Origin of the sequence: Streptomyces cinereospinus (genome assembly GCF_042430725.1) — a bacterium.
GTDB lineage: Bacteria > Actinomycetota > Actinomycetes > Streptomycetales > Streptomycetaceae > Streptomyces > Streptomyces cinereospinus.
In genome coordinates this window covers 1-56,958 of sequence record NZ_JBHMCY010000035.1, presented here as the reverse complement: position 1 = coordinate 56,958, position 56,958 = coordinate 1, and the positions used below count along the sequence as shown (strand labels likewise).

At 72.7% G+C, this 56,958-nt stretch carries 47 protein-coding genes; 23 read left to right on the top strand and 24 right to left on the bottom strand.

The features are described from left to right. The first annotated feature begins 130 nt into the window (after positions 1-130). Complete coding sequence (locus ACFF45_RS19440) at positions 131-2,710, top strand: ATP-binding protein (RefSeq protein ID WP_381347650.1); 2,580 nt, start codon at positions 131-133, stop codon at positions 2,708-2,710. A gap of 114 nt (positions 2,711-2,824) precedes the next feature. On the opposite strand, the gene nucS is transcribed toward ACFF45_RS19440, so the two are convergent. After that, a complete protein-coding gene (gene nucS / locus ACFF45_RS19435; RefSeq protein ID WP_381347648.1) occupies positions 2,825-3,496 on the bottom strand; it encodes an endonuclease NucS in 672 nt (223 codons plus the stop codon). 301 nt (positions 3,497-3,797) lie between these two features. Between nucS and ACFF45_RS19430 the strand changes: the two genes are divergently transcribed. Further along, positions 3,798-4,190: an SCO5389 family protein gene (locus ACFF45_RS19430; protein WP_381347646.1), complete on the top strand. Its 393-nt coding sequence runs from the start codon at positions 3,798-3,800 to the stop codon at positions 4,188-4,190. 83 nt (positions 4,191-4,273) lie between these two features. Here ACFF45_RS19430 and ACFF45_RS19425 read toward each other — a convergent pair whose 3' ends face one another. Continuing rightward, on the bottom strand, positions 4,274-5,302 hold the full coding sequence (locus ACFF45_RS19425; RefSeq protein ID WP_381347644.1) for an LLM class flavin-dependent oxidoreductase: 1,029 nt from the start codon (positions 5,300-5,302) through the stop codon (positions 4,274-4,276). Positions 5,303-5,522: 220 nt separating this feature from the next. On the opposite strand from ACFF45_RS19425, the gene ACFF45_RS19420 reads away from it, so the two are divergent. Further along, the gene (locus ACFF45_RS19420) at positions 5,523-5,864 is read left to right on the top strand and encodes an Rv1322 family protein (RefSeq protein ID WP_381347642.1); all 342 of its coding nucleotides are present in this window, start codon (positions 5,523-5,525) and stop codon (positions 5,862-5,864) included. A gap of 429 nt (positions 5,865-6,293) precedes the next feature. Beyond that, a complete protein-coding gene (locus ACFF45_RS19415; RefSeq protein WP_381347640.1) occupies positions 6,294-7,262 on the top strand; it encodes an SGNH/GDSL hydrolase family protein in 969 nt (322 codons plus the stop codon). A gap of 424 nt (positions 7,263-7,686) precedes the next feature. Here ACFF45_RS19415 and ACFF45_RS19410 read toward each other — a convergent pair whose 3' ends face one another. The 7 genes from ACFF45_RS19410 to mce all read right to left on the bottom strand — a co-directional run bounded on the left by ACFF45_RS19410 (position 7,687) and on the right by mce (position 17,402). Then, positions 7,687-8,541, bottom strand: a complete 855-nt coding sequence (locus ACFF45_RS19410; RefSeq protein ID WP_381347638.1) for an ABC transporter permease — start codon at positions 8,539-8,541, stop codon at positions 7,687-7,689. Continuing rightward, positions 8,538-9,839: an ABC transporter ATP-binding protein gene (locus tag ACFF45_RS19405; protein ID WP_381347636.1), complete on the bottom strand. Its 1,302-nt coding sequence runs from the start codon at positions 9,837-9,839 to the stop codon at positions 8,538-8,540. The genes ACFF45_RS19410 and ACFF45_RS19405 overlap by 4 nt, the downstream gene beginning before the upstream one ends. A gap of 124 nt (positions 9,840-9,963) precedes the next feature. Beyond that, positions 9,964-10,731 (bottom strand): ABC transporter permease, encoded by a 768-nt coding sequence (locus tag ACFF45_RS19400; protein WP_381347634.1) that lies wholly within the window; start codon positions 10,729-10,731, stop codon positions 9,964-9,966. Next, the gene (locus tag ACFF45_RS19395) at positions 10,731-11,684 is read right to left on the bottom strand and encodes an ABC transporter ATP-binding protein (protein WP_381347632.1); all 954 of its coding nucleotides are present in this window, start codon (positions 11,682-11,684) and stop codon (positions 10,731-10,733) included. Before ACFF45_RS19395 ends, ACFF45_RS19400 begins: the two co-directional genes overlap by 1 nt. Positions 11,685-11,769: 85 nt before the next feature. Next, entirely contained in the window at positions 11,770-12,705 is a 936-nt protein-coding gene (locus tag ACFF45_RS19390; RefSeq protein ID WP_381347630.1) for a coiled-coil domain-containing protein, read from the bottom strand. 195 nt (positions 12,706-12,900) lie between these two features. Continuing rightward, positions 12,901-16,749, bottom strand: coding sequence for a polarized growth protein Scy (gene scy, locus ACFF45_RS19385; RefSeq protein ID WP_381347628.1), 3,849 nt, complete (start codon positions 16,747-16,749; stop codon positions 12,901-12,903). 212 nt (positions 16,750-16,961) lie between these two features. Then, positions 16,962-17,402 carry a methylmalonyl-CoA epimerase gene (mce, locus tag ACFF45_RS19380; protein WP_381347626.1) on the bottom strand — a complete coding sequence of 147 codons (441 nt, stop codon included), beginning with the start codon at positions 17,400-17,402 and terminating at the stop codon, positions 16,962-16,964. 147 nt (positions 17,403-17,549) lie between these two features. Between mce and ACFF45_RS19375 the strand changes: the two genes are divergently transcribed. The 4 genes from ACFF45_RS19375 to ACFF45_RS19360 all read left to right on the top strand — a co-directional run bounded on the left by ACFF45_RS19375 (position 17,550) and on the right by ACFF45_RS19360 (position 22,118). After that, positions 17,550-18,755 (top strand): acetyl-CoA C-acetyltransferase, encoded by a 1,206-nt coding sequence (locus tag ACFF45_RS19375; RefSeq protein ID WP_381347624.1) that lies wholly within the window; start codon positions 17,550-17,552, stop codon positions 18,753-18,755. Positions 18,756-18,807: 52 nt separating this feature from the next. Further along, positions 18,808-19,767 carry a methylmalonyl Co-A mutase-associated GTPase MeaB gene (gene meaB / locus ACFF45_RS19370; RefSeq protein ID WP_381347622.1) on the top strand — a complete coding sequence of 320 codons (960 nt, stop codon included), beginning with the start codon at positions 18,808-18,810 and terminating at the stop codon, positions 19,765-19,767. A 261-nt stretch (positions 19,768-20,028) separates the two neighbouring features. Then, positions 20,029-20,694 (top strand): response regulator transcription factor, encoded by a 666-nt coding sequence (locus ACFF45_RS19365; protein ID WP_381347620.1) that lies wholly within the window; start codon positions 20,029-20,031, stop codon positions 20,692-20,694. Further along, positions 20,691-22,118, top strand: a complete 1,428-nt coding sequence (locus ACFF45_RS19360) for a sensor histidine kinase (protein WP_381347618.1) — start codon at positions 20,691-20,693, stop codon at positions 22,116-22,118. Before ACFF45_RS19365 ends, ACFF45_RS19360 begins: the two co-directional genes overlap by 4 nt. A gap of 21 nt (positions 22,119-22,139) precedes the next feature. Here ACFF45_RS19360 and ACFF45_RS19355 read toward each other — a convergent pair whose 3' ends face one another. The 4 genes from ACFF45_RS19355 to ACFF45_RS19340 all read right to left on the bottom strand — a co-directional run bounded on the left by ACFF45_RS19355 (position 22,140) and on the right by ACFF45_RS19340 (position 24,792). Beyond that, positions 22,140-22,616: a MarR family winged helix-turn-helix transcriptional regulator gene (locus ACFF45_RS19355; RefSeq protein ID WP_381347616.1), complete on the bottom strand. Its 477-nt coding sequence runs from the start codon at positions 22,614-22,616 to the stop codon at positions 22,140-22,142. Positions 22,617-22,710: 94 nt separating this feature from the next. Beyond that, the gene (locus ACFF45_RS19350; protein WP_381347614.1) at positions 22,711-23,511 is read right to left on the bottom strand and encodes an AIM24 family protein; all 801 of its coding nucleotides are present in this window, start codon (positions 23,509-23,511) and stop codon (positions 22,711-22,713) included. Further along, positions 23,508-24,158 carry an AIM24 family protein gene (locus ACFF45_RS19345; protein WP_381347612.1) on the bottom strand — a complete coding sequence of 217 codons (651 nt, stop codon included), beginning with the start codon at positions 24,156-24,158 and terminating at the stop codon, positions 23,508-23,510. The genes ACFF45_RS19350 and ACFF45_RS19345 overlap by 4 nt, the downstream gene beginning before the upstream one ends. Before the next feature lies 1 nt (position 24,159). Beyond that, positions 24,160-24,792, bottom strand: coding sequence for an AIM24 family protein (locus tag ACFF45_RS19340; protein ID WP_381347686.1), 633 nt, complete (start codon positions 24,790-24,792; stop codon positions 24,160-24,162). 183 nt (positions 24,793-24,975) lie between these two features. Here ACFF45_RS19340 and ACFF45_RS19335 point away from each other — a divergent pair, with 183 nt between their 5' ends. The 5 genes from ACFF45_RS19335 to icmA all read left to right on the top strand — a co-directional run bounded on the left by ACFF45_RS19335 (position 24,976) and on the right by icmA (position 28,870). Continuing rightward, positions 24,976-25,320: a DUF3817 domain-containing protein gene (locus ACFF45_RS19335; protein WP_381347610.1), complete on the top strand. Its 345-nt coding sequence runs from the start codon at positions 24,976-24,978 to the stop codon at positions 25,318-25,320. Further along, positions 25,317-25,610, top strand: a complete 294-nt coding sequence (locus tag ACFF45_RS19330) for an MTH1187 family thiamine-binding protein (protein WP_381347608.1) — start codon at positions 25,317-25,319, stop codon at positions 25,608-25,610. The genes ACFF45_RS19335 and ACFF45_RS19330 overlap by 4 nt, the downstream gene beginning before the upstream one ends. A 452-nt stretch (positions 25,611-26,062) precedes the next feature. Further along, positions 26,063-26,572, top strand: coding sequence for a MarR family winged helix-turn-helix transcriptional regulator (locus ACFF45_RS19325; RefSeq protein WP_381347606.1), 510 nt, complete (start codon positions 26,063-26,065; stop codon positions 26,570-26,572). A 43-nt stretch (positions 26,573-26,615) separates the two neighbouring features. After that, positions 26,616-26,954, top strand: a complete 339-nt coding sequence (locus tag ACFF45_RS19320) for a DUF3817 domain-containing protein (RefSeq protein ID WP_381347604.1) — start codon at positions 26,616-26,618, stop codon at positions 26,952-26,954. Between the two features lie 215 nt (positions 26,955-27,169). Beyond that, the gene (icmA, locus tag ACFF45_RS19315) at positions 27,170-28,870 is read left to right on the top strand and encodes a coenzyme B12-dependent isobutyryl-CoA mutase large subunit (protein ID WP_381347602.1); all 1,701 of its coding nucleotides are present in this window, start codon (positions 27,170-27,172) and stop codon (positions 28,868-28,870) included. 125 nt (positions 28,871-28,995) lie between these two features. Here icmA and ACFF45_RS19310 read toward each other — a convergent pair whose 3' ends face one another. Then, positions 28,996-29,670 carry a TetR/AcrR family transcriptional regulator gene (locus ACFF45_RS19310; protein WP_381347600.1) on the bottom strand — a complete coding sequence of 225 codons (675 nt, stop codon included), beginning with the start codon at positions 29,668-29,670 and terminating at the stop codon, positions 28,996-28,998. A gap of 287 nt (positions 29,671-29,957) precedes the next feature. Between ACFF45_RS19310 and ACFF45_RS19305 the strand changes: the two genes are divergently transcribed. From ACFF45_RS19305 to ACFF45_RS19290, 4 genes are all read left to right on the top strand, one after another. Then, positions 29,958-30,929, top strand: coding sequence for a tetratricopeptide repeat protein (locus ACFF45_RS19305; protein ID WP_381347598.1), 972 nt, complete (start codon positions 29,958-29,960; stop codon positions 30,927-30,929). Positions 30,930-31,578: 649 nt separating this feature from the next. Beyond that, positions 31,579-32,241: a DUF6230 family protein gene (locus ACFF45_RS19300; RefSeq protein WP_381347596.1), complete on the top strand. Its 663-nt coding sequence runs from the start codon at positions 31,579-31,581 to the stop codon at positions 32,239-32,241. A gap of 129 nt (positions 32,242-32,370) precedes the next feature. Beyond that, entirely contained in the window at positions 32,371-32,922 is a 552-nt protein-coding gene (locus ACFF45_RS19295; protein ID WP_381347594.1) for a DUF6114 domain-containing protein, read from the top strand. Beyond that, positions 32,912-34,354, top strand: coding sequence for a hypothetical protein (locus ACFF45_RS19290; RefSeq protein WP_381347592.1), 1,443 nt, complete (start codon positions 32,912-32,914; stop codon positions 34,352-34,354). The genes ACFF45_RS19295 and ACFF45_RS19290 overlap by 11 nt, the downstream gene beginning before the upstream one ends. 157 nt (positions 34,355-34,511) lie before the next feature. Here ACFF45_RS19290 and pyk read toward each other — a convergent pair whose 3' ends face one another. From pyk to pta, 3 genes are all read right to left on the bottom strand, one after another. Next, positions 34,512-35,936 carry a pyruvate kinase gene (pyk, locus tag ACFF45_RS19285; protein WP_381347590.1) on the bottom strand — a complete coding sequence of 475 codons (1,425 nt, stop codon included), beginning with the start codon at positions 35,934-35,936 and terminating at the stop codon, positions 34,512-34,514. A gap of 104 nt (positions 35,937-36,040) precedes the next feature. Then, on the bottom strand, positions 36,041-37,258 hold the full coding sequence (locus ACFF45_RS19280) for an acetate kinase (RefSeq protein WP_381347588.1): 1,218 nt from the start codon (positions 37,256-37,258) through the stop codon (positions 36,041-36,043). Next, entirely contained in the window at positions 37,255-39,345 is a 2,091-nt protein-coding gene (pta, locus tag ACFF45_RS19275) for a phosphate acetyltransferase (RefSeq protein WP_381347586.1), read from the bottom strand. The genes ACFF45_RS19280 and pta overlap by 4 nt, the downstream gene beginning before the upstream one ends. 220 nt (positions 39,346-39,565) lie before the next feature. Between pta and ACFF45_RS19270 the strand changes: the two genes are divergently transcribed. Continuing rightward, positions 39,566-40,591, top strand: coding sequence for an ATP-dependent 6-phosphofructokinase (locus tag ACFF45_RS19270; protein WP_381347584.1), 1,026 nt, complete (start codon positions 39,566-39,568; stop codon positions 40,589-40,591). An 80-nt stretch (positions 40,592-40,671) separates the two neighbouring features. Here ACFF45_RS19270 and ACFF45_RS19265 read toward each other — a convergent pair whose 3' ends face one another. Both ACFF45_RS19265 and ACFF45_RS19260 read right to left on the bottom strand, forming a co-directional pair. Next, positions 40,672-42,699 carry a tetratricopeptide repeat protein gene (locus ACFF45_RS19265; RefSeq protein ID WP_381347582.1) on the bottom strand — a complete coding sequence of 676 codons (2,028 nt, stop codon included), beginning with the start codon at positions 42,697-42,699 and terminating at the stop codon, positions 40,672-40,674. Continuing rightward, positions 42,689-43,543, bottom strand: a complete 855-nt coding sequence (locus tag ACFF45_RS19260) for a 5'-methylthioadenosine/S-adenosylhomocysteine nucleosidase (RefSeq protein WP_381347580.1) — start codon at positions 43,541-43,543, stop codon at positions 42,689-42,691. The genes ACFF45_RS19265 and ACFF45_RS19260 overlap by 11 nt, the downstream gene beginning before the upstream one ends. Before the next feature lie 67 nt (positions 43,544-43,610). Here ACFF45_RS19260 and ACFF45_RS19255 point away from each other — a divergent pair, with 67 nt between their 5' ends. After that, a complete protein-coding gene (locus ACFF45_RS19255) occupies positions 43,611-44,144 on the top strand; it encodes a hypothetical protein (RefSeq protein ID WP_381347578.1) in 534 nt (177 codons plus the stop codon). On the opposite strand, the gene ACFF45_RS19250 is transcribed toward ACFF45_RS19255, so the two are convergent. Both ACFF45_RS19250 and ACFF45_RS19245 read right to left on the bottom strand, forming a co-directional pair. Further along, positions 44,145-44,831, bottom strand: coding sequence for a response regulator (locus tag ACFF45_RS19250; RefSeq protein WP_381347576.1), 687 nt, complete (start codon positions 44,829-44,831; stop codon positions 44,145-44,147). Continuing rightward, positions 44,828-46,465 carry a sensor histidine kinase gene (locus tag ACFF45_RS19245; RefSeq protein WP_381347574.1) on the bottom strand — a complete coding sequence of 546 codons (1,638 nt, stop codon included), beginning with the start codon at positions 46,463-46,465 and terminating at the stop codon, positions 44,828-44,830. The genes ACFF45_RS19250 and ACFF45_RS19245 overlap by 4 nt, the downstream gene beginning before the upstream one ends. Before the next feature lie 172 nt (positions 46,466-46,637). Here ACFF45_RS19245 and ACFF45_RS19240 point away from each other — a divergent pair, with 172 nt between their 5' ends. The 4 genes from ACFF45_RS19240 (at position 46,638) to ACFF45_RS19225 (ending at position 51,437) form a co-directional block, all read left to right on the top strand. Next, the gene (locus ACFF45_RS19240; protein WP_381347572.1) at positions 46,638-48,053 is read left to right on the top strand and encodes a cation:dicarboxylate symporter family transporter; all 1,416 of its coding nucleotides are present in this window, start codon (positions 46,638-46,640) and stop codon (positions 48,051-48,053) included. A 204-nt stretch (positions 48,054-48,257) separates the two neighbouring features. Then, positions 48,258-48,683, top strand: a complete 426-nt coding sequence (locus tag ACFF45_RS19235; RefSeq protein ID WP_381347570.1) for a MerR family transcriptional regulator — start codon at positions 48,258-48,260, stop codon at positions 48,681-48,683. Between the two features lie 32 nt (positions 48,684-48,715). After that, entirely contained in the window at positions 48,716-49,030 is a 315-nt protein-coding gene (locus ACFF45_RS19230; protein WP_381347685.1) for a thioredoxin family protein, read from the top strand. Positions 49,031-49,193: 163 nt separating this feature from the next. After that, positions 49,194-51,437 (top strand): HelD family protein, encoded by a 2,244-nt coding sequence (locus ACFF45_RS19225; RefSeq protein WP_381347568.1) that lies wholly within the window; start codon positions 49,194-49,196, stop codon positions 51,435-51,437. An 18-nt stretch (positions 51,438-51,455) separates the two neighbouring features. On the opposite strand, the gene glgB is transcribed toward ACFF45_RS19225, so the two are convergent. The 3 genes from glgB to treS form a co-directional block, all read right to left on the bottom strand. After that, positions 51,456-54,197, bottom strand: a complete 2,742-nt coding sequence (glgB, locus tag ACFF45_RS19220; protein WP_381347566.1) for a 1,4-alpha-glucan branching enzyme — start codon at positions 54,195-54,197, stop codon at positions 51,456-51,458. Between the two features lie 21 nt (positions 54,198-54,218). Next, positions 54,219-55,658 (bottom strand): maltokinase N-terminal cap-like domain-containing protein, encoded by a 1,440-nt coding sequence (locus tag ACFF45_RS19215; protein ID WP_381347564.1) that lies wholly within the window; start codon positions 55,656-55,658, stop codon positions 54,219-54,221. A 131-nt stretch (positions 55,659-55,789) separates the two neighbouring features. Continuing rightward, positions 55,790-56,958 (bottom strand): maltose alpha-D-glucosyltransferase (gene treS, locus ACFF45_RS19210; protein WP_381347562.1); only part of this gene is annotated, 1,169 nt, incomplete at its 5' end.

Sequence of the window (56,958 nt, the reverse complement as noted above, 5' to 3'; positions counted from 1 at the left end):
GAAGGATTAGGGTTCGGTCGCCCGCGTCTGATCCACCCTCGTGCGGGCCCGGACCAGAAGCGACAGCGTGGTAATGCGGCAAGGCCGGGAGGGGCTCGACGCACCCGACGCTTTTGGGGGGCTCATACCTATGGACCCGAACACCTGGGGACCCGAGGAGTACGGCCACGACGACGGCGGTGCCTCCCGCTCGCGTGAGTTCGAGCGCGGGGCAGGCAACTCGCCGCGCCAGCGCCCGCCCAGGGACTCCCTGACCTCCGACTTCGGCCAGCACGCGCCCGCGCTCGCCCGCACGGTGCAGCTGGTCTCCGGCGACCTGCTGCTCACCGTCAACCCGGTCGACGGCAGCGAGATAGAACTCCGCCCGCCCGGTGAGGCTCCCGGCCGGCCCGCGAAGCTGCCCCCCGCCCGGCGCGCCGAGGTGGCCCGCGCCGCCGCCCCGCCGGTGCCGCCCGGCCCGGGCCGGCCCGCCCTGCCGCTCCTCGGCCGCCAGGACGAACGCGAGCGTCTGGTACGGCTGCTGGCCCGCGGCCGCTCCGTACGCCTCACCGGCCCCGGCGGCTCCGGCCGCACCACCCTGCTCGACGTCGTCGCCGAGGACTGCGCGGACCTCGCCCCCGACGGCGTCATCCGGCTGTCCGGCTTCCACCGCACCCCGGCCGACCTGCTGCACGAGCTCTTCCACGCCGTCCACGACGCGCCCCTGCACCGCCCGGAACGGGACGAACTGCTCGCCGCCGTCGGCGAGATCGGCGCGGTCGTCCTCCTCGACGACCTGGAGTTCGGCGGTGCCGCGCTCGACGAACTGCTGGACGCCACCCCGGAGTGCGCCTTCCTCGTCGCCGCCACCCCGGACGTGCCCGCGCCGTCCGCCGACGCGGCGATCGAGGAGATCTTCCTCGACGGCCTCGACCGCGCCGGCGGCCTGGAGCTGCTCGAACACGCCGTCGGCCGGCCGCTCACCGAGGACGAGGCCAACTGGGCCGGGGACCTGTGGTTCGAGTCCGAGGGCCTGCCGCTGCGGTTCGCGCAGGCCGGCGCCCTGCTGCGGCAGCGCGACCGGCTGCGCGCCGGCGCCGACGCGCTCGACGAGTTCGGCGTCTTCCGGGACGTCGTCGTGGACGAGCCCTTCGACGCCGAGCCCGGTCCGCCCGTCGGCACCGACGTTCCCCTGCCCTCCCTCGCCGAGGGAGCGGCACCCGCCGCGCTGCTCGCCTCCCGGCTCAGCGCCTCCGCCCGCGCCGCCCTGCGGATCGCCGTGGCGCTCGGCGGCGAGCTGCCCCACCAGGCGCATCTGCCCGCACTGGTCGGCGACACCCACGCGGACGCCGCGCTCGGCGAGTTGCTGGGGTGCGCGCTGGTCTCCCCGGTCGGCTCCCGCTACCGGCTGGGCGCCGGCGTACAGACCCAGCTGGAGGCCGCCGGGTACGCCGACGACCCCCAGGAGCACGCCCTGACCACCGCCCGGCACTACTCGTGGTGGGCCGGGCACCCCTCGGTCACCCCCGAGCGCGTGTGCGTCGAGGCGGACGCCCTGCTCACCGCGCTGGCCGTCCTGGTTCCCGCGACCGTCCCGCCCGCCGAGGGCGAGGAGAGCGCCACCGTGCGGCTGGCCCGCACGGCCGCGCCCGCGTTCGCCGCCGGGCTGCACTGGAGCGCCTGGGAACGGGCGCTGCGCTGCGGTGTCGAGGCCGCACGGCTCGCCGGGGACGTGGCCGAACAGGCCTACTTCCACCACGAGCTGGGCGTCCTCGCGCTCTGCGAGGGACGGCTCGACCGGGCCCGCGCCGAACTGGAGGCGTCCATCGGGCTGCGCGGCGCCCTCGCCGACAAGCGCGGCACGGTGGCCGGCCGGCGCGCCCTGGCCCTGGTGACCGACCGGGAGGGCACGGCACCCGGCGCCCCGCTGCCGCTCGCGCTCGGTGCCGCCGCCGGTGAGGAGACGCCCGAGGTCCGCCCGGAGGAGCCGGCGCCGTCCGGCGGAGCCGTCCCGGCGGCCCGGGTGGAGTTCCCGCCGCTGCAACGCCCCGACGGCTTCCCGGCCCCGGTCGCCCACCGCGCCACGCCGGGTGCGGCGGCTGGCCGCGGCCGGGGCGGCGGCCGGCGCGGCCTGGCCCGGCGCAACCTCGTCGCGGCCGGCGCGGGCGCGCTGCTCGTCGCGGTGCTCGGTACGGTCGTCACGCTCGGCGCCGGCTCCAGCAACGACGCCGAGAGCCCGTCCGAACACGTCGAGATCGATCCGTCCGCCGGCCAGGGCACCGACGACGGCGGCCCGGGCGTGGAGAAGGCGGGCCAGGACGACGCGGCCGACCCGGGCCGCGCCACCAGCCGGCCGACGGATCCGGGCCCCGACGGCACCCTCGGCACGACGGACGACCGGTCGCCGAGGGATCCGGGCACCGGGGCCGGGGCGGAGGAGCCGTCGGACGAGCCGAGCGGCAGCCACCGGCCGGGCGGGGGCGGCGCCCCCGACTCGCCGTCGTCCCCGCCCACGAAGCCGCCGGCGACCTCCCCGACGAGGCCGACGTCTCCCGGGACGCCGACCGGCGAGCCGACCACCTCCGGGTCGCCCACGCCGACCACCAGCCCGACGCCCACGACGTCCAGCCCGGAGCCGACCGACTCCACCACCGCCAGCGGCTCCGCCTCCGCCACCGCCTCGCAGTCCAGCGCGACGGGCACCCCCGGCGGCCCGGAACAGGTCATCTGAGCCCGCGGACACGACAGAGCCGGGTCCGTCCACCGGACCCGGCGCGCACCGCCGTGCGCGTAGAGCCCCCGGAAAGCCGGGACGGCCGTGCGCGTACGGCGCGGAGGGCGGCCTTCAGAACAGCCGCAGCTTGTCGTCCTCGATCCCGCGCAGGGCGTCGTAGTCCAGCACCTGGCAGCCGATCCCGCGGTCCGTCGCCAGGACGCGGGCCTGCGGTTTGATCTCCTGGGCGGCGAAGACGCCCCGCACCGGCGCCAGACGGGGGTCGCGGTTCAGCAGCTCCAGATAGCGGGTGAGCTGCTCCACGCCGTCGATCTCGCCGCGCCGCTTGATCTCGACCGCGACGGTCCGGCCCTCGGCGTCCCGGCACAGGATGTCGACCGGGCCGATGGCGGTCATGTACTCACGGCGGATCAGCGTGTAGCCCTCGCCGAGGGTCTCGATGCGGTCGGCGAGCAGCTCCTGAAGGTGCGCTTCCACGCCGTCCTTGATCAGGCCGGGGTCGACGCCCAGTTCGTGCGAGGAGTCGTGCAGGACCTCCTCCATCGTGATGATGAGCTTCTCGCCCGCCTTGTTGACGACGGTCCAGACGCCGGCCTCCTCGCCGGTGCCCTCCTTCAGCGTGCAGGGCGGCGACATCCAGTTCAGGGGCTTGTAGGCCCGGTCGTCCGCGTGGATGGAGACGCTGCCGTCCGCCTTCACCAGGATGAGGCGGGGGGCGGTGGGGAGGTGGGCGGTGAGCCGGCCCGCGTAGTCGACGGAGCATCGGGCGATGACGAGACGCATGGTCGGCAACGCTACTCGACGGGCTGGTGTGCACGCGATTCGCCCACCCGTCTCCTCCCGCGGCCGCCGGAGCCGGGGCCCGGCGGGTCACCCCTGTTGTCCGGGAAGACCCGTGTTCGGTAGTGGCCGATTGTGCGCCTACTGGGATCTGTCTGTGTGCGCATTCTTCTGGTGCGGTCACCGTCGGCTGCCTACCGTATTGAACGGGAGGTCGCGATGTGTGTACACAGCGTGGTCATGTTCGCGTGCTCCCACATCTGTCCGGCAACCCCTGCTGGTTGGGGGTGCGAGAGGAGAACCCATGTCGCTCGACGTCTCACCGGCCCTACTCGAACAGGCCGAGCGAGGCGAGGTCGACGAAGCTGCCTTCGTCGACTGCGTCCGGACCTCCCTGCCCTACGCATGGGAGATGATCAGCTCCCTGGTGGCCCAGCTGAAGGTGGACGGCGGAGAGTTCGCCGACAACCAGACGCCCCCGCCGGACGAGCAGGCACGCGGTCAGCTGCTGCGTGCGCTCGCGAGTGACGCCATCCGCGGTGCGTTGCAGCGGCACTTCGGTGTGCGGCTGGCCTTCCAGAACTGCCACCGCGTGGCGGTGTTCCCGCTGGACGCCTCGGCGGACGAGAGGCTGGCCCGCTTCACCTCGATCCGTGGCCAGCTGCTCAACCAGTCCCCGGAGCTGCGGGACTGCTGAGACGGTGCACTGCTTGCTTGCCGCTCCGTACACGGGAGGTGCGATCTGTACCGGAGCGGCAAGCCTTCTGGGGCGGGGGCCGGTCACGTCAGCTGGGGCAGCACCTCGGCGCCCAGCCGCCGTACGTTCTCCTCCGTCGTGGCCAGATCCCCGGAACCCTCGACCAGCAGGGCGAACCGGGACACGCCCGTGCGCTCGCTGGTCGCCGCCAGCCGGTCGGCGCACAGCCGCGGGGTGCCCACCGGGTGCAGCCCGCAGAGCAGCTCCGTGTAGGCCAGCGGATCGCGCTTGCGACGCTCCCGCCCGTCCACCGTGACATGGGCGTCGAGCCCCTGTTTGAGCCATCCCGGCATCGCCTTCAGCAGCGTCTCCGCCGCGTCCGTGCGCCGGTCCGCGATCTGGCAGACGCCGGCCGACACGTGGCCCGCGCCGAGGACCTCCGCCGCCGGCCGCCCCACCGCGCGCGCGTGCTGCCGCCACAGGGCGACCATCTCGGCCTTTTCCTCGTCCCCGACATGCATGCCGAGCAGCATCGGCAGGCCGCGCTCGGCCGCCGCGCGCACACTCGCCGGGGAGGTGCACGCGACGAGCACCTCCGGCCCCGCGGTCTCCGTCAGGCACTCCGACGGCCGCGGCACGACGGGGACTTCACGGAAGTCGTAACGGCCGCCGGGGCCCGCCACCGCCGGTTCGCGCAGCCAGCGCAACAGCAGATCGAGTGATTCCGGGTACTTTCGCTCGTACGCCTCCAGCCCGGCGCCGAACACCTCCAGGTCCACCCACGGACCACCGCGCCCGACGCCCAGCGTGAAGCGGCCGCCGCTCGTCACGTGCAGCAGCGCGGCCTGCTCGCCGAGCGCGACCGGGTGGGTGGTGGGCAGCACGCTGACCGCCGTACCGACCCGGACGCGGCGGGTGCGGCCGAGCACCAGGGCGGCCAGCGTGATCGCCGACGGACAGGTGCCGTACGGCACGAAGTGGTGCTCGGCCAGCCAGACCGAGTCGAGCCCCGCCTCCTCGGTGACCTCCGCCGAGCGGACCGCGCGGTGCAGCGCCTCCCCCTGGCCCTGGCCCGGGAACTGGGCCGCCAACACGAACGTTCCTACGCGCATCGCTCTTCCTGCTTCCTTGGCTCCGACACGGAGCTCCCCCACTCGGCATAACCGTCTGACACGTGCCGAGGACACGGTCCGGCGAAGGGATTGGCGGATTGTCGGCAGAATGAACGGTCGGAGAGGGGCACTTGTGAGGTTCGCTGCGTTCCGCGTACCCCTCCGCGGGCCGCGTAGGCTGGACATGACCCGGTTCCTGTATAGCTCCGTGAGGTGTCCCGTGTCCCCGCGTCGCAACCGCCCGAAGGGCCCGAAGGCCGCCGGCTCCTCCGGCCCGAGCGCCGAGGACGACCGCCCGGGCCGCTACGGGGGCTGGCAGTCCACGGAGGGCTGGCAGGGCGAGGACTGGAACGTGCGCCACGTCGCCGGGGCCAGCGCCGAGGGCAAGACGTACCGCTGCCCCGGCTGCGACCAGCTCATCCCGTCCGCCGTGCCGCACGTGGTGGCCTGGCCCGAGCACGCGGGCGTCGACGACCGCCGGCACTGGCACAAGGCGTGCTGGAACGCACGGGACCGCCGCACCACGCGGGTGCACCGGCCCCGCAACGCGCCGAAGTTCTAGAGCGGGACCGGTCCCGCGCCCGACCGGTCCCGCCGTCCGCCGGACAAGAAGCACCGAGTGGCCGCGACCCACGACCGTCGCACCAGAGGGATCCGCCCTACGAGTGCGCCCCTGGTGCGGGCTCGCGTCGTGCAGGGTGCCTGTCGCCCTTGTGCGGACCCTCTCGGTGAAGATCGAGAACGAGACAGTCTCCCTGCACCCGCGCGGCACGTCCGGGGTGCTCGTTCGGTCAGGGATGCAACCCGTCATGAGCAAGTGGGGCATTGAGACGGTCATGAAGGAGTACGCCGGGCGGGCACGCCGAACTCGCGTCCCCCACACGGACCCATCCGACAAGAGCACATATGACCGTCCGTAAGTGATCTGACGCTCTGCGTGACGGTGCTTCTACGGTCAAAGGGAGGTCAACTTCGCATCCCTGGAGGATTCGTGGCAAGGTTCCGCGCTCGTCTGGCCCTGCTCGGCTCGGCCGCAACTCTCGCCGCAGCCGCCCTCGCACCCGCACAACTCGCCGGGGCACAGCCCGCTGCCGCGGCGGACCGGCAGTGGGTCGCCCTGGGCGACTCCTACACCGCCGGGGTCATCCCGGCGGCCGGCGACACCTTCGAAGTGCCCCGCGACGGCTGCGAGCGCACCGACCGGTCCTACCCGCAGGTCATCGACCGCGACCTCGGCTCGCTCTTCGACCTGACCAACGTCAGCTGCGGCGCCGCCGCCATCGAGAACGTCACCTTCAGGGCGCAGGAGCCGATCGGCCGCGGCCTGCCGGGCAACCCGGACCCGGACTACCCGTTCCCCCCGGTGCCGCCCCAGTCCGAGGCGGTAGGCCCCGGCACCGACGTGATCACCGTCGGCGCGGGCGGCAACACCCTCGGCTTCGCCGACATCCTCGGCAGGTGCCTGGAACTGGGCCAGGGCAGCGGCGGTGTGGGCACCCCGTGCAAGGACGGCCTGGCCGCAGGCGTCCCCGCCCGGCTGAACACGGTGCGCAGCGACTACGACGAGATGCTCACCGTGCTCCACGAGCGCGCCCCGCACGCGAAGATCCTGGCCGTCGGCTACCCCACGGTCATCCCCGAGGACACCTCCCAGTGCGAGTACGACAACTGGGAGCAGTTCGGCCCCATCACCCAGGGCGACCTGGACTGGCTGCGCACCGACGTCCTGGAACCCCTCGACAACGTCATCGAGAAGTCGGCCGGCACTCTCGACGCGGCCCGCTTCGTGGACCTCTACGACTCCTCCCGGAACCACAGCGTCTGCGACGCCGGCGCATGGGTGGAAGGCATCCTCACTCCCCCTGGTCAGCTGTCCCTCGTCCACCCCAACGCCCGCGGCCACCGCCACGCAGCCGACCACGTCGAAGCGGCGATGCTGGACGCCATCGGCGTGAACTGACCCCCGCCAGAACGCCACCCGCGAACCGCCCCCGGCGCGACGCCGTGGGCGGTTTCGGCCAAGGCGGAGCCGACCGGAGCACGGCTCGCCTCATCGCCGGCCGCGTCACACGAGAACCGGGCGAACCGCCCCCTCACTCCCTCCCACGGTAACCGCTCCCGCCTCCGCAGACGCGGGATCAAGGCCACCGTCCCCGGCCCGGCGGACCGGTTCCGCGGCCGCCTCCGGCGCGGATCGCGCGGTGGGCGGCCGCCGAGACGTTCGACGAGGACGACTGCACGCCGCGCCACGCGGTGCGGGATCAACCGCCGAACGCCACCGGGCCGTCGCCGCGAGGTACGACAGACCCGCCGTTCGCTACGGAGCGACCGCGCTGATCGCGGCCCTCGACGAAGGGCTGTGACCAGCACGTCCACAACAGGCCCTAGACGTCCCGCTTCTCCAGCAGGGCGTAGGCGCAGGCGAACGCGGCGGCCGTCACGCCCAGTATGATCCACAGCGGCTCCCAGCCGGACGGGCCGGACTCGGAGAGCGAGTTGGCGTAGAAGACGCTCATCTGGTTCGGGATCGAGTACTCGAACAGCGCCTGGCGCAGGTCCTCCAGCGAGGACGCGAACATGAACATCGCGATGACCAGCGGGGCGAGCACCGTGGCGATCATGATGGTGATGGCGCCCGCCGAGTGCCGGACGATCGAGCCGACCACGAGCGACAGCAGCCCGAGCAGCGCGACGTAGAGCGAGACGCCGACCGTCCCCCTCAGCCACTCCTCGCCCGAGGGCTCCCGGGCGTTGGTGACCATGCCGACGTGGACGAAGGCGACGAGGCCGGCGGCGACCAGCGTCACCACGAAGGCGACCGCGAAGAACACGATGGCCTTCGCGGCGAGCACCCGCCCGCGCGTGGGGCAGGCGGCCATCGTCGTCCGGATCATCCCCGTGCCGTACTCGGAGGCGGTGGTCAGCACGCCCAGCGTGATCAGGCACATGCTGCCGAGCAGCAGCCCGAAGAAGCCGAGGGTGAGCGCCGACTCGTCGCCGAGGTCCGACTCCGTCGAGGTGTTCGCGGCGACCAGCGCGCCGGCGAGCAGTCCGATGCCGACCACGAGCAGCACGAACACGCCCAGCGTCCACATCGTGGAGCGCACCGACTTGATCTTCGTCCACTCCGAGGCGAGCGCGTGCCCGAGGTGCGTGCGCACGACGGGGATCGGCGAAGTGTAACCGGCGTACGGCGCGCCGGGCGCGGCCTGCTGCAGGGGGGGCTGGGGCGTGCTCATCGGGCGTCCTCGGGCTTGGTCTCGTCGGCGGGGGCGGCGGGGGCGGCGGGGGAGGAGGCGGAGGGCTGGGCGGCCGGGGCCTGCGCCGGCGGGGTGGCGGGCGCGGACGGCGGGACGGTGGGGGCGGCCGTCGGTGCGGCGGGCGCCTGCGGGGCCGGCTGGGCGTAGGGGTTCGGCTGCTGACCCGCCGCGGGCCCGCCGGGCGCGGCGGGAGCGCCGTACGGCCCCGCCGGGACCGGTCCGCCCTGCGGCATCGTGAAAGGCTGCCCGCCCTGCTGGGGCGGCGGCGGGGCGTACCAGCCCGGCTGGCCCTGGCCCGGCACCGGGACCGGCGGCTGCGCGTCCGGCGGCAGCGGCTGCTGGAGCCCGGCCCGCTCGTCGACGGTCGAGCGGTAGTCGACGGCGGCCTGGGTCATCCGCATGTACGCCTCTTCCAGCGAGGCCTGATGCGGCGACAGTTCCCACAGCCGTACGTCCGTCTCGTGCGCGACGTCGCTGATGCGCGGCAGCGGCAGCCCGGTCACCCGCAGCGCGCCGTCCTGCTCGGGCAGCACGTGCGCGCCCGCCTCGGCGAGTGCCGAGGCCAGCTTCTCGCGCAGCTGCGGCTCGGTGTCGGGCGTGCGTACGCGCGCGAAGCCCGCGGAGTTGGCCGCGATGAAGTCCCGCACGCTCATGTCGGCCAGCAGCTGCCCGCGCCCGATGACGACGAGGTGGTCGGCGGTCAAAGCCATCTCGCTCATCAGGTGCGAGGAGACGAAGACGGTACGGCCCTCCGCCGCCAGCGCCTTCATCAGGTTGCGCACCCAGAGGATGCCCTCGGGGTCGAGCCCGTTGACGGGCTCGTCGAACAGCAGCACCTGGGGGTCGCCGAGCAGCGCGGCGGCGATGCCGAGCCGCTGGCCCATGCCGAGGGAGAAGCCCTGGGAGCGCCGCTTGGCCACGTCCCGCAGGCCCACCACGCCGAGCACCTCGTCGACCCGCCGGGCCGGGATGCCGGACAGCTGGGCCAGGGACAGCAGGTGGTTGCGGGCGCTCCGGCCGCCGTGCACGGCCTTGGCGTCCAGCAGGGCACCGACCTGTCGGGGCGCGTTCGGCAGCTTGCGGTAGGGGTAGCCGCCGATGGTCACCCGGCCCGCCGTCGGATTGTCCAGTCCGAGGATCATCCGCATCGTCGTCGACTTGCCCGAGCCGTTCGGCCCGAGGAAGCCGGTGACGGCCCCGGGCCGTACCTGGAAGGAGAGGTTGTGCACAGCGGTCTTGTCGCCGTAGCGCTTGGTCAGGCCGACAGCCTCGATCATGCTCCGCACCCATCGAAAGGTTCTGGACAGCGGGGCACACGCCCCCGTAAGGGTTAGGAGGATATCGAGCCGCTGACGGTTCCGACCAAGAGCAGGGAGAAGACGACGCGAACCGTGCGGGTCCTCAGGCGTCCCGCCGCTTCAGCAGCAGCAGACCGCCGGCGAGCGCCGCCACCACCCACAGCACCATGATCCCCAGTCCGCCCCAGGGGCCGTACGGGGTGTCGTCCCCGGCCGGGACCACCACCTGCATGATCCTGCTGCCCGCCTGGTCGGGCAGGTACCGGCCGAACGCCCGCGTCGCCGAGACGTTGCCGAGGATCGTGGAGATCAGGAAGAAGAACGGCATCAGGACGCCCAGCGACAGCATCGGCGAGCGCAGCATCGTGGCGACGCCCATGGAGAAGACCGTGATGAGCGTCATGTAGAGCCCGGCGCCGAGCACCGCGCGCAGCACCCCCGGGTCGCCGAGGTCCGCCCGCAGGTCGCCCAGCACGGCCTGCCCCAGGAAGAAGGCGGCGAAGCCGGTGGCCATGCCGACGGCCAGGGCGAGCAGCGTGGCGACGGCGATCTTGCTGAACAGGAAGGTGCCCCGCTGCGGCACGGCGGCCAGCGAGGCGCGGATCATGCCGGAGCTGTACTCGTTGGAGACGACCAGCACCCCGAACACGATCATCGCCAGCTGGCCGAGGCTCATGCCCGCGAAGCTGACGAAGGTCGGGTCGAAGGAGCGCCGGCCCTCGTCCGCGGCCTGGAACTCGTTCCTGGACAGCGCCGAGATCAGCATGCCGAGCCCGACGGTGACGACCACGGCGAGCGACAGCGTCCACACGGTGGACGCCACGGAGCGGATCTTGGTCCACTCGGACCGGACGACCCGGGCCACCGCCATCAGCCCCGCCCCCAGCCGTCGCCCCACCGCTGCCCGCCGGCCGCCGCGTCGGCGTGCGCGTGGTACTCCACCGACTCCGCCGTCAGCCGCATGAACGCCTCCTCCAGGGAGGGCTGCTGGGTGCTCAGCTCGTGCAGCACGAGGCGGTGCTGCGCCGCCAGCTCCCCGATCCGCTCCGGCGCGCTCCCGGCCACCTCGAACGCCCCGCTGCCGGTCTCCACCACGGTCAGCCCGGCCCCGTGCAGCACGTCCAGCAGCCGCTCGCGCTGCGGGGTGCGGATCCGCACCCGGCTGCCCGCGTTGCGCTCGACGAAGTCCGCCATGGACGTGTCCGCGAGCAGCCGGCCCTGCCCGATGACGACGAGGTGGTCGGCGGTCAGCGCCATCTCGCTCATCAGATGGGACGAGACGAAGACCGTGCGGCCCTGCGCGGCCAGCGTCTTCATCAGGGTGCGGATCCAGTGGATGCCCTCGGGGTCGAGCCCGTTGACCGGCTCGTCGAACATCAGGATCCGCGGGTCGCCGAGGAGCGCGGCGGCGATGCCGAGCCGTTGCCCCATGCCGAGCGAGAACCCCTTGGTCTTCTTCCGGGCGACCGCCGTCAGGCCGACCGTCTCCAGCACCTCGCCCACCCGCTGCCGCGGGATGCCGTTGCTCTGCGCCAGGCACAGCAGGTGGTGGTAGGCGCTGCGCCCGCCGTGCCAGGCCTTCGCCTCCAGCAGCGCGCCGATGTACGTCAGCGGGTCCTTGAGCCGGTCGTAGTGCTTGCCGTCGATCCGGACGTCCCCGGCGGTGGGGTGGTCCAGGCCCAGGATCATGCGCATGGTGGTCGACTTGCCGGAGCCGTTGGGACCGAGGAAGCCCGTGACGACGCCGGGTCTGACGGTGAACGTCAGCCGATTCACCGCGACCTTCTCGCCGTACCGCTTGGTCAGCCCCGCCAGCTCGATCATGCGGCCACGCTAAAACGGTACAAAGCCCTCTGCCACCGGAGTGGCAGAGGGCTTCGCAGGTGTTCAGCAGCTGTACGCCGGGTGGTTACCGGGACTGCTGCGCGGGCACTCCGCGGGAGATCGGCTCGTCCTCGGCCGGCGAACCGGCCGCGGCCACCGCGGCGCCGGTGAGCGTGGCGAGCATCTCGCGCACGTTCGTCAGCTGGGCGTTGATGGAGTCGCGGCGGTTGGTGAGGGCGGCCAGCTCACGCTCGGACTCCGAACGGATCCGGTCGGCCTTGGCGTTGGCGTCGGCCACGATGTCCTCGGCCTGGCGCTGGGCGGTCTCCACCGTCTGGCGGGCGCGGCGCTCGGCGTCGGTGCGCAGCTTCTCGGCCTCCAGGCGCAGCTGCTCGGCGCGGTGCTCGATCTCGGCCAGGCGCTTCTCGGCCTTGGCCTGACGGGACGCCAGGTCGCGCTCGGACTGCTCGCGGCGCTTGGCGAGGTTCGTCTCGAAGTCGGCGGCGGCCTGCGCGGCCTTGGCGCGGGTCTCCTCGAAGAGCGCGTCCGCCTCCTCGCGCTTGGACTGCGCGTCCTTCTGCGCCTCGGCGCGCAGCTGGGAGGCGTCGCTCTTGGCCTTCTCGACGATCCGGACGCCCTCGTCCTCGGCCTTGGCCTTGCGCTCCGCCGCGAAGGACTCGGCGTCGTTGCGCACCTGCTGGGCCGCCGACTCGGCGAGCTCGCGGTGCTGCTCGGCCGCGCGCCGGGCCTCCTCGCGCAGGTCCTTGGCCTCCTCCTCGGCGAGACGGAGGATCTTCTCGACACGCGCGCCGAGACCGGCGTACGACGGCTCGGCATCGGTGACGGCGGCCTGGGCGTTCTGCGTCTCGAGGTGGAGCTCCTCGATGCGCTTCTCCAGAGCGGTGATGCGGGCGAGAGCGCTGTCACGGTCGGAGACGAGCTTGGAGATACGTTCGTCCACCTGAGCGCGGTCGTACCCACGCCGCACAAGCTCGAAGCCGTAGGGGGAAGTGTCGCTCATGGGGTTCCTGTCGAATGAGACCGGTGAGGTGATAGGTGGAATCCTAGGGGCCAGAACGGTGTGTCATCGAGCGTATGCGCGTTTGATCTGGAGAATGACACCCCTTTTGAGTGGCTAACCGCCGGACCGCTTGCCATTGACCAGGCCGAAAACATGCTCAAAGCACCCAGAAGACACCCGAACCGGACTCCTCCGCTAGCCCTTCGCGGAGTCGCCACCCGATCGAGGTGCGCCGATGGCCGCGCCGGCCCTGACCGTGCTGTCCTTGCCGGCTGACGGTGCCTCGAAGGACTCCAGCGCCTCCAGGACGTCCTGCACCCGGGAGATCTCGGCGTTGATGTCCTCACGGCGGCGCACCAGCACCTCCAGTTCCCGCTTGCCCTCCTCGACCGTGCGCCGGGCCTCCCGGATCGCCTCGGCCTTGAGCTCCTCGGCCTCCCTGACGAGCGTCGCCTTCTTCTGCTCGGCCTCCTTCAGCAGGCCCTCCGCCTTCTTCACGGCGGCGATCCGCACCTTGCCCGCCTCCGAGTTGGCCTCCGACACCAGCTCCTTGGCCTTCGCCTGCGCCTTGGCGAGCTGCTCCTCGGAGGCCTTGATGAGCGCGTCGCAGCGGTCGCCGGTCGACTTCATCGTCTCGGCGGCCTCCCGGCGGGCCCGCTCGTGCAGCTCCTCGATCTCCGCGGTGATCCGGGCCCGCAGCTCCTCCGTCCGCTCCCTTGTCGCGGTCGCGTCCCGGCGCGCGCCGACGAGCAGTTCGTCCGCGTCCGTACGGGCCTTCTCCACCAGCGCGTTGCCCTCGACGGTCGCCTCCGACACCAGCCGGTCGGCCTCCGTGCGGGCCGCGCCCACCATGGTGTCGGCCTGCGCCTCGGCGTCCGCGGTCGTCTTCAGCGCCTGCTGCTGCGCCTCGGTGAGCAGCTTGTCGGCCTCCGCGGCGGTCTCCGTGATGAGCTTGTCGACCTGCTCCGCCGCCTCGGAACGCCGCTTGTTGGCGTCCTTGCGGGCCTCGTCCAGGGTCCGCTCGGCCTCCTCGCGGGCGGCCGCGGTGACCCGCTCGGCCTGCCGGCCGGCCTCCGTCCTGACCCGCTCGGCCTCGGTGCGGATGCGCTCGGCGTGCTGCTGCGCCGACCCGACCGCCTCGGCCGCCTCGGCACGCAGCCGCTCCGCCTCGCCGGTCGCGTCCCCGACCAGCTGCTCCGCCCTGGCGAGCGCCTCGGTGCGCAGCCGCTCGGCCTCGGCGACGGTCTCCGTCTGGAGCCGCTCGGCCTCGTTGCGCGCCTCGGTGATCAGGGTGTCGGCCTGCCTCGCCGCGTCCGACCGGATCCGGTTGGCGTCCTCGCGGGCGTCCGCACGCGTGCGGGCCGCCGCCTGGTCGGCCTCGGCGAGGGCGTCCGACGCCTCGGTGCGCACCCGCTGAGCGTGGTCGGCGGCGTCGCCGCGCAGCCGCTCGGCCTCGGCGATCGCCTCCGCCATGGTGCGCTCGGCCAGCGCCTTGGCGGCCTCCGACTCCTCGCTCGCCTCCCGCCGGACCCGGCCCGCGTCCTCGGCGGCCCGCTCCCGCTCGGCGTAGGCGTCGGCGCGGACCCGGTCCGCCTCCTCCTGCGCCTCCCGCCGGGTGCGGTCCGCCGCGTGCTCGGCGGCGCTGCGCAGCCCGGCGATCTCCTCCTGCGCCTGCTCGTGCAGCCCGGCCACCGAGTCCCGCACCTGCTGGGCGTGGAGCTCGGCCGCCGTCACCATCTCGGTGGCGCGCCGGTCGGCCTCCTCCACCAGGCGTACGGCCTCGGCCTGCGCCTCCTCGACCCGCTTGCGCGCCGAGGCCAGCAGCTCCTCGCTCTGCTCGCGGGCCCGCTCCCGCTCCTGGCCGGCCTCCTGGCGGGCCGCGCCGAGCAGTTCCTCGGCCTCGCGGCGCCGCCGGGCGGCCTCCTCCTGCGCGGCGGCCAGCGTCTCGGACGCCTCCTGTGCCAGCCGCTCGGCGGCGGCCTGCGCCTCGGCCCGCACCCGGTCGGCGGTGTCCTGCGCCTCCGACTTCAGCCGCTCGGCCTCCGCCGCGGCCTCCGACCGCAGGCGTACGGCGATGGCCTCGCCCTCCGCCCGGGAGGCGGACGCGTCGGACGCCGCCTCGTCGCGCAGCCGGTCGGCCTCGGCCTCGGCCTGCGCCTGGAGCGCGCGGATCCGCTCGGCCGACTCGGCACGCAGCCGCTCGGCCTCCTCGGCGGCCTCGCGGCGGATGCGTTCGGCCTCCTCGCGGGCGTCGGTCAGCGCCTGCTCGGCGGCGGCCAGCCGGGCCTGCGCCTCCGCCTGGAGCCGCGTCAGCTCCTCGGCGGTCTCCGCGCGGCGGGACTCCATCGCCCGCTCGGTCTCCTCGCGCAGCTCGCGCGCGGCCCGCTCGGCGTCGGCGCGGATGCCCTCGGACTGCTCCAGCACCTCCGCGCGGTGCCGCTCGGCCTCGCTGCGGGTGCGCTCCAGCGTCTCCTCGGCCTGCCGGCGCAGCGTGGTCGCCCGCTCGATGGCCTCGGTGCGGACCTTCTCGCTGTCGGCGGTCGCGCTCTGCCGCAACTCGTCGGCGTCGGCCTTCGCCTTGGCGAGCAGCTCCTCGGCGGTCCTGGCCGCCTCCTCGATCTGCGCCACGGCCTGCCGGCGGGCCTCCGCGCGGATCTTCTCGCCCTCGGCGACCGCCTCCACGCGCAGCTGCTCGGCCTCGCCGCGCAGCCGCCGCGCCTCCTCCTGGAGCTCGACGGTCTTGGCGCGGTACTCCTTGGTGTCGTCCTTCGCCGCGCCCTTGAGCTGCTCGGCGATGTCGTGCGCCTCGGCCCGCAGCCGGTCCGCCTCGGCCTCCGCCTCGCGGCGGATCCGCTCGGCCTCCTCGGTGGCCTCCCGGGTGGTCTTCTTGGCGTCCTCCGACGCCTTGTTCAGCACGTCCTCGGCGGTCCGGGCCGCCTTGGACAGCTGGCTCGCGGTCTCCTCGGCGGTGACCGCACGGGCCTTCTCGGCGGCCTCCGCGACGATCTTCTCGGCCTCGGCGCGGGCGTCCGCGACGACCTGCTCGGCCTCCGCCCTGGTGGCCTCGGCCTCCTTGGTGGCCTCGCTGACGAGACGGGCGACCTGCTCCTTGGCGGTGCGCGTGCGGGTCTCGTTCGCCGCCTCGGCGCCGGCCAGGGTCCTGGCCGCGGCCTCCTTGGCCTCCGTGACCAGCTTCTCCGCCTCGGACTGCGCCTTGCGCAGGGCCTCCTCGGCCGCCGCCATCCGCGTTTCCGCGGCCCGGCTCAGCTCGGCGGCCTGACGGCGGGCGGCGTCCGACTCCGAGACGGTCGAGGTGCGCAGCTGCTCGGCGTGCTCGGTGGCCTCCTGGGCCTGCGCGGAGGCGGCGTTCAGCAGCCGCTCGGCGTCCGCGCGGGCCCGGCGCAGCAGCTGCTCGGCCTCGGCGCGGGCGGCCTCGGCCTCGCTCTGCAACCGCTGGCGGGCCTCGCCGGTCAGCCGCTCGGCCTCCGCGCGCGCGGCCGCCATGGCCTGCTCGGCCTCGGTCCGGGACTCCTCCAGCAGCCGGCGGGCCTGCTGCTCGGTGCGGGAACGCAGCTGCTCGGCCCAGGCCACGTTCTCGTTGACGTGCGACTCGACGGTCTGCCGGCGCTCGGCGAGCTCCTGGTCGAGCTGCTGGCGCCGGGACACGGCCTCGGCGTGCAGCTCGGCCTGGAGCCGGGCCGCCTGCTCGGCGTGCTCCTGGAGGATCCGCTGGGTCTGCGCCCGGGCCTGGCTCAGTTCGCGCTCGGCGTCGGCACGGATCTGGTCCGCCTGGATCTGGGCGTTGCGCAGCAACTGTTCGGCCTGGTAGCCGATGTCGGCGCTGTCATAGGCCGGCCGGGTCATGAGGGTGCGCCGCGCCTCGTGCAGCTTGGCGCGCAGCACCTCGACCTGGTAGCCGAGGTCCTCGGCGTGCTGGATGGCCTTTTCCCGCTCGGTCCTCAGCCGCTTCATCTCGGCCTCGAACCGAGTGAGGTGGTCGACGTCAGCCGCCGGGTCTCGCTCCTGGCTCTCGTAGCCCCGCACTGCGCGGTCCCATCCGTCCCCTGGTCGCAAGTCTCTCCAAACGAGCTCCGTCCATCCGCCGGACGGGGCCCCCGGGGGAATGGTGTCAGATCGACGACGGAGCATGGGCTGCTGCCCCGACGCTCGTCCCCCGAAACCCGGACCCCGGCACGGGTCGCCCCCGTTGGAGCGGGGCGACCGCCCCCAACCCTACCGGCCCCTATGTACGAGGGTCAGTGCTCAGGCGACTCAACAGGCCCGGAGGTGACCAGTTCTGTCAGTACGCCATGACAATCCTTGGGGTGCAGGAAGGTGATCCGTGACCCCATGGAGCCGCGTCGGGGCTCCTCGTACAGAACGCGTACGCCCTTGCCCCTGATCGCGGCCGCGTCCCCGTCGACGTCCGCCGTGCCGAAGGCGATGTGGTGGACGCCCTCGCCGTTCTTGGCGAGCCACTTCGCCACGGTGGAGTCCTCCCGAGTGGGTTCCAGGAGCTGCAGGTACGAAGCTCCTCCGTCGGACGTATCGTTGATCTTGAGCATGGCCTCGCGCACGCCCTGCTCCTCGTTGACCTCGGTGTGGAACACCTCGAAGCCGTAGGTGGTCCGGTAGAACTCGACGGTCGCGTCGAGGTCGTGGCAGGCGATCCCAATGTGGTCGATTCGCGTCAGCATGGATTCAGTGCAGCGCTCCGGAGGTGGTTACGCAACGTGCGCGCGATCACACCAACAGCCCGGTGACGGGTGCCATACCGCTCAGTACATTCGAGTAAACCCTCGTTCACTCCTCGGTCGCGCAGGCCGGTAAGGGGATCGCAGCTCATGTCTTCTGCCACGAACGGCACGACGTCCGTCATCGTCGCGGGCGCCCGCACCCCGATGGGGCGGCTGCTCGGCTCGCTGAAGTCCTTCTCCGGAGCCGACCTCGGCGGCTTCGCGATCAAGGCCGCCCTCGACCGTGCGGGGATCGGGGGCGACCAGGTGCAGTACGTGATCATGGGCCAGGTGCTCCAGGCCGGCGCGGGGCAGATCCCGGCGCGCCAGGCCGCCGTCAAGGCCGGCATCCCGATGAGCGTCCCGGCGCTCACCGTCAACAAGGTGTGCCTCGCCGGCCTCAACGCCATCGCCCTCGCCGACCAGCTGATCCGCGCCGGCGAGTTCGACGTGATCGTGGCGGGCGGCCAGGAGTCCATGACGAACGCCCCCCACCTGCTGCCCAAGTCCCGCGAGGGCTTCAAGTACGGCGCCGTCCAGATGCTCGACGCGATGGCGCACGACGGCCTGACCGACGCCTTCGAGAACATCGCCATGGGCGAGTCCACCGAGCGGTACAACACCGGCCTGGGCATCGGCCGCCAGGAGCAGGACGAGATCGCGGCCCTGTCCCACCAGCGCGCCGCCGCCGCACAGAAGAACGGCGTCTTCGAGGCCGAGATCACCCCGGTGGAGATCCCGCAGCGCAAGGGCGAGCCGGTCGTCGTCCGCGAGGACGAGGGCATCCGCGGCGACACCACGGCCGAGTCGCTGGCCAAGCTGCGCCCGGCGTTCGCCAAGGACGGCACCATCACCGCGGGCTCGTCCTCGCAGATCTCGGACGGCGCGGCCGCCGTCGTGGTGATGAGCAAGGCCAAGGCCGAGGAGCTGGGCCTGGAGTGGATCGCGGAGATCGGCGCGCACGGCAATGTCGCGGGCCCCGACAACTCCCTGCAGTCCCAGCCGTCCAACGCGATCGCGGCCGCCCTCAAGAAGGAGGGCCTGGAGGTGTCGGACCTCGACCTGATCGAGATCAACGAGGCCTTCGCCGCCGTGGCCGTGCAGTCAATGAAGGACCTCGGGGTATCCACCGAAAAGGTGAACGTCAACGGCGGTGCCATCGCCCTCGGTCACCCGATCGGGATGTCCGGGGCCCGTCTCGTCCTGCACCTGGCGCTGGAGCTGCAGCGGCGCGGCGGCGGGGTCGGCGCGGCGGCGCTGTGCGGTGGCGGCGGCCAGGGAGACGCGCTGATCCTGCGGGTACCGAAGCCCTGAGCGGTCGTCCGTCCGCGGTGTCGGCGATCCCGGTGATCTGAACGGAGCTGTGATGCAGGACGTCTCCACGCTGGTGACCCAGGCGAGGGAGGGCAGGCCGCGTGCCGTGGCCCGGTTGATCTCCCTGGTGGAGGGGGCGTCCCCGCAGCTCAGGGAGGTCATGGAGGCGCTGGCCCCGCTGACGGGCGGGGCGTACGTGGTGGGCCTCACCGGCTCCCCGGGCGTCGGCAAGTCCACCTCGACCTCGGCGCTGGTGACGGCGTACCGCAAGCAGGGCAAGCGGGTCGGCGTACTGGCCGTCGACCCCTCGTCGCCCTTCTCCGGCGGCGCCCTGCTGGGCGACCGGGTCCGCATGGCGGAGCACGCCTCCGACCCCGGCGTCTACATCCGCTCCATGGCCACCCGGGGCCACCTCGGCGGCCTGGCCTGGGCCGCGCCGCAGGCCATCCGGGTGCTGGACGCGGCGGGCTGCGACGTGATCCTGGTCGAGACGGTGGGCGTGGGCCAGTCCGAGGTGGAGATCGCCTCGCAGGCGGACACCTCGGTCGTGCTGCTCGCCCCCGGCATGGGCGACGGCATCCAGGCGGCCAAGGCCGGGATCCTGGAGATCGGCGACGTCTACGTCGTCAACAAGGCCGACCGGGACGGCGCCGACGCCACGGCCCGCGAACTGAACCACATGCTCGGCCTCGGCGAGTCCCGCGCCCCCGGTGACTGGCGCCCCCCGATCGTCAAGACGGTCGCGGCACGCGGCGAGGGCGTCGACGAGGTCCTGGCGGCGCTGGAGAAGCACCGCGCCTGGATGGAGGAGCGGGGCGTGCTCGCGGAACGCCGGCTGTCCCGGGCCGCCCGCGAGGTCGAGACCATCGCGGTGACGGCCCTGCGGGAACGCATCGCGGACCTGCACGGCGACCGCCGCCTGAGCGCGCTGGCGGAGCGGATCGTGGCCGGGGAACTTGACCCCTACCGGGCCGCCGACGAACTGGTGGCGGGGGTCACGGACGGGACGTGAGGAGCGGGCGACGGCGCCGTGCGGGTCCTTCCCGGCCCGCGGACAATCAGCTGTCGTCGCTGTCGCTGTCGCCGTCGCCGTCGCTGCTGGTGTCGTCGGTGTCGTCGCCGTCGTCACCCCGCCCCGCCCGGTCGTCCCCGGCGTCGTCGTCGCCAACGCCGGCGTCGTACCGCCGCCGACCACGGCGGCGACCACGGGGCCTGAAGCCGCGCTGAAGCCGGCTGAAGAACGCTTCAGGTCGCGTTTGCGATTCTGGGGGGCATGCGGCTGCTGATCGTGGAGGACGAAAGACGCCTCGCGCTGTCCCTGGCCAAGGGCCTGACGGCGGAGGGTTACGCGGTGGACGTCGTCCACGACGGCCTGACGGGCCTGCGCCGGGCGACCGAGACACCGTACGACCTGATCGTCCTCGACATCATGCTGCCCGGCATGAACGGCTACCGGATCTGCGCCACCCTGCGCGCCGCCGGCCACGACGTGCCGATCCTGATGCTCACCGCCAAGGACGGCGAGTACGACGAGGCCGAGGGCCTGGACACGGGCGCCGACGACTACCTGACCAAGCCGTTCTCCTACGTCGTCCTGGTCGCCCGCGTCCGGGCGTTGCTGCGCCGCCGCGGCCGGCACGGCGCCTCGCCGGTCCGCACGGTCGGCCCCCTCCGCGTGGACTCCGCCGCCCGCCGGGTCACCCGGGACGGCGCCGAGATCGCTCTGACCACCAAGGAGTTCGCCGTGCTGGAGCAGCTCGCGGAGCGGGCCGGCGAGGTGGTGTCCAAGGCGCAGATCCTGGAGCACGTCTGGGACTTCGCCTACGAGGGCGACCCGAACATCGTCGAGGTGTACGTCAGCGCACTGCGCCGCAAGCTGGGCGCGGAGCTGATCCGCACGGTCCGGGGCGCCGGGTACCGGCTGGAGGCGCCGCGATGAGGCGGCTCTTCGGTTCCGTCCGGGCCAGGGCCGCGCTCGGCGCCACCCTCGTCGTCGCCGTGGCACTGCTCGCCGCGGGCACCGCCGTCCTGCTGTCGCTGTACTCCAACCTGACCGAGCAGGCCGGCACCCAGGCGGAACGCTCGGCGCGCGCCGTCGCGGCCGTCCTGGCCGGCGGCAAGCGGTACGACCAGCTGTCCCTGGACGACGACGACCGGCCCGTCCAGGTCGTCGACGAGGACGGCAGGCTGGTCGCGGCCAGCGAGGGGCTGGAGCGCATCAGCGGCACGGGCACGGACGCCGTACGGCCGTGGCGGCCGGCGCCGGCGGACGGCGAGCCGGACGGCGGGGCCGGTGCCGACGACGCCGCCGACGACGCACCCGCTGCCATCCTCCAGCCCGGCGAGATCGCCGAGGAGGCGACCGTCACCGGCGGGGCCGCGACCATCGACGGGGAGGGGGCGGACTACCGGTTCGCCGCGGTGGCGGTCGAGGTCCCGGGGCAGGGCACGTACACGGTGTACGCGGGCGGGCCGCTGGCGGCCGAGCAGAACGCCGTGCGCACCGCGCAGACCGCCATGCTGATCGGCTTCCCGCTGCTGCTCGGCGTCGTCGCCGGCGTGACCTGGCGGGTCACCGGGCGTGCGCTGCACCCGGTGGCGGGCATCCGGCGGGAGATGGCGGAGATCACCGCCTCCGAGGACCTCTCCCGGCGGGTCCCCGAGCCGGACACCCACGACGAGGTCGCCCGCCTGGCCCGCACCACCAACGAGACACTGGCCGCCCTGGAGGCCTCGGTGGACCGCCAGCGGCGCTTCGTCGCCGACGCCTCGCACGAGCTGCGCAGCCCCATCGCGTCCCTGCGCACCCAGCTGGAGGTGGCCGCCGCGCACCCGGAACTGCTGGACCTGGACGGCGCGGTCGAGGACACCGTACGACTGCAGAGGCTGGCCGCCGATCTGCTGCTGCTCGCCCGGCTGGACGCGGGGGAGCGGCCCGTCGGCGCACGGGTCGACCTGGCCGAGCTGGCGCGCGAGCAGGCCGCGGGCCGGCCGGGCGTGTCACTGTCCGTGGACCCCCTCGACGTCGCGGGATCACGCGGCCAGCTGGGACGGGTGCTGGCCAATCTGCTGGACAACGCCCAGCGGCACGCGCGCTCGGCGGTCTCCGTGACCGTACGGCGGGACGGCGGCCGGGCGGTGCTCCGGGTGGCGGACGACGGGGACGGCGTCCCCGCGGCGGACCGCGAGCGGATCTTCGAGCGGTTCGTGCGGCTGGACGCGGCCCGCAGCCGGGACGAGGGCGGCGCCGGTCTGGGCCTCGCCATCGCCCGGGACGTCGCCGCCCGCCACGGCGGCACCCTCACGGTCCATGACGCGCCGGCGGGCGGAGCCCTGTTCGAACTCCGCCTGCCCCTGGCGTAGCGGACACCGGAGGGCCCGCGGTCAGGGGCGGCCGCGCTGCCCGCGCAGGTGCTCCGCGATGGGCTTGAGCGCCTTGTCGAGCTCGGTGAGGGACTCCGGGGGCAGCAGGTCGATGAAGTGCCGCCGCACGGAGGCCACGTGGTGCGGGGCGACCTTCCGCATCGTCTCCATGCCGTGGCCGGTGAGCACCGCGTACAGCCCGCGGCGGTCGGACTCGCAGTTCTCCCGCCGCACCAGGTCGGCGTTCTCCATGCGCGTGATCTGGTGCGAGAGGCGGCTCTTGGACTGCAGGGTGGCGGAGGCCAGATCGCTCATCCGCATCCGCAAATCATCCGACTCGGAGAGATTCACCAGGATCTCGTAGTCGTTGATCGTCAGGCCGAACGGCTGGAGGTCCTTTTCGAGCTGGTACGTCAACAGCCTGTTGACCTCCAGGTGGGTGCGCCAGGCGCACTGCTCCGCATCGGTCAGCCAGCGCGTGGCCGTCTCGGTCTCCATGAATGAAGTCTACCTAAGGAAGTTGAAAGGTGAACTACCGTGGATGGTGTGTCGGTGCGCCACGCGTTCGACGTCACACTCCGCAGACTACCGCTCACAGCCCGAAGCGACGCTGGAGGTCTCCCAGCTGTCCGGGAAGGCGCGGTGCGCCGGCCTGCGTCCCGTGCCCCCCGGTCACCCCGCCGTCGCCGGGCACGCCGGCCTGCTGCGGAGTCGCCCCCGTGGCCTGCTCGGCCATCAGCGTCTCGGTCGACTGGAGCAGGACCGTACCGGCCCCCACGAACTCGAACTGGTGCTCCTCGCCGGAGGCCCCGCCGAGGCCCGTCATCGCACGTAGACCGCCCATGACACCCGTCATGTAGCCATGGTCGTAGTGGTGGCACGGCGAGGGGCAGTCGGCCCAGCCGACAAGCGCCTGCGGGTCCACCCGGATCGGTGGCTCCATGAACACCACCGGACCGTTGGACGCGGCCACGAACTTCCCGGTTCCGATGAGCGTGAGAAAGCCCGGCACGATGGACTGCTTCAGCGAGAGAGTTGGCTGAAAAGCGAGAAGGTTGCCCGAGCGAATGGTCAGGTTGCCGTCCGCCAGGTCGTACGAGTTCACGTCGAAGGCCCGGTCGGCGAGGAGCATCTTGCCCGAGCCCGACGCCACCACCCACTCCGCGGCGTGCAGTGGCGAATGGAACGACGTGCGGACGAGACGGTCCAGACGCCCGTGCCCGACGCCGTCGAACTCCATCGAGCCGTAGTAGGCGATCATCTTTCCCTTCTGCAGGAACCACTCGGTCCCCTTGAGCTCCACGCAGAAGGTGTACGCGTTCACGTTGTCGTCGGCGGGCAGCGTCACCGGGTCGTGCACGACGGGCCCGGCGCCCGGGGTTCCGTAGCTCACAGCTTCTCCTCCGAGGCCTGGACGTACACCGCGCCGCTGCCGCTCAGCTCCAGCTGGAACGCCTCGCCGGAGCCGCGTCCCACCATGTCCCGCCAGCCCAGCGCGGCCGACAGCTTGTTGCGCACGTCCCCGTGGTGGGCGACGTAGGCCTGCGGGTCGACGTGCACCGGCCGCTGCGGGCCGATCGGGATCTCGAACACGCCCCCGTGCGCCATCACGGCGACCGCGCCGTGCCCCTTGAGCGTGGTCGTGAACAGGCCCTGCCCCGTGACCTGTCCCCGCACCATCCCCATGACCCCGCCCTGGGCGCCCAGGAACATCGTCCCCTGTTGCAGACTCCCCTCGAAGGCAAGCAGCCGGTCGGCCTCGACGCAGAGCGTGTCCCCGGCGAGGTTGATCACCTGCACGTGGTGCCCGCCGTGCCCGAACAGCACGGTGCCGCTGCCCTCGACCGTCATCAACGGCGTGTCCTCGTTCGCGACCCGCCGCCCGATCATCGACAGGAGCCCGCCCTGCCCGCCGCTCATGTTGGGCGTGAAGGACACCTCGCCCTTGTAGGCGAGCATGGCGCCGCGCTGACTGAACAGCCGCTGCCCGGGTGTGACGGCCGCCTCGACCATCTTCGGATTGACCTCGCGGAAGCCCATGTCACACATCCCCCGCGATCGTGTTCCGCTCACTGGGCTGGACGTACACCAGCCCGTCCCCCTCGAACCGCATCTGGAAGGCCTCGCCCCCGCCCTCCCCCATGAGTGTGCGGAAGGTCACACCGGACTGGAACGACTGGCGCAGATTCCCCTGATGCGCCACATACGCCCCCGGATCCACCGTCAGCGGGTACTGCGCGCTCACCCGCAGTACCACCGCCGGTCCGTCCGACATGATCGCCGCCTGCCCGTGCCCCTCGACGGTCGTGGTGAACAGCCCGTTGCCCTGCGAGGCGCCGCGCAGTCCCGTGAAGGACGTGCCGGTGCGCAGTCCGCCGTCGGTCGCCAGCAGGTTGCTCGACTCCACGTAGAGCGTGTCGCCCCGGAGACCGACCAGGTTGATCTCCGAGGCCCGGTCCGCGAACCAGCACGTCCCGTGCCCCTTCACCTCCATCACGGTCATCTGCTCACCGGTGATGCGCCGGGTGACCATCCCGCGTATGCCCTCGCCGCCCCCGCTCAGCTTCTTGAAGCTCATCCGCCCGTCGTACGCGACCATCGAGCCGTTCTTCGCCTTCACGGCGTCCCCGGTCATGTCGACGGCCAGCACCTTGCTGCCCTGAAGTCGGAACATCGCCACGGATGTGAAGGTATCGGCGGATTGGCTCCACCGACAGGGCCAGTCACCCGGGAGGGGCCCGGAACCCTCCCCTAAGGGGACCCCGGGCCGTTCCGCACCCGGCCGTTTGCCACAATGGCTGAACGTTTGTGCTTCCATTCACAAACCCGTCGTCGACCTCTCCTCCGAAGGTGACCCGTGGATCTCAAGACCGCCACCGCCCTCCGCCGCCTCCGCCTGGTCTCGGCCCCGGAGGCCGTGTCCTTCCTGATCCTGCTCGTCTGCTCGGTGCTCAAGCGGACCACGGAGTTCAACGCGGTCCCCGTGATGGGCGCGGTCCACGGTGCCCTGTTCGTCCTCTACGTGATCTTCTGGGCGGACGCCTGGAACCGCGCCAAGTGGAGCTTCGGCACGGCCGCCCTCTACTTCGTCCTCTCCGTCCTGCCCACCGGCGGTTTCTTCGCCGAGCGCCGGCTCCGCCGCGAGGCCGAGGACGCGGTGATCGCGAACCGCGCCCGCAAGGAAGGGGTCGTGAACGCATGATCGTCGCCTTCTCCGTGACGCCGCTGGGCGTCGGCGAGGACGTGGGGGAGTACGTCGCCGACGCCGTCCGCGTGGTCCGCGCCTCGGGCCTGCCCCACCGTACGGACGCCATGTTCACGTCCATCGAGGGCGAGTGGGACGAGGTCATGGACGTCGTCCGACGCGCCGTGGCCGCCGTGGAGCAGCGGGCACCACGCGTCTCCCTGGTCCTGAAGGCGGACATCCGCCCCGGGGTGACGGACGGCCTCACCTCCAAGGTCGAAACGGTGGAACGCCACCTGGCGCAGTAGCGCCGCCCCCGCGAGGCGCTGCCCGCACCCGCCCACGGCGGGAGGGGACCGCCCGTGAGGCGGCACCCGCGCACGGCGAGGGGCGGACCCCCGTGGGGCGGCACCCGTGTACGGCGGGAAGGGGTGGACGCCCTGTGAGGTGCTGCCCGCACCCGCGTACGGCGGGAGGAATCACCGGAGCTGGGGGCCGCAGCCGCCCACGGCGGGAAGGGGACGTGCCGGGGGGTGTCCGCCCGCAGCGGTTGGCGCGTCAACCCGGGTACGTCGGTAAGCAACCGATTCCGCGCCGTTCCGAGGACGGACACCCCCCGGCGCGGCCCCGACCCACCCACCGGCCGGCAGCGCTGCAGCAAGCCCCCCGAACCCGCGCGGGCCGCCGCAGGCACCCACCCCCGGCCCGAAAAGCGAGACAGGGCTGACCACGATATGACCGACGGGTAAGGTCTGATGACGTGCCGAAGCCGCTCAGCCTCCCCTTCGACCCCATCGCCCGCGCCGACGAACTCTGGAAGCAGCGCTGGGGAAACGTGCCGCCCATGGCCGCGATCACCTCGATCATGCGGGCGCACCAGATCCTGCTCGCCGAGGTCGACGCGGTGGTCAAGCCGTACGGACTGACGTTCGCACGCTACGAGGCGCTCGTCCTGCTCACCTTCTCCAAGGCGGGCGAGCTGCCGATGTCAAAGATCGGCGAGCGGCTCATGGTCCATCCGACATCCGTGACCAACACCGTCGACCGCCTGGCGAAGTCGGGCCTGGTGGCCAAGCGCCCCAACCCCAACGACGGCCGCGGCACCCTCGCCGTGATCACCGACAAGGGCCGCGAGGTGGTGGAGTCGGCCACCCGCGACCTGATGGCGATGGACTTCGGCCTGGGCGTGTACGACGCCGAGGAGTGCGCGGAGATCTTCGCGATGCTCCGCCCGCTCCGCGTGGCCGCGCACGACTTCGAGGAGCAGTGACCCGGAGGAAGATCGCCCGGAACGGGCGGTTAGGCTCATTCGCATGAAAAAGAGCGTGCTGACCCGCTACCGCGCCATGGCCTACGTGACCGGTGTGCTCCTGGTCCTGCTGTGCTTCTGCATGATCGGCAAGTACGTCCTGGAGATGGACGGCGCCGCCGAGGCGACGCAGGCCGTCTCCATCGCGCACGGCTGGTTGTACGTCGTCTACCTGGTGTTCGCCTTCGACCTGGGCTCCAAGGCGAAGTGGCCGGTCGCCAAGCAGGTCTGGGTGCTGCTGGCGGGAACCATCCCGACGGCGGCGTTCTTCGTGGAGCGCAAGATCTCCCGCGAGCTCGACGCCAAGGTCGCGCAGGACGCGCCGGCCCCGGTGAAGGCGTAACACCGCACCGACCCCACGCTCACCCCGCCGTACGCAGCCCCACGTACGGCGGCGGCGCACGGCGGCGGCGCACGGCGAAGCTGGCCCCGTACGGGCGCACGGCCCCGTACGGCGGGGACCGCCGACGCCGACCCGTCACCCGTTCACCAGCCCCACCCCACAAAACACCGGCCAGCCGTCGACATTTACTAGGACGTCCAAGTAAATTCGAAGACATGGACGCTGACGCCATCGAAGAGGGCCGCCGCCGCTGGCAGGCCCGGTACGACGCGGCGCGCAAGCGCGACGCGGACTTCACCACGCTCTCCGGCGACCCCGTGGAGCCGGTGTACGGGCCCCGGCCCGGAGACACCTGCGAGGGCTTCGAGCGGATCGGCTGGCCGGGGGAGTACCCCTTCACCCGGGGCCTGTATCCGACCGGCTACCGAGGGCGTACGTGGACGATCCGGCAGTTCGCCGGCTTCGGCAACGCCGAGCAGACCAACGAGCGCTACAAGATGATCCTCGCGGCCGGCGGCGGCGGCCTCTCGGTCGCCTTCGACATGCCGACCCTGATGGGCCGCGACTCCGACGACCCGCGCTCACTCGGCGAGGTCGGCCACTGCGGCGTGGCCGTCGACTCGGCCGCCGACATGGACGTCCTCTTCCGCGACATCCCGCTCGGCGACGTCACCACGTCGATGACGATCAGCGGCCCGGCGGTCCCGGTCTTCTGCATGTACCTGGTCGCCGCGGAGCGCCAGGGCGTCGACCCCGCCGTCCTGAACGGCACGCTCCAGACGGACATCTTCAAGGAGTACATCGCCCAGAAGGAGTGGCTCTTCCAGCCCGAGCCGCACCTGCGCCTGATCGGCGACCTGATGGAGTACTGCGCCGAGCGCATCCCGGCGTACAAGCCGCTGTCCGTCTCCGGGTACCACATCCGTGAGGCCGGCGCGACGGCGGCGCAGGAGCTGGCGTACACGCTCGCGGACGGCTTCGGGTACGTCGAACTGGGCCTCTCCCGCGGCCTCGACGTGGACGTCTTCGCCCCCGGCCTGTCCTTCTTCTTCGACGCGCACCTCGACTTCTTCGAGGAGATCGCCAAGTTCCGCGCGGCCCGCCGCATCTGGGCCCGCTGGATGCGGGACGTCTACGGCGCCACCTCCGACAAGGCCCAGTGGCTGCGCTTCCACACCCAGACCGCCGGCGTCTCGCTCACCGCCCAGCAGCCGTACAACAACGTGGTCCGCACCGCCGTCGAGGCGCTCGCGGCGGTCCTCGGCGGCACGAACTCCCTGCACACCAACGCCCTCGACGAGACCCTGGCCCTCCCCTCCGAGCAGGCCGCGGAGATCGCCCTGCGCACCCAGCAGGTCCTCATGGAGGAGACCGGCGTCGCCAACGTCGCCGACCCGCTGGGCGGTTCGTGGTACGTCGAGCAGCTCACCGACCGCATCGAGGCCGACGCGGAGCGGATCTTCGACCGGATCAAGGAGCGCGGCCTGCGCGCCCACCCCGACGGGCGGCATCCCATCGGCCCGGTCACCTCCGGCATCCTGCGCGGCATCGAGGACGGCTGGTTCACCGGCGAGATCGCCGAGTCCGCCTTCCGCTACCAGCAGGCCCTGGAGAAGGGCGACAAGAAGGTGGTCGGCGTCAACGCCCACACCGGCTCGGTCACCGGCGACCTGGAAATCCTGCGGGTCAGCCACGAGGTGGAACGCGAACAGGTCCGCACCCTGGCCACCCGCCGTACGGCCCGCGACGACGCGGCCGTACACGCGGCGCTCACCGCGATGATCGAGGCGGCCCGCAACGGCTCCAACATGATCGAGCCGATGCTCACGGCCGTCCGCGCCGAGGCCACCCTCGGCGAGATCTGCGACGCCCTGCGCGACGAGTGGGGGGTGTACACCGAGCCGGCCGGCTTCTGAGGCCGGACGGGCACCGTGCGGTGACCCAGCGGTCCGGGCTGCGGCCGAGAGCCGGCGCCCGGACCGCTGCGACCTGCCCGCCGTCGCGGTCCCCTCGCCGGGCGCCGATCAGGCCCAGCGCCGGATCACGCCTCGCCGGCCCCGCCGTTCGCGTGCGGCACACGATCCTCGCGCTCCCCGGCCGCCGCGGCCCCCGCCAGCCCCAGCAGCAGCACCCGCGTCAGCGAGCGCGCCCACTCCGCGTCCGCCGGTTCCGCGCTGACCAGTGAGCGGTGGACGACCGCGCCGGCCACCATGTCGAAGATCAGGTCGGCGGTGCGGGCCGCCTCCTCGGGGCCAAACTCCACGGGGCGTTCGCCGCGCGCCCGGGCGCGGGCCCGGCCCTCCACGACCAGTCGCTTCCGGCGGTCCACGATCGAGGTGCGGACGCGTTCGCGCAGGGCGGCGTCGCGGGTCGCCTCCGCCACCGCCGCCATCAGCCCGCTCCGGGCCTCCGGGCGGTCCAGGATCGCCGCCGGCTGGAGCACCACGTCCTCCACGCCGGCGGCGAGGGTGCCCCGGTCGGGCAGCCGCAGCGCGTCGAAGGGTTCCGCGACGGCGTCGAGGACCAGCTCGTTCTTGCCCGCCCAGCGGCGGTGGAGCGTCGTCTTCGCGACCCCGGCGCGCGCCGCGACGTCTCCCAGGGTGAGCTTGGACCAGCCGAGTTCCACCAGGGCCGCCCGGGTCGCGGTCAGGATCGCGGTGTCGGCGGCGGCGCTGCGCGGGCGCCCCGAGCGGCCGGCGGGGGTGCGGCTCTGCATCCCCCGGCCCCCGGACAGGGCCGGGGGTGCGGCTCTGCATCCCCCGGCCCTGTCCGGGCCCTGGTCCGGCGGGTCTCCGTCGCCGTGAGGCAGATCACCGGCTCGGGGTGTCGGCGGAGCGCCCCGCGCCGTTACGCTACGACCCGTAGCGACAGCTCGCCACCGACCCGTTCGACCGTGTCGTACGCGAGCGACGGCCGCAGGCGTGGGGTGGGGATCCGGCGCCGTACGCACCCACGGCTTGACGGCGTTTTTGGCAGGCGCGGGGAACGGGGGAGGATAGACGCATGCAGCCACGGAACATGTCCATGAGCGGTGTCGTCGACCTCGCCGCGGTGAAGGCGGCCCAGGAGGCCAGGGCGAAGGCGGAGCAGGCGCGCGCCGCGGCCGCCCGGGAGGGCGGAGGCGGGGCCGTGTCCCCGGCCGATCTCGTGATCGACGTCGACGAGGCCGGATTCGAGCGCGACGTCCTCCAGCGCTCCACCGAAGTCCCGGTCGTCATCGACTTCTGGGCCGAGTGGTGCCAGCCCTGCAAGCAGCTCAGCCCGGTGCTGGAGCGGCTCGCCGTCGAGTACGCCGGGCGCTTCGTCCTCGCCAAGATCGACGTCGACGCCAACCAGATGCTGATGCAGCAGTTCGGGGTCCAGGGGATCCCGGCGGTCTTCGCGGTCGTCGCGGGGCAGGCGCTGCCGCTCTTCCAGGGGGCGGCCGGAGAGGCCCAGATCCGGCAGACCCTCGACCAGTTGGTCACCGTCGCCGAGCAGCGCTTCGGGCTGACCGGCCTGACCGTCGACCCGGAGGCGGAACCGGGCGGCCAGGCGCCCGTGCAGGCACCGGCCGGCCCCCACGACGCCCTGCTGAACGCGGCGGCGCAGGCGCTGGACGCCGGCGACCTGGGCGGGGCCGTCCAGGCGTACAAGAACGTGCTCGCCGACGACCCCGCCAACCCGGAGGCCAAGCTCGGCCTGGCGCAGGCCCAGTTGCTCCAGCGGGTGCAGGGGCTGGACCCGCAGCGGGTGCGCAAGGAGGCGGCCGAGAAGCCGGCCGACGCGCAGGCCCAGATCGCGGCCGCCGACCTGGATCTGGTGGGCGGTCACGTGGAGGACGCCTTCGGGCGGCTCATCGACACCGTGCGGCGCACGGCGGGTGAGGACCGGGACGCCGTACGCCTGCGGCTGCTGGAGCTGTTCGAGGTCGTCGGCGCGGAGGACCCGCGGGTGGCGGCGGCGCGTCGGGCGCTGGCGCGCGCGCTCTTCTGAGCGGTTCCGAGGGGTCCAGGACGTGACCGGTCGCTGACCGCCGGGGCGGGTGAGCCCTGAGTGAGAAGGCGTCCGGCGGGACGTCGGAGCGGCCGCGCTTTGCCGAATCTTGGCAATCGCGGCCGCTGTTACTGCGAGTAAGTCGCGGGCGCTGTTCTGTCGGAGTCTGTCCAGCGATCAATGGCTTTGTTCTGCCCTTGGCCGGCACCGAGGGTCGCTGGGCGGGTCCGGCTGGTCGTTGTCCGGTCACCCGGCCGTTACCAGCGGGTAACGAACCCCCTTGTGCGGGCGCCGAGAATGCACCACGATCGGCGAGGCTCGGTCCATTCCCGTGCCCCGACCCCCAGTCGGGCCGCGGGACTTCCTGGGTCCCCACCGAGCAGAGCCGGCGTCACGGACGCCGGCTCTTGGGCAGGGGGGTCTTCGCCCACTCGGCGAAGCCTGTCCAGCAAGGTTGTGCGTGATGCGTGTCAGGCGCGACCAGTGGTTGTCGCTCGGGGGTGATCGCCGGTGGTTCGGGTGCCGTTGTGCGCCGCCGAGCGCGGGCGCTCTCCCTTCCGAGGACGTAGCACTTCTCCCATCCCTGTCCGCCCGATCCCCTGTGGGGGCGGGGCCGGGGCAGGCGATGTACGTCCGAGAAGGAGGAAATATGGAGTCCCAGGTGCGTGGTGGGACCAGATGGAAGCGGTTCGCTGTGGTCATGGTGCCCAGCGTCGCCGCCACGGCGTTCATAGGTGTTGCTCTCGCGCAGGGCGCTCTCGCGGCGTCGTTCAGTGTGTCGGGTCAGTCGTTCAAGGTCACGGCGAAGGAGCTCAACGGCACGGGCTTCTCGCAGTACGGGGCCAGTGAGACGGGGTACACCCTCACGGGCAAGGAGGTCCACCACCCCGTGGCCGTCTCCGTGTTCGACACCGCGCGGATCGAGCAGATGTGCCAGTCCGTGGTCACCCCGGGTATCCCGTTCATCGGGACCGTCACCCTGAGGCTGACGGCCGGTGAGAGCACCGACGAGAAGGAGCAGGTGACCGCCGACAACCTGTACATCGATATCGCGGACCTGGACGCGAACGCCACGTTCACGAACATGGACATCGGTGTGGCCGCTGGGGACATCAACCGCGGTCCCGGCATGAACAGGGCCGAGATCGGTCAGCAGAAGGCGAACCCCTTCGGCTTCGCCCAGCAGGCCGAGACGGCCAGACTGACCGACGTGAAGCAGACGGCGTGGGCGACCACGGCCGGCACCTTCACGCTGCCCGGTCTGAAGATGAAGCTGATGACCGGCAGCGGCGAAGGCAAGGAGTGCTACTAGGCACTCGGTGACGGGCGGAGGAGTCGAAGGGCACCTCCGCCCGCCCACCTCTGTACGCGCCGCGCACGATTCCCCTCATATCGCAAGACACCCTCACCACAGCAACGCCGCACCAGGGAGCTGTTTTCCATGAGCGCCGAGACTCCTGCGACCCCCGGCCAGTTCACCCGCCGGAGACTGCAGTTCCGCTCCTGGCGGGGCACACGGCCGTTCTGGGCCGGACTGTTCGTCATGATCGGCGGCTTGCCGATCATGTACTTCCCGTACGCGAACCTGCAGATCGGTCACCTGACGCTGGCGATGTCCACCACCGCGGGCGCCGGGTCCCTGATCATCGGCGTGCTGCTCGTCGTCCTGGGCTTCACCCTCTGGTTCCAGAAGCACATCCAGATCTTCGCGGGTGTCGCGGCGATCCTGCTGGCACTGGTGTCCATCCCCGTGTCCAACTTCGGTGGTTTCGTCGTCGGGTTCCTGTTCGCGCTGATCGGTGGCGCGATGGCGGTGTCCTGGGCACCGGGCGTACCGCCGGAGCCGGCAACCGCCGGGGCGGGCACCGACGACGCGGACGGCGCGCCCTCGGCGTCGATCCCCGACGCGGGCGAGGGCGCGGCGGGTGAGCCGAACGATCTGTCAGGAACGAGCCCGGCCAACGGGGCGAACGGGAGGCACAGTGCCGGCTGACGAGGTGACCCACGCCGTGGCCGATGTGGACGCGCCGCGTGGGAGAACCGGGCCGCGTCACGCGGCCCCCAGGAAGCCGCTGTTCACCAGGCTCCACGTGCCGGCCGGCAAGGCGATAGCCCTGGCGGCGATGCCGACAGCATTCCTCATGGGCATGGGTTTCACGCCCAGACTCGCGCTCGCCGACGAGCAGCCGGCCTCCCGGAGCCTGCCGGCCGACGAGCAGCCGGCCCCCCTCAGCCTGCCGGCCGACGAGCAGCCGGCTTCCCTCAGCCTGCCGGCCGACGAGTACGCCGAGCAGTTCAAGGAGTGTGTCGCGGCGCTGGATGCCGAGGCGGGCAAGGGCGCGTCGGCCACGCCGTCGCCGTCCGCCTCGGCGAGCGCGGGCGAGTCCGCCGAGCCGGCGGAGCCGAGCCCCTCGGCACCGTCCGGCGCCGGCTCGCCGGACGGGCCGGCGGCCCCGGGCCAGGACTCTTCGCCGGATTCAGGTTCCGACGACGGGGCCTCGCGCCGGCCGTCCCCTTCCTCCTCGGTGCCCGTCGCCCAGCGGGACGGCGAGGCCGGCCCGGCGACGCCGGTCCCTTCGGCATCCGAGAGCGACCAGGGCGTGCTCGGGTCGATAGTCGACGCGATAACCGGCGTCGTCGAGGGCGTGACCGGCCGCGGCGCCGAAGCGTCCGCGAGCCCCACGCCCTCTCCGTCCGCGTCTCCGAGCGCGGGCACCGACGCTGACGAGGCATCCGGGGCCCTCGGCGACTCGGACGGCTCCGGCGGCGACTCGGACGGCTCCGGCGGCGAGGACGTGTCCGGCAGTGTCCGGGACGCCGCTGGAAACGTCACCGACGCGGTCGACGACGTCCGGGACGAGGTGGCCGACGAGGTCGCCGAGCCGGCCGGCCCGACCGACGGGGCCACCGCCACGCCGAGCCCGTCCGCGAGTTCCACGACGAACCCCGAGGACTGTCCCAGGGCCACGGACGCCGAGGGCGGCGTGGACAACGAGCTGGCCGTGGCGGACGAGCCCTGGCGTCTGGAGGCCAGTTCGCTGCTGCTGAAGGGCGCCGACTACCGGGGCATCGTCGAGGTGAGGACGGCCGGCGGCAGGACCAAGAAGGTGCTGAAGTACGTCATCTCGGACGGCTCGGACATCGGTGACCTGCATCAGCTGGTGCGGGACAGGCGGATCGGCAAGACCTACCACGTGCAGGCCGCCAAGGGTTCCCTGTCGACGATCACCGACGGTGTCACGGTGATGTACACCGAGAGCATCTCCGGCAATCTCTTCGGCCTGATCCCGATCACGTTCAGCCCGGAGAACCCGCCCCCGCTGAACATTCCGCTGATCTACTTCACGGACGTGGCGGTCACGCAGGCCGCACAGTTCGGCGGCACGCTGTTCATCCCCGGCATGCACGTGTTCACCACCGACTGAGCACGCCCCCCGAGCCACTCCGGGAGCCGCAAGGAAAGCCGTGGCCCGGTCGCCCGCCGACGCGGGGACCGGGCCACAGCTGCGTGCGGTCCGTCTGAAGGCGTTCGAGGGCACCCCCTGCCGCAGGGAGCGCCCTCGTCGGCGAGGTGGGGCCCGGTCAGCCGGTGCCGCCCAGGTGGTGGACGCGGACCATGTTCGTCGTCCCCGGCACGCCCGGCGGCGAACCGGCCGTGATGATCACGATGTCGCCCGGGTCGAAGCGGCCGAGCTGGGCGATCTCCTGGTCGACCAGGTCGACCATCTCGTCGGTGCTGTTCACGAACGGCACGACGTGCGACTCCACGCCCCAGCTCAGCGTCAGCTGGTTCCGGGTGGACTCGTCCGTGGTGTACGCGATGATCGGCTGGGCCGCGCGGTAGCGGCACAGGCGGCGGGCCGTGTCACCGGACTTGGTGAAGGCCACCAGGCCCTTGCCGCCGAGGAAGTCGGCGATCTCGCAGGCCGCGCGGGCCACCGAACCGCCCTGCGTGCGCGGCTTCTTGCCGGGCACCAGCGGCTGCAGGCCCTTGCTGAGCAGCTCCTGCTCGGCCGCCGCGACGATCTTCGACATCGTCTTGACCGTCTCGATCGGGTACGCGCCCACGCTGGACTCCGCCGACAGCATGACCGCGTCCGCGCCGTCCAGGATCGCGTTGGCCACGTCGGAGGCCTCGGCGCGGGTCGGGCGGGAGTTGGTGATCATCGACTCCATCATCTGGGTCGCCACGATCACCGGCTTGGCGTTGCGTCGGCACAGCTCGATCAGGCGCTTCTGCACCATCGGGACCTTTTCGAGCGGGTACTCGACGGCCAGGTCGCCGCGCGCGACCATCACACCGTCGAACGCCATCACGACGTCCTCCATGTTGGCCACCGCCTGCGGCTTCTCCACCTTGGCGATGACCGGGACGCGCCGGCCCTCCTCGTCCATGACCTTGTGGACGTCGTTGATGTCCTTGGCGTCCCGGACGAAGGAGAGGGCGACGAGGTCGCAGCCCATCCGCAGGGCGAAGCGGAGGTCCTCGACGTCCTTCTCGCTCAGCGCGGGGACGTTCACCGCCGCGCCGGGCAGGTTGATGCCCTTGTGGTCGGAGATGACGCCGCCCTCGATGACGATCGTCCGCACCCGCGGGCCCTCGACGTCCAGCACCTTCAGCTCGACGTTGCCGTCGTTGATCAGCACCTGGTCGCCGCGCGCGACGTCGCCGGGCAGGCCCTTGTACGTCGTACCGCAGACCGTCCTGTCGCCGGGCACGTCCTCGGTGGTGATGGTGAACTCGTCACCGCGCACCAGTTCCACCGGTCCCTCGGCGAAGGTCGCGAGCCGGATCTTCGGACCCTGGAGGTCGGCGAGGACCCCGACGGCGCGGCCGGTCTCCTTGGCGGCGGCACGGACGCGGTCGTACCGCCCCTGGTGCTCGGCGTGCGTGCCGTGGCTGAAGTTGAAACGGGCCACGTTCATCCCCGCCTCGATCAGCGCGACGAGCTGCTCGTGGGAGTCGACCGCGGGGCCGAGAGTACAGACGATTTTCGAACGGCGCATGGGGCGATCCTATCGGTTTGTTTCGCTGCGGAATATTCCGTCTGGCGGAAAATACAAAAGGGCGGGATGCCGCTCAGGTGAGGTCTCCGACGCCCCACGGCCGCTTACGGACGGCCCTGGGCCGCCTTTACCAACGCGTACGTCTGTGTCGCAATCTCCAGCTCCTCGTCGGTCGGCACCACGGCCACCGCCACCCGCGCGTCCGCGGGCGAGATCAGCCGCGGCGCGTCACCGCGTACGGCGTTCAGCTCGCCGTCGACCGTGAGGCCCAGCGCCTCCAGGCCCGCCACGGCGGCCGCCCGCACGGGTGCCGCGTTCTCGCCGACCCCGGCGGTGAACGCGACGGCGTCCACCCGGCCGAGCACGGCGTAATACGCGCCGATGTACTTCTTCAGGCGGTGAACGTAGATGTCGAAGGCGAGTTGCGCGGCTTCGTCACCCTCGTCGATCCGGCGGCGGATCTCGCGCATGTCGTTGTCACCGCACAGGCCGATCAGCCCACTCTTCTTGTTGAGGAGAGTGTCGATCTCGTCGGCGGACATTCCGCCAACGCGCATCAAATGGAAGATGACCGCGGGGTCCATGTCACCGGAACGCGTACCCATCACCAGTCCCTCCAAGGGCGTCAGCCCCATGGAGGTGTCCACGCACCGCCCGCCGCGCACCGCGGAGGCGGACGCCCCGTTGCCCAGGTGCAGCACGATGACGTTCACCTCCTCGGGCGCCCTGCCCAGCAGTTCGGCCGTGGCCCGCGAGACGTAGGCGTGCGAGGTGCCGTGGAAGCCGTACCGCCGGATCCGGTGCTCGTCGGCGGTGCGCACGTCGATCGCGTATCGGGCGGCCGACTCCGGCATCGTGGTGTGGAAGGCGGTGTCGAACACGGCGACCTGCGGCAGGTCCGGGCGCAGGGCGCGGGCCGTGCGGATGCCGGTCAGGTTGGCCGGGTTGTGCAGCGGGGCGACCGGGATCAGCCGCTCGATCTCGGCGAGGACGGTGTCGTCGACGACGGTCGGGGCGGTGAAGTGCTTCCCGCCGTGCACCACCCGGTGGCCGATCGCGGCCAGCTCGGGCGAGTCCAGGCCCAGGCCGTCCTTGGCCAGCTCCGCCGCCACCGCCTTCAGCGCGGCGTCGTGGTCGGGAACGGCGGCGGTGAAGCCGCGGGTCTCCCCGGTCGCCAGGGGCGTGTGCTTCAGCTGGGACGACTCCTCGCCGATCCGCTCGACCAGGCCCACCGCGAGCCGGCTGCCGTCGCGCATGTCGAGCAGCTGGTACTTCACCGACGAGGAACCGGAGTTGAGGACGAGGACACGGGTGGGGCTCACAGCTGGGACGCCTTCTCGCTGGGGGACTGGGCCTGGATCGCCGTGATGGCGACGGTGTTGACGATGTCCTGGACGAGCGCGCCCCGGGACAGGTCGTTGACCGGCTTGCGCAGACCCTGGAGCACCGGGCCGACGGCGATCGCGCCGGCCGAGCGCTGCACGGCCTTGTACGTGTTGTTGCCGGTGTTGAGGTCGGGGAAGATCAGCACGCTGGCCTGGCCGGCGACCTCCGAGCCGGGCAGCTTGGTCGCGGCGACGCTCGGCTCGACCGCGGCGTCGTACTGGATCGGCCCCTCGATCTTCAGGTCGGCCCGCCGCTGCCGGGCCAGCTCGGTCGCCTCGCGCACCTTGTCGACGTCGGCGCCCGAGCCCGAGGTGCCCGTGGAGTACGACAGCATCGCGATCCGCGGCTCCACCCCGAACCGGGCGGCGGTGGACGCCGACTGGATGGCGATGTCGGCGAGCTGCTCGGCGTTCGGGTCGGGGTTGACCGCGCAGTCGCCGTAGACGAGCACCTTGTCGGCGAGGCACATGAAGAACACCGACGACACGATCGACGCCTCCGGCCTGGTCTTGATGATCTCGAAGGCCGGGCGGATGGTGGCGGCCGTGGAGTGCACGGACCCCGAGACCATCCCGTCGGCGAGGCCCTCCTGCACCATCAGCGTGCCGAAGTAGTTGACGTCCGAGACGACGTCGTACGCCAGTTCCACGGTCACGCCCTTGTGGGCGCGCAGGGCGGCGTACTTCTCGGCGAAGGCGTCCCGCAGCTCGCTGGTGGCCGGGTCGATCAGCCGGCACTCACCGAGGTCGAGGCCGAGGTCGGCGGCCTTCTTGCGGATCTGGTCGACCGGGCCGAGCAGCGTCAGGTCGCACACGCCCCGGCGCAGCAGCACCTCCGCGGCGTGCAGCACGCGCTCCTCGGTGCCCTCCGGCAGCACCACCCGCCGCCGCTCGGAGCGCGCCTGCTCCAGCAGCTTGTGCTCGAACATCATCGGCGTCACGCGGTCGCTGCTCGGCGCGCTCACCCGCCGGAGCAGGTCGCCGGTGCGCACGTGCCGCTCGAACAGCCCGAGCGCGGTCTCCGCCTTGCGCGGGGTGGCGGCGTTGAGCCTGCCCTCCAGGGAGAACAGCTGCTCGGCGGTGGGGAAGCTGTTGCCGGACACCGAGAGCACCGGCGTGCCGGGGGCGAGGCGGGCGGCGAGGGTGAGGACGTCGTCGCTCGGCACCTCGTTCAGGGTGAGCAGGACGCCGGCTATCGGCGGGGTGCCCGCACTGTGCGCGGCGAGCGAGCCGACGACCAGGTCGGCGCGGTCGCCCGGGGTGACGACCAGGCAGCCGGGGGTCAGGGCGCCCAGGAAGTTCGGCAGCATGGCACCGCCGAAGACGAACCCGAGGGCGTCCCGCGCCAGCCCCGAGTCGTCGCCGAGCAGCACCTTGGCGCCGAGGGTGTGGGCGATCTGCGCGACCGTCGGGGCGGACAGGGCCGGCTCGTCGGGCAGGACGTAGCAGGGCACCGGCAGCCGGGTGGCGAGCCGGTCGGCGATCTCGTCGCGGTCCTCGCGGGCGACCCGGTTGGTGACCATGGCCAGCACGTCGCAGCCGAGCCCGTCGTAGGCGCGGTAGGCGTTGCGGGTCTCGGCCAGCACGGACTCGGCGGTCTGCTTCCGTCCGCCCACCACCGGCAGCACCGACGCGCCGAACTCGTTGGCCAGCCGGGCGTTGAGGGCCAGCTCGTCCGGGAACTGCGTGTCGGCGTAGTCGGTGCCGAGCACCAGGACGACGTCGTAGTCCCGCGCGACCAGGTGGAACCGGTCGACGAGCGTGGACAGCAGCTCGTCCACCCCCCGCTCGGCCTGGAGCGTGGAGGCCTGCTGGTAGTCCATGCCGTAGACGGTCGCCGGGTCCTGCGCCAGCCGGTAGCGGGCGCGCAGCAGCTCGAAGAGGCGGTCCGGGCCGCCGTGGACGAGGGGGCGGAAGACGCCCACCCGGTCGACCTGCCGGGTCAGGAGTTCCATGACCCCCAGCTCGACGACCTGGCGGCCGTCGCCGCGGTCGATTCCGGTCACGTACACGCTGCGGGTCACGCGTGCTCTCCGTTTCGTCGATGCGTCGTGGCGGGACGGGCGCCGTCGCGGGAGGAAGCGACCGCAAAAAACGCCCACCGGGGTGAGCAGAACCCTCTTGACAATACCTCTCGGCCTAGATAAGGCGCCCGTCAAGGTGTCATCATGCCGAGGGTCCGCCGGACGTGAAAGAATCGGCAGTGGCTCACCGGTGTCCACAGCGAGCAGGAGACACAGCACGATGCGTATCGGAGTTCTCACCGCAGGTGGCGACTGTCCCGGCCTGAACGCAGTGATCCGGTCGGTCGTGCACCGAGCGGTCGCCCAGTACGGCGACGAGGTCATCGGCTTCGAGGACGGCTACGCGGGGCTGTTGGACGGCCGCTACCGCGCCCTCGGCCTGAACGAGGTCAGCGGCATCCTGGCCCGCGGCGGCACCATCCTCGGCTCCTCCCGGCTGGAGCGCGACCGGCTCCGCGAGGCCTGCGAGAACGCCTCCGACATGATCCACGAGTTCGGCATCGACGCGCTCATCCCGATCGGCGGCGAGGGCACGCTGACGGCGGCGCGCATGCTGTCCGACGCGGGCCTGCCAGTGGTCGGCGTGCCGAAGACCATCGACAACGACATCTCGTCGACGGACCGGACGTTCGGCTTCGACACGGCGGTGGGCGTCGCCACCGAGGCGATGGACCGCCTGAAGACCACGGCCGAGTCTCATCAGCGGGTGATGGTCGTGGAGGTCATGGGCCGCCACGCGGGCTGGATCGCCCTGGAGTCCGGCATGGCCGCCGGCGCCCACGGCATCTGCCTGCCCGAGCGCCCCTTCGACCCGGCCGACCTGGTGAAGATGGTCGAGGAGCGGTTCGCGCGCGGCAAGAAGTTCGCCGTCATCTGCGTCGCCGAGGGCGCCCACCCCGCCGAGGGCACCATGGACTACGGCAAGGGCGCGATCGACCAGTACGGCCACGAGCGCTTCCAGGGCATCGGCACGGCACTGGCGTACGAGCTGGAGCGCCGCCTCGGCAAGGAGGCCAAGCCGGTCATCCTCGGCCACGTCCAGCGCGGCGGCACCCCGACGGCGTACGACCGGGTGCTCGCCACCCGCTTCGGCTGGCACGCGGTGGAGGCCGCGCACCGCGGCGAGTTCGGCCGGATGACCGCGCTGCGGGGCACCGACATCGTGATGGTGCCGCTGGCGGAGGCGGTCACCGAGCTGAAGACGGTGCCCAAGGACCGGATGGACGAGGCGGAGTCGGTGTTCTGAGGACTGCGGAACATACGCGCCGCCGCGGCCGGTCTTCCCGCCTCCGCCCGCCCGGCTGACCACCCACCCCGACCGCCGGATCAGGTCAGCGCGTCCGCGAAGGAGCGGGCCGCGGCGGCCTCGGCGGGGGCCGCGGCGCGGGCGTAGGCGTCGGCGGCGTCGAGGTAGTACGTGCGGGCCTCGGCGGGGCGGTGGGTCCTGGCGTGCACCAGGGCCAGGTTGACGAGGGTCTGGCCGGCCCCGTACCAGTCCTCGAACGCGTGGCAGATCTCCAGGTCCTTGCCGAACGCCTCGATCGCCTCGTCGGTTCGGCCCGTCTCCTCCAGGCAGCCGCCGAGGTTGGCCCACGCGGTGCCCTCGCCGTGCCGGTCCCCGACCTCCCGGTACAGGTCGCGGGCGCGGGTGTGGGCGTCGATCGCGTCCTCCGTGCGGCCGGCCCCGTCCAGGGCGTTGCCGAGGTTGTTCCACGCGTCGGCCTCGCCGTGCCGGTCCTTGACGGCCCGGTACAGGTCGCGGGCGCGGGTGTGGGCGTCGATCGCGTCCTCCGCCCGGCCCAGGTCGTGCAGGGCGTTGCCCAGGTTGTTCCAGGCGTCGGCCTCGCCCTGGCGGTCCCGGGTGCTCCGGCAGAGGTCGCGGGCCCGGGTGAGGGCCTCGACCGCCTCCTCCGCCTGGTCCGCGCGCCGCCGCGCGAGCCCGAGGTTGTTCCAGGCGGCGGCCTCCGCGTGGGTGTCGCGGGCCTGGTGGGCCGCCTCCTGGGCCAGCCCGGCGACGGTGATCGCGTCGTCGAAGTACCGGCGCCAGCGCAGGTACACGCCCAGGCACTCGGCGAGCGCCACCGCGCCCCGGGCGTAGCGCTGCTCGCCCGCCCAGTGCACGGCCGCGACCAGCCCCGCCCGTTCCCCGTCCAGCCACGCCAGCGCCTGGGCGCGGTCCGCGAACCGCTCCGGCTCCGGCAGCCCCGGCAGCCACCGCAGCCGGTCGTCGGCCGCGTCCGCCCACCGCCGATAGCACGCCAGCAGCCGCTCCCGCGCCCGTTCCCGCTCCTCGCGCAGCTCCGCGTCCTCCGCCGCGACACCCGCTCCGAACGCGCGCACCAGGTCGTGCAGCCGCCACCGCACGTCCCCGCCCGCCCGCACCGGCGTCACGAGGTGGGCGGAGGCCAGCCCCTCCAGCAGGGTCAGCGTCTCCTCCTCGGCGCGGCCGGCCAGCGCCACGGCCACCTCGGTGCCGACCTCGGGCGTGGGTGCCACGGACAGCAGGCGCAGCAGCCGGGCCTGGGCCGGCGGCAGCTGGCCGTACGCCACGTCGAACACCGGCCGTACGCCGAGCGCCTGCGTCCTGTCCTCGGCCCGGCGCAGCTCCGCCACGAGCGAGGCGACCGAGCGGTACCACCGCTTGCGCAGCATGCCGGCCGCGATCCGCAGCGCCAGCGGGTGGTGGCCGCACAGCAGCGCCAGCTCGCCGACGGCCTCCGGCTCCACGGCGGCCCGGTCGTCGGCCTCGTCGCTGAGCCGCAGGGACCGCTCGATGAGGTCGGCCGCCTCCTGCGGCTTGAGCACGTCCAGCCGCAGCAGCCGGGCGTCCAGCTCGGTGAGCCGGTCCCGGGAGGTGATCAGGACGCGGTGGTGGTCCGTCCCGGGGACCAGGGGCGTCAGCTGTGCCGGGTCGGAGGCGTTGTCGAACACGAGCAGCATCGAGCGCCGCTCCTCGGCGAGCAGCCGCCGGTACAGGGCGTACTGGGCGGACGGCGTCCGCGGCAGCTGGTCCCCGCGCACCCCCAGCCCGTCCAGCAGCGCGAGCAGCGCCTGCTCCGCCGTCACCGGGTCGTCGTCGTAGCCCCGGAAGTCGACGAACAGCGTCCCGCCGGGGAACCACCCGGCGCGCACCGCCCGGTGCGCCGCGCACAGCGCCAGGGAGGTCTTGCCGATCCCGCCCAGTCCGGACACCGCGCAGATCACCACCGGCAGGTCCGACTCCGCCGCCGGGTCCAGCACCGGCAGCAGCCGGGCCAGGTCCTCCTCCCGCCCGGTGAACCCGGCCGGCACCGCCGGCAGCGCGGCCGTGGCCACCGGCACCGGCCCGTGCACGGAGCCCGGTCTACCGCTCACCGTCGTCCCGCTCGACCCGCTTGGCGACGAACGGCCCGTGGAAGGTGCTGTTGCGGAAGTCGAGGTGGTCCCCTCCGTACGCCGGCGCCGGTTGAAGACCCTCCCGGGAGTCGCCGGACCCGCGCGGACGCTGCTTGCGCAGTACCGCCACCGCCACCGTCGCGGCCTGCGCGGCCGCCCGCTCCTGCGAGCCCGAGGCGTCGGCCGCGTGCTTGCCGGGGTCGGCGCGGTCGCTGATCCCGCGGATCACGAGGGCGTCCAGCCGGCCGCTGAGATGCGCCGCGTGCGCCGCCCCGGATCCCTCCATCTCGATCGCGTGGGCGTCGTTGTAGGTCCGCCTGATGTACTCGGCGAAGGCGGACCTGTCGTCCGCCAGGACCACGTCCCCGCAGGCGATGGGCTTGCGGTGCCCCCGCACCCCCTCCAGGTCGCGCAGTGCCGACCGGGCGGCCTGCAACAGGCGGTGCGAGCCGTGCCAGACCTCCGGCCGGGCCAGGAAGCCCGACGGTGTCTGCTTGCCGCCCTGGACGGCGTACACCTTGGTGCCGACCACGACGTCGCCTATCTCGACGTCGTCCTTGAGTCCGCCCGCGACCCCGACGAACAGCAGCGCCTCGGGGCGGAGCCAGGAGACGATCTGCATGGTCAGCGCGGCCGCGTTGACGGCGCCTTCGCCGAGTTCGGCGACGGCCACCGTCCACGCCGTCCCCGCGAGGCGGCCGCGCTCGACGCGGGTGCCGTCTTCGTGGACGAGTTCCTCGGTGTCGCCTAGGTGGGCGCGCACGGCGTCGTACTCCTCGGGCAGGGCGGTGAGGACGACGGCGGTGGATGAAGTCTCGGGCACCCCTTTAAGGTACTTCCAAGTCGTCCGCGCACGGGCGGTGTTGGCGCCGACGAGGGGGGACGAGGCAGTGCCGGAGCAGGACGTCACCGTCGGTCAGCTGCTGCTGGCCGAGTACCAGACCGTCAAGGAGGAGCAGAAGACCCGGATCGGCTTCCGCGACAACCTCCTCTACGTCACCCTCACCGTCGTCGCCGCCGTGATCGCCGCCACCGCCCAGGCGAAACGGCCCGACATGCTGCTCGCGCTGCCGCCCGTCTGCGTCGTCCTGGGCTGGACCTACCTGGTCAACGACGAGAAGATCTCCGCGATCGGCAGGCACGTCCGGGAGGACCTCGGTCCCCGGCTGGCCCGGATCGCCCAGGCGCAGCAGGCCTTCGGCTGGGAGACCGCCCACCGCTCGGACGCCCGCCGCCGCTCCCGCAAGACCATCCAGTGCGCCGTGGACCTGCTGGCGTTCTGCCTGGTCCCGCTCGCCGGGCTGGCCGTCTACTGGTGCGCGGGCGACCCGTCGGCCGGGCTCCTCGTCCTGTCCGGCGCCGAGGCGGCCTCCATCGCGGGGCTCGGCTGGCAGGTCGTCAGCTACGCCCGCCCGTTGCGCTGACTACCGCCCCCGCACCCACCGGTACCGCAACTCGGGCCGCCCCACGGTCCCGTACTGCGGACTGCGCGCGGCCCTGCCCGCGTCGACCAGGTGCTCCAGGTACCGCCGGGCGGTGATCCTGGAGATGCCCACCGCCTCGGCGACCCGCGCCGCGGTCATTCCGCCCGCGCAGTCCCGCAGCGTCACGGTCACCCGCTCCAGCGTCGGCGCGCTCAGCCCTTTGGGCAGGGCGGCCGGCGCCGGCGCCCGCAGCGCCGCCAGGGCCCGGTCCACCTCGTCCTGCCCGCTCGCCTCCCCGGCGGCCCCCCGGAACTCCGCGTAGCGCACCAGGCGGTCGCGCAGGGTCGCGAACGTGAACGGTTTCAGCACGTACTGCACGACGCCCAGCGACACCCCCTCCCGCACCACCGCCAGGTCCCGGGCCGACGTCACGGCTATCACGTCCGCGTGGTGCCCCGCCGCCCGCAGTGACCGCGCCAGCCGCAACCCGTGCCCGTCCGGCAGGTGCAGATCCAGCAGCAGCAGGTCCACCGGCGTGCGTTCCAGCGCCCGCCGGGCCTCGGCGCCGGTGTGCGCCTTCCCGGCCGCGACGAACCCGGGCACCCGCCCGACGTACCTCACGTGCGCGTCCGCGGCCACGGGATCGTCCTCGACGACCAGCACCCGGATCGGCTCCGCCACGGTCATGCGCGGCCTCCCGCGGCCGTGCGGGCGGCGCCGGGTGCGATGCCCTGCGCCAGCGGCAGCCGCACCGCGAACTCCGCCCCGCCGCCGGGCGCCTCCGCCACGGACAGCGTCCCCCCGTGCCGGTGCGCGGTCTGCCGTACCAGGGCCAGCCCCAGTCCCCGTCCCCCCGGCCCCGACGGTTTCGTGCTGAAGCCGCGCTGGAAGACCAGTTCCGCGTGCCCGGGATCCACGCCCCGGCCGGTGTCCGCCACCCGCAGCACCAGCTCGCCGCCCCGCGTGTACGCCGTCACCGTCACGCGCGCCCGTACGCCGCCCTGCGCCGCGTCCACCGCGTTGTCGATCAGGTTGCCCAGGATGGTCACCAGGTCCCGGGCCGGCAGCGAGGGCGGCAGCAGGCCGTCGTCCAGGCGGCTGTCCCGCGACACCACCAGCTCCACGCCCCGCTCGTTGGCCTGCGCCGTCTTGCCGAGCAGCAGCGCCGCCAGGACGGGCTCGCCCACCGCCGCGACGACCTGGTCGGTGAGCGCCTGGGCCAGTTCCAGCTCCGCCGTGGCGAAGCCGACGGCCTCCTCCGCCCGGCCCAGTTCGATCAGCGAGACCACCGTGTGCAGCCGGTTGGCCGCCTCGTGCGCCTGCGACCGCAGCGCCTGCGTGAAGCCCCGTTCCGAGTCCAGTTCGCCCATCAGCGCCTGCAGTTCCGTCATGTCCCGCAGGGTGACGACCGTCCCTTGCCGCTCCCCGCCCGACACCGGTGACGTGTTGACCGCCAGCACCCGGTCCGCCGTCAGGTGCACCTCGTCCACCCGGGGCTCCGACGCCAGCAGCGCCCCGGTCAGCGGGGCCGGCAGGTCCAGGTCGGCCACCGGGCGGCCGACGACGTCGCCGCTCACCCCGAGCAGCTCCCGGCCGCCGTCGTTGATCAGCGCCACCCGGTACCGGCCGTCGAGCATCAGCAGCCCCTCGCGGACGGCGTGCAGGGCGGCCTGGTGGTAGTCGTGCATCCGGCTCAGCTCGGCCGCGTTCATGCCGTGGGTGTGGCGGCGCAGCCGGGCGTTGACGACGTAGGTGCCGGCCGCGCCCAGGACCAGGGCGCCGCCGGCGGCGCCGATCAGGGCGGTGAGCTGGTCCCGGGCCCGCTCGCTGATCGTCTCGACCCGGATGCCGGCGCTGACCAGGCCGACGGTGCGCGGTCCGTCGTGGACCGGGGTGACCGCGCGGACGGACGGGCCGAGGGTGCCGGTGTAGGTCTCGGTGAAGGACTCGCCCCGCAGCGCGGGCTCGATGTGGCCCAGGAAGCGGCCGCCGATCCGGGCCGGGTCGGGGTGGGTCCAGCGGATGCCCCGCGGATCCATGATCGTGACGAAGTCGACGTCGGTGTCGCGCATGACGCTCAGCGCGTACGGCTGGAGGGCGGCCGAGGGCTCGGAGGTGCGGATCGCCGCGCGCACGGACGGGGAGTCGGCGATCGCGCGGGCCACGGCCATCGCCTGGCGGCCGGCCGCGTCCTGGGCCTGGCTGCGGTCGCTGACGTAGGTGAACAGCGCGTAGCCGGCGACGAGCACCGCGATCAGCACGGCCTGCACGGCGAACAGCTGGCCGGCCAGGCTGCGGGGTCTCGGGACCGGGATGCGCATGCCGTCAGTCTGCCTCGCGCGTCAGGCGTGAACTCAATGAACGGAAGGGTGACCGCCCTCACAGCTCGGGAGATAGTCACGGCATTCCCCGGATCCGCGGGCCGGGCCCCGGACCGTTCCCCCGGACGTGAGCCGCACGCCGGTGATACCGATGACGTCAAGGAGGGCAGTCGTGACCAGCGCAGCCGACACGGCACCTGCCGTACCCCCCGCGAAGCGGGACCGCACCCACTATCTCTACATCGCGGTGATCGTCGCGGTCGCGCTCGGCATCGCCGTGGGCCTGGCCGCGCCGGACTTCGCCGTCGAGCTGAAGCCCGTAGGCACCGGCTTCGTGAACCTGATCAAGATGATGATCTCGCCGATCATCTTCTGCACGATCGTGCTCGGCATCGGTTCCGTCCGCAAGGCCGCGAAGGTCGGCGCCGTCGGCGGTATCGCGCTGGTCTACTTCCTGGTGATGTCCCTGGTGGCGCTCGCCATCGGCCTGGTCGTCGGCAACGTCCTCGACCCGGGCACCGGCCTCGCCGTCACCGACGCCGTCCGCGAGACCGGCCAGGCGCAGGTGGACGCGGAGGCCAAGAGCACCACCGATTTCCTGCTCGGCGTCATCCCGGCCACCATCGTCTCCGCCTTCACCGAGGGCGAGGTGCTCCAGACCCTGCTCGTCGCGCTGCTCGCCGGGTTCGCACTCCAGGCCATGGGGCCGGCCGGGCAGCCGGTCCTGCGCGGCATCGAGCACATCCAGCGGCTGGTCTTCCGCATCCTCGCGATGATCATGTGGGCCGCCCCGGTCGGCGCCTTCGGCGCCATCGCCGCCGTCACCGGTTCCGCCGGGCTGGACGCGCTCAAGAGCCTGGCCGTGCTGATGCTCGGCTTCTACGTCACCTGCCTGCTGTTCGTCCTCGTCGTGCTCGGCACGCTGCTGCGGATCGTCTCCGGCCTGAACCTCCTCACCCTCTTCAGGTACCTGGGCCGCGAGTTCCTGCTGATCCTGTCCACCTCCTCCTCGGAGTCCGCGCTGCCGCGGCTCATCGCCAAGATGGAGCACCTGGGCGTCAGCAAGCCGGTGGTCGGCATCACCGTCCCGACCGGCTACTCCTTCAACCTCGACGGCACCATGATCTACATGACCATGGCGTCCCTGTTCATCGCCGACGCCATGGGCACGCCGATGGGCGTCGGCGAGCAGATCCCGCTGCTGCTCTTCCTGCTGGTCGCCTCCAAGGGCGCCGCCGGGGTCACGGGAGCGGGCCTCGCCACCCTCGCGGGCGGCCTGCAGTCCCACAAGCCCGCCCTGGTGGACGGCATCGGCCTCATCGTCGGCATCGACCGCTTCATGAGCGAGGCCCGCGCCCTGACCAACTTCGCGGGCAACGCCGTCGCCACCGTCCTGATCGGCACCTGGACCAAGGAGATCGACAAGGAGCGGGTGGGCGAGGTGCTCGCGGGCCGGCTGCCGTTCGACGAGAAGACCCTGCTCGACGACGGCCACGGCGGCGCCGCCGCACCGGCCGGCGACACCGAGGTGCCCGACCCGCGCGCCGGCGGCGCGCAGGACGGCGAGAAGGAACTGGCCAAGGCCTGATCCGCCGGAAACCACCCCCCACGCCCGGGCGGCTGAGACGACCCCTCCTCGCTCGGCCGCCCGGGTTCCGCCGGGTACCACCCCCACGCCCGGGCGGCTGAGACGATCCCCCCTCGCTCGGCCGCCCGGGCTCGTCCGTACCCCTCTCCGCGCGCCCGCCCGGGCCTTGCCCTGACGCCGACGTCAAGGCGTACGTTCGTCCGCATGCGAATCGGCGAGCTGGCCGAACGGGCCGGGACCACCACGCGGACGCTGCGCTACTACGAAAAGCGCGGGCTGCTGCCCGCGCGGCGGGACGCGCACGGCCATCGGGACTACGACGAGCGGGACCTGAAGCTGCTGCGGCAGATCAGGACGCTGCGGGACTTCGGGTTCGACCTGGAGGAGACGCGCCCCTTCGTGGAGTGCCTGCGGGCCGGGCACCCGGAGGGCGACTCGTGCCCGGCCTCGCTCGCGGTCTACCGGCGCAAGCTGGCCGAGCTCGACGCGCTGATCGGCGAGTTGCGGGCGGTGCGGGCGACGGTGGGCGCGCAGCTGGCGCGGGCGGAGCGGGCGCGCGACCGGCTGGCCGCCGAGGCGGCGGTTCCGGGCGGTTTGGCACCGGGGTGCGAACTGGGAGGGAACCAGTGACGACGGAAGCAGTGGCGGGTGGAGCGGCCGGTGTGGCCGAGGTGACGGACGCGGATTTCGCTGCGGAGGTGATCGGGGCCGGGCTGCCGGTGCTGGTGGAGTTCACCGCCGACTGGTGCCCGCCGTGCCGCCAGATGGCGCCGGTGCTGCGGGCGCTGGCGGCGGAGGAGGGGGAGCGGCTGAAGGTGGTGCAGCTGGACGTGGACCGCAATCCGCGGACCACCCACGCCTACAAGGTGCTGTCCATGCCGACCTTCATGGTCTTCCGCGGTGGTGAGCCGGTGAGGTCCATGGTGGGGGCACGGGCCAAGCGGCGGCTCCTGGAGGAGATCTCCGACCTGCTGTGAGCCCGGACACGAAGAAATCCCCCGAGCAATTGCGCTCGGGGGATTTCTCTGCGTATATTCGATGGTTCGCGACTTAGAATGAACGAATCGCGAAGAAGTTCAGTGACCACAGTATATCCGGGCGGGAGCGGAATTGTCAAACAGCGGAATTCCAGACGACGAAATGCGCCGCGAGCAGGAATTCATCGACGACCTGTACGCGCGCGTCGACGTGCTGCGCGGTGACGCCGAGGCCTCCGTCACGGACGCGCTCGCCCAGGGCGACAAGCCGATGCAGGCCCGCCTGGAGCGGGACATCCTGGTCGCCGAGCGGTCGGGGCTGCTCGCCGCGCTGAACGCGGTGGACGGCTCGCTCTGCTTCGGCCGGATCGACCTCACCTCCGGCACCGCCCACCACATCGGCCGGATCGGGCTGCGCGCCGACGACACCGAGCGCACGCCGATCCTGATCGACTGGCGGGCCGAGGTCGCCCGCCCCTTCTACCTGGCCACCGGGCACACCCCGATGGGCCTCGGCCGCCGCCGGCACATCTCCACCGACGGCCGCCGGGTCACCGCCCTGCACGACGAGTTCCTCGACGTCGGCGACGCCACCCGGACCGGCTACGAGGACCCCAACGGGGACGCCGTGCTGCTCGCCGCGCTGAACTCCGCCCGCACCGGCCGGATGGCCGACATCGTGCGGACCATCCAGGCCGAGCAGGACGAGATCATCCGCGCCCCGCACCGCGGCGTCCTGGTCGTCGAGGGCGGACCCGGCACCGGCAAGACGGCGGTCGCCCTGCACCGGGCGGCCTACCTGCTCTACGAGCACCGGGAACTGCTCGCCCGTCGGGCCGTGCTCATCGTCGGCCCCAACCCCGCCTTCCTCGGCTACATCGGCGAGGTGCTGCCCTCGCTGGGCGAGACGGGCGTGCTGCTGGCCACCGTCGGCGAACTCTTCCCCGGTGTGCGGGCCACGGCGGCCGACACCCCGGAGGCCGCCGCGGTCAAGGGCCGCGCCGAGATGGCCGACGTGCTCGCCGCCGTCGTACGGGACCGGCAGGCGCTGCCCGACCCGGTGATCGCCATCGAGCACGACCGCGAGATCCTGATGCTCGACGACGGCCTGGCCGGCGTCGCCCGGGAGCGGACGCGTGCCGCGAAGCTGCCGCACAACGCCGCCCGGGAGTACTTCGAGGGGCACATCCTCAACACGCTCACCGAGCTGTACGCCGAGCGGGTCGGCACCGACCCCTACGACGGCTCCAGCCTCCTGGACGCCGGCGACATCACCCAGATCCGCGACGAACTCGCCGAGAACCCCGAGGTGTGGTCCGCCATCGACCGGCTGTGGCCGGTCCTCACCCCGCAGGGGCTGGTCGCCGACTTCCTCGCCGGGCCCGAGGGGTACGTCGGCGACGCCGACGCCGCCGCGATCCGGCGGCCGGTGACGCGGGCGTGGACCGTGGCGGACGTACCGCTGCTCGACGAGGCGGCCGAGCTGCTCGGCGAGGACGACCGGGTGGCGCGCGCCCGCGCGGAACGCGAGCGGGAGCGGCAGGTTTCGTACGCCCAGGGCGTGCTGGACGTCTCGTTCGCCTCCCGGACGTACGAGTTCGAGGACAAGGAGGACAGCGACCCCGAGGCCTCGGAGGTGCTGTCCGCGCACGACATCATCGACGCCGAGCGGTTCGCCGAGCGGCACGAGGAGGACGACCACCGCAGCGCCGCGGAGCGGGCGGCGGCCGACCGCACCTGGGCGTTCGGGCACATCATCGTCGACGAGGCGCAGGAGCTGTCGCCGATGGCGTGGCGGCTGCTGATGCGGCGCAGCCCGACGCGGTCGATGACGCTGGTCGGTGACCCGGCCCAGACGGCGGAGGCGGCCGGGGTCGGGTCCTGGGCGGAGATCCTCGCGCCCTACGTCGAGGACCGCTGGGAGCACACCCGCCTGGGCGTCAACTACCGCACGCCCGCCGAGATCATGGACCTCGCGGCGGCCGTCGTGCGCGCCCGGGACCCGCACTTCGCGCCGCCGAGCTCGGTACGGTCCACCGGCGTACGCCCCTGGATCCGCGCCACCGGCGACCTGCCCGGCGCGGTCGCCGAGGCGGTGCGGGAACTCACCCCGGCCGAGGGCCGGCTGGCCGTCATCGCCCCGCGCGACCTGCACCGGCGTCTCGCCGCCCGGCTGGACGGCGTGACCGCGGGCGCCGAGCCCGACCTGACGCGGACCGTCGTCCTGCTGGACCCGCGTCAGGCCAAGGGCCTGGAGTTCGACTCGGTGCTCGTCGTCGAGCCGGGCCGGTACGGCACGAGCGACCTGTACGTCGCCCTGACCCGCGCGACCCAGCGGCTGGGCGTGCTGCACACGGGTCCGCTGCCGCCGGGGCTGGCCGCCCCGGCCCGGCCGGACGGGGAGTGAGGCGGCCGGCCCGGCCGGCTACGACGGCTTCAGCCAGACCGTCGCCAGTGGGGGCAGGGTCAGGCGGATGCTGGCCGGGCGGCCGTGCCAGGGCAGGGCCTCCGGCTTGACCGGGTCGGGGTTCGTCACGTCGCTGCCGCCGTAGCGGGCCCCGTCCGTGTTGAGGGCCTCGTGCCAGGCCGGGATGTCGTCGGGCACGCCGACGCGGTAGTCGTGGCGGACCACCGGCGAGAAGTTGCTGATCGCGAGGAGCGGGCCGCCCGTCGCGTCGTGGCGCAGGAAGGCCAGGACGTTGTCCTCGGCGGCGTCCCCGGCGATCCACTGGAAGCCCTCGGGATGGGTGTCGCGCTGCCACAGGGCGGGGGTGTGGCGGTAGACGGTGTTGAGGTCGCGGACCAGGTCGCGCACGCCCCGGTGGTCGGCCGCGGCGCCGTACTCCGGGTCGAGCAGCCACCAGTCGGGGCCGGTCGCCTCCGACCACTCCGCGCCCTGCGCGAACTCCTGTCCCATGAACAGCAGCTGCTTGCCCGGGTGGGCCCACATGAAGCCCAGGTAGGCGCGGTGGTCGGCGCGCTGCTGCCACCAGTCGCCCGGCATCTTCGACACCAGCGACCGCTTGCCGTGCACCACCTCGTCGTGGGAGATCGGCAGCACGTAGTTCTCGCTGTACGCGTACACCATCGAGAACGTCATCTCGTGGTGGTGGTACTTGCGGTGGACCGGCTCCTTGCTCATGTACTGGAGCGAGTCGTGCATCCACCCCATGTTCCACTTCAGGCCGAAGCCGAGGCCGCCGAAGCCGCTCGGGCCCTTGTGGTGGGTGGCCCGGGTGACGCCGTCCCAGGCGGTGGACTCCTCGGCGACGGTCACCACGCCGGGGTTGCGCCGGTAGACGGTGGCGTTCATCTCCTGGAGGAACGCCACCGCGTCCAGGTTCTCCCGGCCGCCGTGCTCGTTCGGCGTCCACTGGCCCGGCTCGCGCGAGTAGTCGAGGTAGAGCATCGAGGCGACGGCGTCCACCCGCAGCCCGTCGATGTGGAACTCCTCGCACCAGTACGTGGCGTTGGCGACGAGGAAGTTGCGCACCTCCGTGCGGCCGAAGTCGAACTCCAGCGTCCCCCAGTCGGGGTGCGCGGCGCGCCGCGGGTCGGCGTGCTCGTACAGTGGCCGCCCGTCGAACTCGGCCAGCGCCCAGTCGTCCCGCGGGAAGTGGGCGGGCACCCAGTCCATGAGGACGCCGATGCCCGCCTGGTGCAGGGCGTCGACGAGGTACTTGAAGTCGTCCGGGGTGCCGAGCCGGGCCGTCGGCGCGTAGAAACCGGTGACCTGGTAGCCCCAGGAGCCGCCGAAGGGGTGCTCGGCGACCGGCATCAGCTCGACGTGGGTGAAGCCGAGGTCCTTGACGTAGCGGGGCAGTTCCTCGGCGAGCTGCCGGTAGGTGAGCCCCGGCCGCCAGGACGGCAGGTGCACCTCGTACACCGAGAACGGCGCCTCGTGCGCGGGCGTCTCGCCCCGGCGCGCCAGCCACGCCGCGTCGCCCCACTCGTGGTGCGAGGCGTACACGACGGACGAGGTGTCCGGCGGGACCTGGGTCCGGCGGGCCAGCGGGTCCGCGCGCAGGGTCTTCGAACCGTCCGGGCGGGTGATCTCGAACTTGTACAGCTCGCCCTCGCCGATGCCGGGCACGAACAGCTCCCACACGCCGGTGCCGCCGAGGGAGCGCAGCGGGAAGCCGGTGCCGTCCCAGAAGTTGAAGCCGCCGGCCAGGCGCACGCCGCGGGCGTTCGGCGCCCACACCGTGAAGCGGGTACCGGCCACGCCCTGGTGCGTCATCGGCTCCGCGCCGAGGGCCCGCCAGAGCTCCTCGTGCCGGCCCTCGCCGATCAGGTGCAGATCGAGGTCGCCGAGGGTGGGCAGGAAGCGGTACGGGTCCTCGGTCTCCAGGATCGTGCTCTCGTACGCCACGCTGAGCCGGTACTCGGGGACGGCGGCGAGCGGCAGCAGGCCGGAGAAGAAGCCGGCGCCGTCGTCGTGCAGCTCCACCCGCCGGTCGTCGGCCAGCACGGTGACGGACCGGGCGTAGGGCCGGAAGACGCGGACGATCACACCGCCGTCCGGTGCCGGGTGGGCGCCGAGGACGGAGTGCGGGTCGTGATGGGTGCCGGCGAGCAGCCGGTCGCGGTCGGCCCGGTCCAGGGCGGGGGAGACGGCGGTGACGGTGACGGGCCGCCCCGGGGCGGTGGCCTCGGCGGCCGTCGACTGCCGGGCGGCCGCCGCCGTCTTCCTCGCCGCCGTCTTCCTCGCGGGCGCCGTCGTGGCCGTCTTCGCCGCCGCCTTCTTCGCGACGGCCTTCTTCGTCACGGCCTTCTCGGCGGTCGTCTTCTTCGCGGGCGACTTCTCGGCCACGGCTTTCTCGGTGGCGGGCTTCTCGGCGGCCGCCTTCTTCGCGGTCGTCTTCCTGGCCGGAGTCTTCTTGGCCACGGCCTTCTCGGGGGCCGTCTTCTTGGCCGGCGCCTTCTCGGCCGCCGTGGCCGTCCGTGCCGTCGCCTTCTTCGCGACGGCCTTCTTCGCGACGGCCTTCTTCCCGGTGGTCTTCCCGGCGGTCGCCTGCTCCGCCGTCGCCTGCACCGGCGCGGCGGGCCCCTCGGGCGCGGTCGCCTGCTTCGGGACGGCGGCCTTCTCCTGGGGGGCGGCCGTGGTCTCCCCGGCCGTCGTGTTCGGGTCGGAGCCGCTGGAGGAGGAGGTGGTACGGGGGGTCACGGGCGAAGCCTCCTGGGAGGGTCAGGTCGGTAGGGTCGAGGCGAGGCGCCGTACCGCCGACAACGGCACGGAGAGCCAGTCGGGGCGGTGCCGGGCCTCGTAGACGACCTCGTAAACGGCCTTGTCGGTCTCGTGGGCACGCAGCAGCACGGGGTCGGTCCGCGGGTCGCGGCCGGCTGCCTCGGCGTACCCGGAGCAGTACGCGGCCCGGCAGTGCTCGGCCCAGCCCGGCACCGGCGGCCGCACGGAGTGGGCCGCGTAGTCGAAGGAGCGCAGCATCCCGGCGATGTCCCGCGCGGCCGGCTGCGGCATCCGGCGCTCGGCGAGCGGGCGGGCCGGTTCGCCCTCGAAGTCGATCAGCGACCACTCGCCGGCCGGCGAGCGCAGGCACTGCCCGAGGTGCAGGTCGCCGTGGACGCGCTGGGCGGTCCAGGTCTGGCCCTCGGCGGCCAGGTCGGCCAGCGCCTCGTAGGCGGAGCGCAGCCCGGGGACGTACGGGCGCAGCGCCGGCACCGCCTGGGCGGCGTGGTCCAGGCGCCCGATCATGCCGTCGGCCATCGAGCGCACCTGGGTGTGGCCGAGGGTGACGGTCGGCAGGGCGCGGGCCAGCGCCATGTGCACCTCGGCGGTGGCCCGGCCGAGGGCCCGCGCCTCGGCGCTGAAGTCCTCGCCCTTGGCCAGCTCCCGCAGGGCCAGCTCCCAGCCGTCGGTGGCGCCCCGGACGTAGGGCTGGAGGACGCCGAGGACGTACGACTGCCCGGCCAGCTCCGCCCCGAGCCACGCCGTCGGCGCCGGCACGCGGGGGCAGCCCTCACGGGCCAGCGCGAGCGGCAGCTCCAGGTCGGGGTTGACGCCGGGCACGACACGGCGGAGCAGCTTCAGGATGAACGTATCTCCGTATATCACGGAGGAGTTGGACTGCTCGGCGGTGACCGCGCGGCTGACCAGGCCGGACCGGATCTCCTGGTGCGGGTCGCGCTCGAAGCGCAGGTCGCCGACGCGGGCCCGGGTGCGCAGCGCCTCCAGGAGCACCTCGGCGGGCCGGGGGTCGTGCAGGGCCTCGTACACCGTGTGGCCGGCGAGCGGGCCCTCGGTCACATGGCCGATCAGCGCGGGCGCCAGCCGGGGCGGCAGCGCCTCGCGCGCTCCTATGAGGAGCTGGTAGCAGTCGCCGGGGGCCGGGAGCCGGCCCGGGCCGGGGACCGGTGCGGCGGGCTGGTGGACCTGGACGAGCAGGTGCCACAGGCCCGGCCTGCCGGCCGAGGTGCCTGCCTGCTCGGCCGGGGCCGAGGGCCGGGAGGGCGGCAGCAGTTCGGTGATCGCCACCGGCGAGAACCCGGTGACCGGACGTCCCTTGCCGGCGAACCACCGCTGTCGTGGCAGCCAGTCCCGCAGCAGTGGGTCCAGCGATGCGAGCAGGCCGTGGCCGGCCGTGGCGGGGTGGATGACGGCTTCCGACATGGCGTGCGTCCTTTCCCCTTCTCCGGTTCGCCTGTGGGCGCTGTCAGCCGGTGTCGGCTCACGCGGGCGGACGGGGTGTTACTGATGCGTGCCCCGGGCGGGACGGGAGAAACCGCCCCGCCCCGGACCTTCTAGAAGGCGTCCTTGCGGAGCCGGAACCAGTAGAAGCCGTGCCCCGCGAGCGTGAGCAGGTAGGGCAGTTCGCCGATGGCGGGGAAGCGCACCCCGCCGATCAGCTCGACCGGGTGGCGGCCGCTGAAGGCGCGCAGGTCGAGTTCGGTCGGCTGCGGGAAGCGGGAGAAGTTGTTCACGCACAGCACGAGGTCGTCGCCGTGCTCCCGCAGGAACGCCAGCACCGCCGGATTGGAGGACTGGAGTTCGGTGTACGAGCCGAGTCCGAAGGCGGGGTTCTGCTTGCGGATCTCGATCATGCGGCGGGTCCAGTGCAGCAGCGACGCGGGCGACGCCATGGACGCCTCGACGTTGGTCACCTGGTAGCCGTAGACCGGGTCCATGATGGCCGGCAGGAACAGGCGGCCCGGGTCGCACGACGAGAAGCCCGCGTTGCGGTCCGGCGTCCACTGCATCGGCGTGCGCACCGCGTCGCGGTCACCGAGCCAGATGTTGTCGCCCATGCCGATCTCGTCGCCGTAGTAGAGGATCGGACTGCCGGGGAGCGACATCAGCAGGGCGGTGAACAGCTCGATCTGGTTGCGGTCGTTGTCCAGCAGGGGCGCCAGCCGGCGGCGGATGCCGATGTTGGCCCGCATCCGCGGGTCCTTGGCGTACTCCGCGTACATGTAGTCGCGCTCTTCGTCGGTGACCATTTCGAGGGTCAGCTCGTCGTGGTTGCGCAGGAAGATGCCCCACTGGCAGCTGGAGGGGATGGCCGGGGTCTTGGCCAGGATCTCCGAGACCGGGTAGCGGGACTCGCGCCGTACGGCCATGAAGATGCGCGGCATGACCGGGAAGTGGAAGGCCATGTGGCACTCGTCGCCGCCGGAGGTGTAGTCGCCGAAGTAGTCGACGACGTCCTCCGGCCACTGGTTGGCCTCCGCCAGCAGCACCGTGTCCGGGTAGTGGGCGTCGATCTCCTTGCGCACCCGCTTCAGGAACTCGTGGGTTGCCGGAAGGTTTTCGCAGTTGGTGCCCTCCTCCGCGTAGAGGTAGGGCACGGCGTCCAGGCGGAAGCCGTCGATGCCCAGGTCCAGCCAGAAGCGCAGCGCCGAGAGGATCTCCTTCTGCACGGCCGGGTTCTCGTAGTTGAGGTCGGGCTGGTGGGAGAAGAACCGGTGGAAGA

Excerpts from the sequence above, each read along its gene's own strand:
- ACFF45_RS19395 (WP_381347632.1), bottom strand. The coding sequence starts at position 11,684 with ATGATCGAGCTGGCGGGGCTGACCAAGCGGTACGGCGAGAAGGTCGCG.
- ACFF45_RS19360 (WP_381347618.1), top strand. The coding sequence starts at position 20,691 with ATGAGGCGGCTCTTCGGTTCCGTCCGGGCCAGGGCCGCGCTCGGCGCC.
- ACFF45_RS19425 (WP_381347644.1), bottom strand. The coding sequence starts at position 5,302 with ATGCGCGTAGGAACGTTCGTGTTGGCGGCCCAGTTCCCGGGCCAGGGC.
- ACFF45_RS19365 (WP_381347620.1), top strand. The coding sequence starts at position 20,029 with ATGCGGCTGCTGATCGTGGAGGACGAAAGACGCCTCGCGCTGTCCCTG.
- pyk (WP_381347590.1), bottom strand. The coding sequence starts at position 35,936 with ATGCGCCGTTCGAAAATCGTCTGTACTCTCGGCCCCGCGGTCGACTCC.
- ACFF45_RS19410 (WP_381347638.1), bottom strand. The coding sequence starts at position 8,541 with ATGAGCACGCCCCAGCCCCCCCTGCAGCAGGCCGCGCCCGGCGCGCCG.
- ACFF45_RS19320 (WP_381347604.1), top strand. The coding sequence starts at position 26,616 with ATGAAAAAGAGCGTGCTGACCCGCTACCGCGCCATGGCCTACGTGACC.
- nucS (WP_381347648.1), bottom strand. The coding sequence starts at position 3,496 with ATGCGTCTCGTCATCGCCCGATGCTCCGTCGACTACGCGGGCCGGCTC.
- ACFF45_RS19245 (WP_381347574.1), bottom strand. The coding sequence starts at position 46,465 with ATGCGCATCCCGGTCCCGAGACCCCGCAGCCTGGCCGGCCAGCTGTTC.
- ACFF45_RS19390 (WP_381347630.1), bottom strand. The coding sequence starts at position 12,705 with ATGAGCGACACTTCCCCCTACGGCTTCGAGCTTGTGCGGCGTGGGTAC.
- ACFF45_RS19215 (WP_381347564.1), bottom strand. The coding sequence starts at position 55,658 with ATGTCGGAAGCCGTCATCCACCCCGCCACGGCCGGCCACGGCCTGCTC.
- ACFF45_RS19440 (WP_381347650.1), top strand. The coding sequence starts at position 131 with ATGGACCCGAACACCTGGGGACCCGAGGAGTACGGCCACGACGACGGC.
- ACFF45_RS19225 (WP_381347568.1), top strand. The coding sequence starts at position 49,194 with ATGCGCCGCGAGCAGGAATTCATCGACGACCTGTACGCGCGCGTCGAC.
- ACFF45_RS19340 (WP_381347686.1), bottom strand. The coding sequence starts at position 24,792 with ATGTTCCGACTTCAGGGCAGCAAGGTGCTGGCCGTCGACATGACCGGG.
- icmA (WP_381347602.1), top strand. The coding sequence starts at position 27,170 with ATGGACGCTGACGCCATCGAAGAGGGCCGCCGCCGCTGGCAGGCCCGG.
- ACFF45_RS19400 (WP_381347634.1), bottom strand. The coding sequence starts at position 10,731 with ATGGCGGTGGCCCGGGTCGTCCGGTCCGAGTGGACCAAGATCCGCTCC.
- ACFF45_RS19295 (WP_381347594.1), top strand. The coding sequence starts at position 32,371 with ATGAGCGCCGAGACTCCTGCGACCCCCGGCCAGTTCACCCGCCGGAGA.
- ACFF45_RS19250 (WP_381347576.1), bottom strand. The coding sequence starts at position 44,831 with ATGACCGTGGCGGAGCCGATCCGGGTGCTGGTCGTCGAGGACGATCCC.
- ACFF45_RS19345 (WP_381347612.1), bottom strand. The coding sequence starts at position 24,158 with ATGGGCTTCCGCGAGGTCAATCCGAAGATGGTCGAGGCGGCCGTCACA.
- ACFF45_RS19310 (WP_381347600.1), bottom strand. The coding sequence starts at position 29,670 with ATGCAGAGCCGCACCCCCGCCGGCCGCTCGGGGCGCCCGCGCAGCGCC.
- ACFF45_RS19330 (WP_381347608.1), top strand. The coding sequence starts at position 25,317 with ATGATCGTCGCCTTCTCCGTGACGCCGCTGGGCGTCGGCGAGGACGTG.
- ACFF45_RS19355 (WP_381347616.1), bottom strand. The coding sequence starts at position 22,616 with ATGGAGACCGAGACGGCCACGCGCTGGCTGACCGATGCGGAGCAGTGC.
- meaB (WP_381347622.1), top strand. The coding sequence starts at position 18,808 with ATGCAGGACGTCTCCACGCTGGTGACCCAGGCGAGGGAGGGCAGGCCG.
- ACFF45_RS19405 (WP_381347636.1), bottom strand. The coding sequence starts at position 9,839 with ATGATCGAGGCTGTCGGCCTGACCAAGCGCTACGGCGACAAGACCGCT.
- ACFF45_RS19235 (WP_381347570.1), top strand. The coding sequence starts at position 48,258 with ATGCGAATCGGCGAGCTGGCCGAACGGGCCGGGACCACCACGCGGACG.
- ACFF45_RS19300 (WP_381347596.1), top strand. The coding sequence starts at position 31,579 with ATGGAGTCCCAGGTGCGTGGTGGGACCAGATGGAAGCGGTTCGCTGTG.
- mce (WP_381347626.1), bottom strand. The coding sequence starts at position 17,402 with ATGCTGACGCGAATCGACCACATTGGGATCGCCTGCCACGACCTCGAC.
- ACFF45_RS19375 (WP_381347624.1), top strand. The coding sequence starts at position 17,550 with ATGTCTTCTGCCACGAACGGCACGACGTCCGTCATCGTCGCGGGCGCC.
- ACFF45_RS19305 (WP_381347598.1), top strand. The coding sequence starts at position 29,958 with ATGCAGCCACGGAACATGTCCATGAGCGGTGTCGTCGACCTCGCCGCG.
- ACFF45_RS19270 (WP_381347584.1), top strand. The coding sequence starts at position 39,566 with ATGCGTATCGGAGTTCTCACCGCAGGTGGCGACTGTCCCGGCCTGAAC.
- ACFF45_RS19430 (WP_381347646.1), top strand. The coding sequence starts at position 3,798 with ATGTCGCTCGACGTCTCACCGGCCCTACTCGAACAGGCCGAGCGAGGC.